This window comes from Prauserella sp. PE36, assembly GCF_003311655.1.
Classification (GTDB): Bacteria; Actinomycetota; Actinomycetes; order Mycobacteriales; family Pseudonocardiaceae; genus Prauserella_A; species Prauserella_A endophytica.
Genome location: NZ_QEQT01000091.1, coordinates 1 through 55,576, shown reverse-complemented (window position 1 = coordinate 55,576; position 55,576 = coordinate 1). Strand labels below are relative to the sequence as shown.

61 protein-coding genes and 1 pseudogene (1 of these 62 cut by a window edge) are annotated in these 55,576 nt (G+C 69.2%); 30 read left to right on the top strand and 32 right to left on the bottom strand.

What is annotated here, in order from left to right:
* The 7 genes from DI005_RS39535 to DI005_RS28515 form a co-directional block, all read right to left on the bottom strand.
* Positions 1-710 carry the 5' portion of a M23 family metallopeptidase gene (locus DI005_RS39535; RefSeq protein WP_113644196.1) on the bottom strand. The gene continues 121 nt to the left of window position 1, outside the view, so only the first 710 of its 831 coding nucleotides appear in the window; its start codon is at positions 708-710; the stop codon falls past the left edge of the window.
* Between the two features lie 312 nt (positions 711-1,022).
* Entirely contained in the window at positions 1,023-1,544 is a 522-nt protein-coding gene (locus DI005_RS28540; protein WP_158559915.1) for a VanZ family protein, read from the bottom strand.
* A 261-nt stretch (positions 1,545-1,805) separates the two neighbouring features.
* Positions 1,806-2,660, bottom strand: a complete 855-nt coding sequence (locus tag DI005_RS28535) for a class I SAM-dependent methyltransferase (protein ID WP_233520343.1) — start codon at positions 2,658-2,660, stop codon at positions 1,806-1,808.
* A gap of 834 nt (positions 2,661-3,494) precedes the next feature.
* A complete protein-coding gene (locus tag DI005_RS28530) occupies positions 3,495-5,819 on the bottom strand; it encodes a cation-translocating P-type ATPase (RefSeq protein ID WP_113644207.1) in 2,325 nt (774 codons plus the stop codon).
* A 28-nt stretch (positions 5,820-5,847) separates the two neighbouring features.
* Positions 5,848-6,801: a hypothetical protein gene (locus DI005_RS28525; RefSeq protein ID WP_113644193.1), complete on the bottom strand. Its 954-nt coding sequence runs from the start codon at positions 6,799-6,801 to the stop codon at positions 5,848-5,850.
* Positions 6,802-6,829: 28 nt separating this feature from the next.
* Positions 6,830-7,036 carry a heavy-metal-associated domain-containing protein gene (locus tag DI005_RS28520; protein ID WP_110343996.1) on the bottom strand — a complete coding sequence of 69 codons (207 nt, stop codon included), beginning with the start codon at positions 7,034-7,036 and terminating at the stop codon, positions 6,830-6,832.
* Between the two features lie 19 nt (positions 7,037-7,055).
* Positions 7,056-7,337: a metal-sensitive transcriptional regulator gene (locus DI005_RS28515; RefSeq protein WP_110343997.1), complete on the bottom strand. Its 282-nt coding sequence runs from the start codon at positions 7,335-7,337 to the stop codon at positions 7,056-7,058.
* 132 nt (positions 7,338-7,469) lie between these two features.
* Between DI005_RS28515 and DI005_RS28510 the strand changes: the two genes are divergently transcribed.
* The 14 genes and pseudogenes from DI005_RS28510 to DI005_RS28445 all read left to right on the top strand — a co-directional run bounded on the left by DI005_RS28510 (position 7,470) and on the right by DI005_RS28445 (position 19,872).
* Positions 7,470-7,718, top strand: coding sequence for a ferredoxin (locus DI005_RS28510; RefSeq protein WP_113644192.1), 249 nt, complete (start codon positions 7,470-7,472; stop codon positions 7,716-7,718).
* Between the two features lie 397 nt (positions 7,719-8,115).
* A pseudogene (locus DI005_RS28505) lies at positions 8,116-9,499 on the top strand (MFS transporter); the annotation flags it as partial.
* The gene (locus DI005_RS28500) at positions 9,499-10,047 is read left to right on the top strand and encodes a carboxymuconolactone decarboxylase family protein (protein WP_113644191.1); all 549 of its coding nucleotides are present in this window, start codon (positions 9,499-9,501) and stop codon (positions 10,045-10,047) included. The pseudogene DI005_RS28505 and the gene DI005_RS28500, both read left to right, overlap by 1 nt.
* Positions 10,048-10,246: 199 nt before the next feature.
* Positions 10,247-10,594, top strand: a complete 348-nt coding sequence (locus tag DI005_RS28495) for an NADH-quinone oxidoreductase subunit A (RefSeq protein WP_110344140.1) — start codon at positions 10,247-10,249, stop codon at positions 10,592-10,594.
* A 224-nt stretch (positions 10,595-10,818) separates the two neighbouring features.
* Complete coding sequence (locus DI005_RS28490) at positions 10,819-11,766, top strand: hypothetical protein (RefSeq protein ID WP_233520342.1); 948 nt, start codon at positions 10,819-10,821, stop codon at positions 11,764-11,766.
* Positions 11,767-11,797: 31 nt separating this feature from the next.
* A complete protein-coding gene (locus DI005_RS28485) occupies positions 11,798-12,679 on the top strand; it encodes a complex I subunit 1 family protein (RefSeq protein ID WP_233520349.1) in 882 nt (293 codons plus the stop codon).
* Between the two features lie 11 nt (positions 12,680-12,690).
* On the top strand, positions 12,691-13,254 hold the full coding sequence (locus DI005_RS28480; RefSeq protein WP_113644188.1) for an NADH-quinone oxidoreductase subunit J: 564 nt from the start codon (positions 12,691-12,693) through the stop codon (positions 13,252-13,254).
* Positions 13,251-13,556 (top strand): NADH-quinone oxidoreductase subunit NuoK, encoded by a 306-nt coding sequence (nuoK, locus tag DI005_RS28475; protein WP_113644187.1) that lies wholly within the window; start codon positions 13,251-13,253, stop codon positions 13,554-13,556. The genes DI005_RS28480 and nuoK overlap by 4 nt, the downstream gene beginning before the upstream one ends.
* A 3-nt stretch (positions 13,557-13,559) precedes the next feature.
* Positions 13,560-15,413 carry a proton-conducting transporter membrane subunit gene (locus DI005_RS28470; RefSeq protein ID WP_113644186.1) on the top strand — a complete coding sequence of 618 codons (1,854 nt, stop codon included), beginning with the start codon at positions 13,560-13,562 and terminating at the stop codon, positions 15,411-15,413.
* Positions 15,414-15,438: 25 nt separating this feature from the next.
* Positions 15,439-16,926: a NuoM family protein gene (locus tag DI005_RS28465; protein WP_113644185.1), complete on the top strand. Its 1,488-nt coding sequence runs from the start codon at positions 15,439-15,441 to the stop codon at positions 16,924-16,926.
* Positions 16,927-16,939: 13 nt separating this feature from the next.
* Positions 16,940-18,346, top strand: a complete 1,407-nt coding sequence (locus DI005_RS28460; protein ID WP_113644184.1) for an NADH-quinone oxidoreductase subunit N — start codon at positions 16,940-16,942, stop codon at positions 18,344-18,346.
* Positions 18,347-18,435: 89 nt separating this feature from the next.
* The gene (locus DI005_RS28455; RefSeq protein WP_110344132.1) at positions 18,436-18,642 is read left to right on the top strand and encodes a heavy-metal-associated domain-containing protein; all 207 of its coding nucleotides are present in this window, start codon (positions 18,436-18,438) and stop codon (positions 18,640-18,642) included.
* 3 nt (positions 18,643-18,645) lie between these two features.
* Positions 18,646-18,870, top strand: coding sequence for a CDGSH iron-sulfur domain-containing protein (locus tag DI005_RS28450; protein WP_110344131.1), 225 nt, complete (start codon positions 18,646-18,648; stop codon positions 18,868-18,870).
* Positions 18,871-19,011: 141 nt separating this feature from the next.
* Entirely contained in the window at positions 19,012-19,872 is an 861-nt protein-coding gene (locus tag DI005_RS28445; protein WP_147263916.1) for a F510_1955 family glycosylhydrolase, read from the top strand.
* Between the two features lie 242 nt (positions 19,873-20,114).
* Here DI005_RS28445 and DI005_RS28440 read toward each other — a convergent pair whose 3' ends face one another.
* The gene (locus DI005_RS28440) at positions 20,115-20,378 is read right to left on the bottom strand and encodes a methyltransferase (RefSeq protein ID WP_255565775.1); all 264 of its coding nucleotides are present in this window, start codon (positions 20,376-20,378) and stop codon (positions 20,115-20,117) included.
* A 308-nt stretch (positions 20,379-20,686) separates the two neighbouring features.
* Between DI005_RS28440 and DI005_RS28430 the strand changes: the two genes are divergently transcribed.
* Positions 20,687-21,058, top strand: coding sequence for a DUF4190 domain-containing protein (locus tag DI005_RS28430; protein WP_113644181.1), 372 nt, complete (start codon positions 20,687-20,689; stop codon positions 21,056-21,058).
* 2 nt (positions 21,059-21,060) lie between these two features.
* Here the strand turns inward: DI005_RS28430 and DI005_RS28425 are convergent, their stop codons facing one another.
* The 3 genes from DI005_RS28425 to DI005_RS28415 are packed head-to-tail and all read right to left on the bottom strand — an operon-like array spanning position 21,061 to position 22,624.
* Complete coding sequence (locus tag DI005_RS28425; protein WP_113644180.1) at positions 21,061-21,894, bottom strand: helix-turn-helix transcriptional regulator; 834 nt, start codon at positions 21,892-21,894, stop codon at positions 21,061-21,063.
* The gene (locus DI005_RS28420) at positions 21,891-22,418 is read right to left on the bottom strand and encodes a DUF6879 family protein (protein WP_233520341.1); all 528 of its coding nucleotides are present in this window, start codon (positions 22,416-22,418) and stop codon (positions 21,891-21,893) included. Before DI005_RS28420 ends, DI005_RS28425 begins: the two co-directional genes overlap by 4 nt.
* The gene (locus DI005_RS28415; RefSeq protein WP_113644179.1) at positions 22,415-22,624 is read right to left on the bottom strand and encodes a hypothetical protein; all 210 of its coding nucleotides are present in this window, start codon (positions 22,622-22,624) and stop codon (positions 22,415-22,417) included. The genes DI005_RS28420 and DI005_RS28415 overlap by 4 nt, the downstream gene beginning before the upstream one ends.
* Before the next feature lie 378 nt (positions 22,625-23,002).
* Here DI005_RS28415 and DI005_RS28410 point away from each other — a divergent pair, with 378 nt between their 5' ends.
* Positions 23,003-23,248, top strand: coding sequence for a hypothetical protein (locus DI005_RS28410; protein ID WP_113644178.1), 246 nt, complete (start codon positions 23,003-23,005; stop codon positions 23,246-23,248).
* On the opposite strand, the gene DI005_RS28405 is transcribed toward DI005_RS28410, so the two are convergent.
* Positions 23,239-23,421 carry a MerR family transcriptional regulator gene (locus DI005_RS28405; protein WP_113644177.1) on the bottom strand — a complete coding sequence of 61 codons (183 nt, stop codon included), beginning with the start codon at positions 23,419-23,421 and terminating at the stop codon, positions 23,239-23,241. The genes DI005_RS28410 and DI005_RS28405 overlap by 10 nt on opposite strands.
* Positions 23,422-23,554: 133 nt before the next feature.
* On the opposite strand from DI005_RS28405, the gene DI005_RS28400 reads away from it, so the two are divergent.
* From DI005_RS28400 to DI005_RS28385, 4 genes are all read left to right on the top strand, one after another.
* Positions 23,555-23,734, top strand: a complete 180-nt coding sequence (locus tag DI005_RS28400) for a hypothetical protein (RefSeq protein ID WP_113644176.1) — start codon at positions 23,555-23,557, stop codon at positions 23,732-23,734.
* A gap of 68 nt (positions 23,735-23,802) precedes the next feature.
* Complete coding sequence (locus DI005_RS38340) at positions 23,803-23,952, top strand: hypothetical protein (protein ID WP_158559914.1); 150 nt, start codon at positions 23,803-23,805, stop codon at positions 23,950-23,952.
* A gap of 205 nt (positions 23,953-24,157) precedes the next feature.
* Positions 24,158-24,931: a DddA-like double-stranded DNA deaminase toxin gene (locus DI005_RS28390; RefSeq protein ID WP_147263915.1), complete on the top strand. Its 774-nt coding sequence runs from the start codon at positions 24,158-24,160 to the stop codon at positions 24,929-24,931.
* Positions 24,928-25,329, top strand: coding sequence for an Imm1 family immunity protein (locus tag DI005_RS28385; RefSeq protein WP_113644173.1), 402 nt, complete (start codon positions 24,928-24,930; stop codon positions 25,327-25,329). Before DI005_RS28390 ends, DI005_RS28385 begins: the two co-directional genes overlap by 4 nt.
* A 111-nt stretch (positions 25,330-25,440) precedes the next feature.
* On the opposite strand, the gene DI005_RS28380 is transcribed toward DI005_RS28385, so the two are convergent.
* A complete protein-coding gene (locus tag DI005_RS28380; RefSeq protein WP_158559913.1) occupies positions 25,441-25,842 on the bottom strand; it encodes an STAS domain-containing protein in 402 nt (133 codons plus the stop codon).
* 293 nt (positions 25,843-26,135) lie between these two features.
* Here DI005_RS28380 and DI005_RS28375 point away from each other — a divergent pair, with 293 nt between their 5' ends.
* Entirely contained in the window at positions 26,136-26,564 is a 429-nt protein-coding gene (locus tag DI005_RS28375; protein WP_113644171.1) for an ATP-binding protein, read from the top strand.
* A gap of 765 nt (positions 26,565-27,329) precedes the next feature.
* Here the strand turns inward: DI005_RS28375 and DI005_RS28365 are convergent.
* The 3 genes from DI005_RS28365 to DI005_RS38335 all read right to left on the bottom strand — a co-directional run bounded on the left by DI005_RS28365 (position 27,330) and on the right by DI005_RS38335 (position 31,780).
* On the bottom strand, positions 27,330-28,016 hold the full coding sequence (locus tag DI005_RS28365) for a hypothetical protein (RefSeq protein ID WP_113644170.1): 687 nt from the start codon (positions 28,014-28,016) through the stop codon (positions 27,330-27,332).
* Positions 28,017-28,097: 81 nt separating this feature from the next.
* The gene (gene ltrA, locus DI005_RS28360; protein WP_113644169.1) at positions 28,098-29,582 is read right to left on the bottom strand and encodes a group II intron reverse transcriptase/maturase; all 1,485 of its coding nucleotides are present in this window, start codon (positions 29,580-29,582) and stop codon (positions 28,098-28,100) included.
* 1,235 nt (positions 29,583-30,817) lie between these two features.
* On the bottom strand, positions 30,818-31,780 hold the full coding sequence (locus DI005_RS38335; RefSeq protein ID WP_158559912.1) for a hypothetical protein: 963 nt from the start codon (positions 31,778-31,780) through the stop codon (positions 30,818-30,820).
* A 261-nt stretch (positions 31,781-32,041) separates the two neighbouring features.
* Between DI005_RS38335 and DI005_RS28345 the strand changes: the two genes are divergently transcribed.
* Positions 32,042-32,968: a VOC family protein gene (locus DI005_RS28345; RefSeq protein WP_113644167.1), complete on the top strand. Its 927-nt coding sequence runs from the start codon at positions 32,042-32,044 to the stop codon at positions 32,966-32,968.
* Positions 32,969-32,978: 10 nt separating this feature from the next.
* Here the strand turns inward: DI005_RS28345 and DI005_RS28340 are convergent, their stop codons facing one another.
* Positions 32,979-33,332: a YciI family protein gene (locus tag DI005_RS28340; protein WP_112275296.1), complete on the bottom strand. Its 354-nt coding sequence runs from the start codon at positions 33,330-33,332 to the stop codon at positions 32,979-32,981.
* Between the two features lie 131 nt (positions 33,333-33,463).
* Here DI005_RS28340 and DI005_RS28335 point away from each other — a divergent pair, with 131 nt between their 5' ends.
* Together DI005_RS28335 and DI005_RS28330 are read left to right on the top strand one after the other, a co-directional pair.
* Positions 33,464-33,928 carry a hypothetical protein gene (locus DI005_RS28335; RefSeq protein WP_233520340.1) on the top strand — a complete coding sequence of 155 codons (465 nt, stop codon included), beginning with the start codon at positions 33,464-33,466 and terminating at the stop codon, positions 33,926-33,928.
* Between the two features lie 770 nt (positions 33,929-34,698).
* Positions 34,699-35,598, top strand: coding sequence for a nitroreductase/quinone reductase family protein (locus DI005_RS28330; RefSeq protein ID WP_113644166.1), 900 nt, complete (start codon positions 34,699-34,701; stop codon positions 35,596-35,598).
* 4 nt (positions 35,599-35,602) lie between these two features.
* Here DI005_RS28330 and DI005_RS28325 read toward each other — a convergent pair whose 3' ends face one another.
* Positions 35,603-36,316: a Clp protease N-terminal domain-containing protein gene (locus DI005_RS28325; RefSeq protein WP_113644165.1), complete on the bottom strand. Its 714-nt coding sequence runs from the start codon at positions 36,314-36,316 to the stop codon at positions 35,603-35,605.
* A gap of 64 nt (positions 36,317-36,380) precedes the next feature.
* Between DI005_RS28325 and DI005_RS28320 the strand changes: the two genes are divergently transcribed.
* On the top strand, positions 36,381-37,493 hold the full coding sequence (locus DI005_RS28320; protein WP_113644164.1) for a glycosyltransferase: 1,113 nt from the start codon (positions 36,381-36,383) through the stop codon (positions 37,491-37,493).
* 110 nt (positions 37,494-37,603) lie between these two features.
* Here the strand turns inward: DI005_RS28320 and DI005_RS28315 are convergent, their stop codons facing one another.
* The 9 genes from DI005_RS28315 to DI005_RS28275 are packed head-to-tail and all read right to left on the bottom strand — an operon-like array spanning position 37,604 to position 46,136.
* Positions 37,604-37,855, bottom strand: coding sequence for an ABC transporter permease (locus tag DI005_RS28315; RefSeq protein WP_369973628.1), 252 nt, complete (start codon positions 37,853-37,855; stop codon positions 37,604-37,606).
* 5 nt (positions 37,856-37,860) lie between these two features.
* Positions 37,861-39,696, bottom strand: a complete 1,836-nt coding sequence (iolD, locus tag DI005_RS28310) for a 3D-(3,5/4)-trihydroxycyclohexane-1,2-dione acylhydrolase (decyclizing) (RefSeq protein WP_113644163.1) — start codon at positions 39,694-39,696, stop codon at positions 37,861-37,863.
* The gene (iolB, locus tag DI005_RS28305; RefSeq protein WP_113644162.1) at positions 39,693-40,583 is read right to left on the bottom strand and encodes a 5-deoxy-glucuronate isomerase; all 891 of its coding nucleotides are present in this window, start codon (positions 40,581-40,583) and stop codon (positions 39,693-39,695) included. Before iolB ends, iolD begins: the two co-directional genes overlap by 4 nt.
* Positions 40,580-41,467, bottom strand: coding sequence for an aldolase (locus tag DI005_RS28300; protein WP_113644161.1), 888 nt, complete (start codon positions 41,465-41,467; stop codon positions 40,580-40,582). Before DI005_RS28300 ends, iolB begins: the two co-directional genes overlap by 4 nt.
* Positions 41,464-42,399, bottom strand: coding sequence for a 5-dehydro-2-deoxygluconokinase (gene iolC, locus DI005_RS28295; RefSeq protein ID WP_113644160.1), 936 nt, complete (start codon positions 42,397-42,399; stop codon positions 41,464-41,466). Before iolC ends, DI005_RS28300 begins: the two co-directional genes overlap by 4 nt.
* Positions 42,396-43,175: an ATP-binding cassette domain-containing protein gene (locus DI005_RS28290; protein WP_112275283.1), complete on the bottom strand. Its 780-nt coding sequence runs from the start codon at positions 43,173-43,175 to the stop codon at positions 42,396-42,398. The genes iolC and DI005_RS28290 overlap by 4 nt, the downstream gene beginning before the upstream one ends.
* Positions 43,172-44,215, bottom strand: a complete 1,044-nt coding sequence (locus DI005_RS28285; protein WP_112275281.1) for an ABC transporter permease — start codon at positions 44,213-44,215, stop codon at positions 43,172-43,174. The genes DI005_RS28290 and DI005_RS28285 overlap by 4 nt, the downstream gene beginning before the upstream one ends.
* Positions 44,212-45,219 (bottom strand): sugar ABC transporter substrate-binding protein, encoded by a 1,008-nt coding sequence (locus tag DI005_RS28280; RefSeq protein ID WP_113644159.1) that lies wholly within the window; start codon positions 45,217-45,219, stop codon positions 44,212-44,214. The genes DI005_RS28285 and DI005_RS28280 overlap by 4 nt, the downstream gene beginning before the upstream one ends.
* Positions 45,220-45,242: 23 nt before the next feature.
* Positions 45,243-46,136, bottom strand: a complete 894-nt coding sequence (locus tag DI005_RS28275) for a TIM barrel protein (RefSeq protein WP_112275277.1) — start codon at positions 46,134-46,136, stop codon at positions 45,243-45,245.
* A gap of 124 nt (positions 46,137-46,260) precedes the next feature.
* Here DI005_RS28275 and DI005_RS28270 point away from each other — a divergent pair, with 124 nt between their 5' ends.
* Together DI005_RS28270 and DI005_RS28265 are read left to right on the top strand one after the other, a co-directional pair.
* Positions 46,261-47,265 carry a LacI family DNA-binding transcriptional regulator gene (locus tag DI005_RS28270; RefSeq protein ID WP_112275275.1) on the top strand — a complete coding sequence of 335 codons (1,005 nt, stop codon included), beginning with the start codon at positions 46,261-46,263 and terminating at the stop codon, positions 47,263-47,265.
* Positions 47,266-47,282: 17 nt separating this feature from the next.
* Entirely contained in the window at positions 47,283-48,287 is a 1,005-nt protein-coding gene (locus DI005_RS28265) for a Gfo/Idh/MocA family oxidoreductase (protein ID WP_113644158.1), read from the top strand.
* A 128-nt stretch (positions 48,288-48,415) separates the two neighbouring features.
* Here DI005_RS28265 and DI005_RS28260 read toward each other — a convergent pair whose 3' ends face one another.
* Together DI005_RS28260 and DI005_RS28255 are read right to left on the bottom strand one after the other, a co-directional pair.
* Complete coding sequence (locus DI005_RS28260; protein WP_112275271.1) at positions 48,416-49,903, bottom strand: MFS transporter; 1,488 nt, start codon at positions 49,901-49,903, stop codon at positions 48,416-48,418.
* A 31-nt stretch (positions 49,904-49,934) separates the two neighbouring features.
* Positions 49,935-50,504: an NUDIX hydrolase gene (locus DI005_RS28255; protein ID WP_113644157.1), complete on the bottom strand. Its 570-nt coding sequence runs from the start codon at positions 50,502-50,504 to the stop codon at positions 49,935-49,937.
* An 88-nt stretch (positions 50,505-50,592) separates the two neighbouring features.
* On the opposite strand from DI005_RS28255, the gene DI005_RS28250 reads away from it, so the two are divergent.
* The gene (locus DI005_RS28250) at positions 50,593-51,417 is read left to right on the top strand and encodes an MBL fold metallo-hydrolase (protein ID WP_112275267.1); all 825 of its coding nucleotides are present in this window, start codon (positions 50,593-50,595) and stop codon (positions 51,415-51,417) included.
* On the opposite strand, the gene DI005_RS28245 is transcribed toward DI005_RS28250, so the two are convergent.
* From DI005_RS28245 to DI005_RS28235, 3 genes are read right to left on the bottom strand one after another with little or no spacing between them, the layout of a single operon-like run.
* Positions 51,400-51,630, bottom strand: a complete 231-nt coding sequence (locus DI005_RS28245) for a hypothetical protein (protein ID WP_112275265.1) — start codon at positions 51,628-51,630, stop codon at positions 51,400-51,402. The genes DI005_RS28250 and DI005_RS28245 overlap by 18 nt on opposite strands.
* A 13-nt stretch (positions 51,631-51,643) precedes the next feature.
* Positions 51,644-52,765 (bottom strand): acyl-CoA desaturase, encoded by a 1,122-nt coding sequence (locus DI005_RS28240; RefSeq protein ID WP_113644156.1) that lies wholly within the window; start codon positions 52,763-52,765, stop codon positions 51,644-51,646.
* Between the two features lie 13 nt (positions 52,766-52,778).
* On the bottom strand, positions 52,779-53,843 hold the full coding sequence (locus DI005_RS28235) for a ferredoxin reductase (protein ID WP_113644155.1): 1,065 nt from the start codon (positions 53,841-53,843) through the stop codon (positions 52,779-52,781).
* Between the two features lie 107 nt (positions 53,844-53,950).
* Between DI005_RS28235 and DI005_RS28230 the strand changes: the two genes are divergently transcribed.
* On the top strand, positions 53,951-54,583 hold the full coding sequence (locus tag DI005_RS28230; protein ID WP_369973627.1) for a TetR family transcriptional regulator: 633 nt from the start codon (positions 53,951-53,953) through the stop codon (positions 54,581-54,583).
* 71 nt (positions 54,584-54,654) lie between these two features.
* A protein-coding gene (locus tag DI005_RS28225) for an IS5 family transposase (protein ID WP_369973583.1) occupies positions 54,655-55,561 on the top strand; the annotation gives its coding sequence in 2 pieces (ribosomal slippage) (positions 54,655-55,025 and positions 55,024-55,561; 909 coding nt in all).
* Positions 55,562-55,576: the final 15 nt, after the last annotated feature.

Here is a 55,576-nt window from a genome sequence, read left to right as displayed (position 1 = left end):
GCGATCACCTCACCGGCCTCGACTTGCTGCCCTACACTTACCGCGTAGGAGTTGATGTGGCCGTAGACAGTGATGGTGCCGTCCTCGTGCTGGATGCGCACCCACAGCCCGAAACCGCTGGCGGGACCGGCATCGAGCACTACCCCCCGCATCGGCGCGACGATCGGCGTGCCGGTCACGTTCGCGATGTCCAGGCCGTAGTGGGTGGTGCCCCAACGCGGCCCGTAGTTTGACGTAATCGTGCCTTGAACTGGCGCGACTACCCGATGCCGCGCCTCCTCCTCCGCAGCCTCCCGCGCGCGCCGTTGCCGTTCCGCCTCCTCGCGGGCGATGCGGTCCTTTCTGGCCTGCTCCGCCCTGTCCAGCAGCCTGACCTCGTCACGAGCAGACCGACTGGGAGCAGAAAGTACCAGTGGCCCGGAGCCTGCCGTGGGGCCCCCGATGCCTGTGGCGGTGGCGGCTGTGCTGACCTCGCTGTTGACGTCAGCGAGAAGGTTGACGCGAGGTTCGTGCTGGGTTGGCGGCGACCCGGCCAGGAGCTGGAGCGCCGCACTTCCAGCCCCAGCGGCGACACTCAGGAGGACCGTTGCCGCCCGCAGGTTCGAGGTGGGCCCGCGGCGGGTCGTCGCCGCTGAGCGCCGCGTTGGCACGGTGCGGCTGCCTGGAGGGACGGGTATCAAGTTGTGCTCATGGCCGGCTGGCCGGGGCATGCGATGTCGGGGCACGCGTTGCCTCTTCGGGTCGGGGTCGGGTTGCCGAAGCGGGCCTGCTTCGTTGCGCGAACGTTATCACTATCCTGCATAGTAGGTTTGTGGGGTCAGCTTTGAGGCCACGCCCACCGCCTCTCCCCGCCCATCACGACCGCTGTGGATCGACCCGGCAGACTGGCAGTCGGTTCTCACGGTGTCGGTAGCTCGAAGCACCAGCACGGCGCGGCCCGCTTCGTCACGCGGCCCATGGGACTACCGCTGACCGGTGGTCGATGGTGCAAGGGCACGTCGGAGCGTGGCCGGTCCGAGCTACTACCAGCCCCCTCGGTCGCCGACGCGCCGGAGCACAAAACTGCCGAACGCCACACCGAGCAGCGCACCGCTGATATTGGCGACCAGGTCGGACAGGCTGCAATACCTACCTGCGAGCTGCGTCTGCGCCGCCTCGATGACCAATGGCAACAGAAGTGCGAGCGCCACGCCGGGCAGGACCCGGCGAGTCGTTACGACGATCGCCCCCGCGAGAGGAAGAAGCAGGACGAGGTTGAGCAGGTCACCGGCAACACCACCCCCAGAATGCAGGATTTCGCGGGTCAAATCCGTGAAATCATCCGGCAGGCAGGCCAGCACACCGTTTCGATGCTGCTCGGCGCCAGGCGTGAGGGTGACTGCCAGTGCCGCAGTGAACAGCAAGAGTGTCACCAAGGTGGCCCTAAAGGACCAGTTGGTGCGCCGAGCCAGTTGCCGGGCGAGTAGCACGCTGACGAGCGTGCCAACGACCAGAACTGCCAGCGTCCAGACAGAAAGGGGCACGTGGCCCCCGAAAACCGTCACCGTCACTCCTCACCGTCGGCCAGCCGGGTACCCACCGCGAGATCGTGCCGTGAATGGCGGTCTCGGAAACTAACGATGGCGGACGTGCTACATCGTCGGCGACACCGCTTTACGTTTCGACACTGGTGGACGCGAGTGCCGCAGAACGCTAGTGCAGCAAGGTTGACCGCCCGGTGGCGAGGCTGCGGCGGCCGTGCACGGAAGAAGCCGAGGTGGGCAAAGCCTTCGAATTGTCACCATGCCCTTGATGATGGCCGTCGCTCACACGAGAGGACGCCGAGCGGCCACTAGATAGCCGGTTCCCATCCACCGGCGGGTTCCACGACTCGCCGTCCTCTCCGGATGGTCGCGCCATCGCCGTGCCCACCGCCGGGCCAGCCTGTCGAGTGGTGGCACGAGGGGCGTGAGGTCGTAGTAGACGACGTCCTCCGGCTGCATTCCAACCTGATGCAACATTCGCCGCAACGTTTTCGCACCGACCGCGCGAATGCCGGAAACTCGCGCGCCGTGGCGGTTCGCAGCCGGTACGCCCAGTCGCCGCTCAAGGCGACCGAGAAGCCGGAGTGCCGGCCAGTAGACACCCCATTCGAAGAGCCGATACGGGCTGGCCGGATTAAGCATGGTGACCAGCATGAGTCCACCCGGGCGGACGACGCGGGACAGCTCTCGCAAAGCGCGCGGCAGGTCCGTGTACTCCAGCACGCCCATGGCGACGACCACGTCGAAGCTTGCGTCGCCGACAGGCATGTCCTCGATAGACGCCACCACCAGTTCGACATTGGTTGCATCGAACGTCCTGTCGACGACGGCCTCGATCATGGCGGGGGACCTGTCGCACGCCGTAATGTGGAACTTCTCTGCGCGCGTGTCGAGCAGTCGGCGTACGAGCATGCCCGGACCACATCCGGCATCGAGGAGGTCACCGCCAGGGCAGTCTTTCAGGAGTTCCTGCACGACGTGCAGCCGAGAGTGGAAGTACCGCGCAGTTGGCCCCCAGCCGTCGTGCGCGGCGACGTATCCCGCGGCCTCGGCCGCATCCTGGTATTGACTTGCGACTGCGGCCGAGCGTGCCGCGCGGTTGGCCAAACCGAGGCGTCTCCCGCCGGGGATGGGCACACCTGCCTCCATCGTGATCCGCGTAGCACGTCCGCCGCGCCGTCTCGAACAGGCCCGGTGCCTGCACAGTCGATGCTCTAAGCCGCCGTAACTACTATTATCAATAGGACTAGGATTGATAGTAGATAGTCGGGCGAGCACACTGGCCCGTTACAGCCATCTCGCAACTGTCTACGCCTCCACACGCCTCGGACCCCGAGATATACTATTAGTGATAGTATATCTCGCGGGAAGCCGTCACGAGAGGATCCGGGACCGTGCCGAAGAAGGCCGCATCACGGCTCCGCCAGCCACAGAAGGTGAGCTACACGCCGGGGTACCGGCGAAGGTTGCACACCTAGGCAACCTGCATTTTCTCCCGACCACCGGCTTGCAGGACCTGTTGACCGGCTACCCAGTGGGCGGACTGCTGTTTCTGCTCGGCGTGGCACTGGTGAGCCGTCGGTATCAACCACGACGTCACAGCCACTGAGCGAACGCGACGCCAACACCATTGCGCCGGCTGATGCGATCCACGACCACACCCGGCTGAGCATCGGCCACAACGAGGCTGACGAGCTGCCTCAGTGGCATTGCGAGAGAGCGGCCACAGGCAGGGGTCGCTGGGTCTCTCAACTCACGTTCAGCACTCGGCCCGGCTCGCGCCGATGGCCAGCAAGGCATAGTACGTCAGTCAGCAGCCCCCATGTCCGATGGCAAATGCACCTGGATGTACGCCGACCTCATCAGGACGTCAGGTCCCTGCCAAACCGATGGTGCACAACTCAATGCCGTCGGCGCTCACCGTGCACGTGCGCGGTGAGCGCCGACGAGGCTGAGAGCGGTTTGGATTGCTCAGGCGGCAACCGGCTCCTTGACGGTCACTTCCGTCTCGCCGTGTGCTGCTGCGGCATCGGTGATGGCGCTGCGGAACCGCTTCAGGCGGAGGCTGTTGCTCACCACAAACACCGAGCTGAACGCCATGGCGGCGCCCGCGATCATAGGGTTCAGCAGCCCCACGGCAGCCAGCGGCAGGGCAGCCACGTTGTACGCGAAGGCCCAGAACAGGTTGCCCTTGATGGTGCGCAGGGTCGTCCGCGACAGCCGGATCGCGTCCGCCGCGACCCGGAGGTCCCCGCGCACCAGCGTGAGGTCGCTGGCCTCGATGGCGACATCGGTGCCTGTGCCCATCGCCAGCCCGAGGTCAGCCTGCGCGAGCGCGGCGGCGTCGTTGATGCCGTCGCCGACCATAGCCACGACCTTGCCCTCGGACTGCAAGCGCTTGACGACGTCCACCTTATCCTTGGGGAGGACCTCGGCGACCACCTCGTCGATGCCGACTTCGGCGGCTACCGTGCGCGCGACGGCCTCGTTGTCACCGGTGAGCAGGACGGGGGTGAGTCCGAGCTCGCGTAGCTGGGCGATGGCCTCGGCCGACGTGGGCTTGACGGTGTCGGCGACCACGAGAACTGCGCGGGCCTGCCCGTCCCAGCCCACCGCCACCGCTGTCTTGCCCTCCCGCTCGGCTGCCGCCTTCGCCTCCGCCAGCTCGGACGTCAGGTGCTGGCTCCACTCTTCGAGGAGCGCGGTGCGACCAACGAGCACGGCGCGGCCGTCGACGATCCCCTGCACGCCGAGACCTTCGACGTTGGTGAACTCGTCAACGGCGGGCAACTCCCCCACCTTCTCCCTCGCGCCCCTGGCGATGGCCTGCGCGATCGGGTGTTCCGAGGCATCCTCCAAGGCACCGGCCAAGCGCAGGACGTCGTCGCTGTCGACGCCGTCGGCGACGTGCACGTCGGCCAACGCCATCTTGCCGGTGGTCACGGTGCCCGTCTTGTCCAGCACGATCGTGTCGATGCGCCGAGTCGACTCCAGCACTTCCGGGCCCTTGATCAGGATGCCCAGCTGGGCACCCCGCCCGGTGCCGACCAGAAGCGCCGTGGGGGTCGCCAGGCCCAGCGCGCAGGGGCACGCGATGATCAGCACCGCGACCGCGGCCGTGAAGGCGGCCGACACGGCGCCGCCCGTACCGAGCCAGAACGCCAAGGTCCCGACGGCAAGGGCTATGACGATGGGAACGAACACTGCGGAGATGCGGTCGGCCAGCCGCTGCACCGCTGCCTTCCCGGTCTGCGCGTCCTCGACCAGCTTCGCCATCTGCGCCAGCTGCGTGTCCGTGCCGACGCGGGTGGCCCGCACGACGAGCCTGCCACCCGAGTTCACGGTCGCACCCACGACGGTGTCACCAGGGCTGACTTCGACGGGCACCGACTCGCCGGTGAGCATGCTCGCGTCGACCGCGGAGTTGCCCTCCTCGATGACCCCGTCCGTGGCGATCTTCTCGCCAGGCCGGACGACGAAGTGGTCTCCCACCGCCAGGTGATCGGTGGGGATGCGCTCCTCCCGGCCGTTGCGTAGCACCGCCACGTCCTTCGCCCCGAGTTCGAGCAACGCTCGCAGCGCGGCGCCGGCGCGTCGTTTCGAGCGCGCCTCGAAGTAGCGTCCGGCAAGGATGAACGTGGTTACCCCTGCGGCGACCTCGAGGTAGATGTTGCCGTCGCCGCTGATGCGCTGAATGGTGAGCTCGAACGGGTGGGTCATGCCCGGTTCGCCGGCGCTGCCGAGCAGCAGCGCGTACAGCGACCAGCCGAAGGCGGCCAGCGTGCCCATCGAGATGAGCGTGTCCATCGTCGCCGCACCATGCCTCAGGTTCGCCCACGCCGCCCTGTGGAACGGCCAGGCCCCCCATACCACGACCGGCGCCGCCAGTGTCAGCGAGACCCACTGCCAGTAGGTGAACTGCAGCGCCGGGACCATGGCCAACGCGATCACGGGCACCGACAACACCAGCGAACCGATCAGGCGGTGCCGCAGGGACTGGGTCGGATCGTCCTGCTCGGTGGTCGGCTCCGTCGCTGGTTCGGCCTTCTTCGGCTGCGGCAGCGCCGCCGAGTAGCCTGCCGCCTCGACCTGTTCGACGAGCATGTTTGGGTCGAGATCGCTGGGGAAGCTGACCTTGGCCTTCTCGGTGGCGTAGTTGACCGTGGCGGTGACGCCGTCGAGCTTGTTGAGTTTGCGTTCGATGCGCATCGCGCACGACGCGCAGGTCATGCCGCCGATCGCCAGTTCGATATCGCGACCGGGAGCCTGCTGGGATTCGTGCAGGTCAGAAGTCATCGTGGTGTTTTCCTTCCGTGGTCGCTGGTCAGCCGTGGCCGCCATGGCCGCCACCGGTCCCCGGCGCTGGCGGCTGGCTGGGAGCCTCCGTGGTCCCGGTACTGCTCACGGTGAACGCGGCGGTGTGGACCTTGCCTTCGTGCTGGAAGTCCAGGAACAGCCGGTAGGCACCAGCGGAGGGCACTTCCGCGTAGAAGGTGATTCCCGGCCCGGGCTTTGTGGTCCCGTCGCCTGGTTCACCGTCCGGGTGGACGTGCAGGTAGGCGAGGTCCCCGCCGCGTAGCGCGACCAGGTGCCCGTAGGCGCCTAGGTAGGGCTGCAGGTTGGTGACGTCCTTGCCGTCCTTGGTGACGGTGAGCGTCACCTTTGAGGTCTGCCCCGGCACGAGATCGCCGTCGAGGCGCACCCGGTACCCGTCGACCTCGGCTATTCGCGATGACTCGTAGCTGACTGGCGCGAAGTCACCCGGCACGGCCAGATCGGCCCCGAGGGTCGTGCCCTCGCCTCCCGTTGGGGCGAAGTCAGCAAACGCTCGGTAGCTACCCGCCTGGGTGACGTTCAGGGGCACCGTCCAGGTGCCATCGGCCCTCATCTGCGGGTGGACGTGCTGGAACCCTGCCGTGTCGCGGCGCACCACGATGAGGTGCATGCGCTTTTCGTGTTCGACCTCGAAACGGGTGACCGGCTCGCCGTCGGGCCCGGTGATCTGGAAGGAGAACTGGTTGGTGGTCCCCGGGGTCAGCGTCGTGTTGGTGGGCGTGAGGGTGTAACCGCCCCTGGACGATGCGAGCCCCGCGGGCTCGTCGGGTTGCGTGGCCTCCGCGACGGTGCCGCTGTGTGTGTCCCCGTGCCCGGCGTCCTCGCCACCGGACGGGCCAGCTTCGCTGGTGAGGGGACCGACAGCGGTGCCGACCGCCCACGCGCCAGCGGCGACGAGGGCAAGGGCTACACCGTAGGCGGAGAGCTTCCCTGCAGTGTTCATGACGTTCCTGTCTGCTCCGCTGCCCGCGTCAGGCGGTCAGCTTGTATCCGGCCTCTTCAACAGCGGCGCGCACGTCGTCCACGCCGAGCTCCTGGTCGCTGGTCACAGTGACCTCGCCCGTGGGCAGGTCCACGGCCACGTCGGTCACCCCGCTAAGGGCCCCGACCTCCTCGGTCACCGAACGCACGCAGTGCTCGCAGGTCATGCCGGTCACGGTGTAGGTCTGCTGAGCCATCCGTCTTCACCTTTCTGCATCAAGAACGGACAAGTCGGGCGATAGCGTCGCTCGCCTCGCGCACTTTTGCGTCCGCAGTCTCGCCACCCTCGGCGATCGCCTCGGCCACGCAGTGCTTGAGATGTTCGTCCATCAGCCCGAGGGACACCGCCTGCAGCGCCTTGGTAGCCGCCGCGATCTGCGTCAGGATGTCGATGCAGTACTCATCGCTCTCGACCATCCGCTGCAAGCCCCGGATCTGACCCTCGATGCGGCGCAGCCGCTTGAGGTAGCCGTCCCTGTCACCGGTGTATCCCCGCATTGTTCTCTCCTTACCTGCGTCGATGAGCCCCCATCTTACCCCTTACCCGTATCTAGGAGAGGCGCGACTGGACCCGTCGACCAGTTCATGTATACCGTAGGGGGGTACGGCAGTCAATTGAAAGGATGAGCGATGCGGGTCACCATCGACTTCGAGAAGTGCGACAGCCATGCCGTCTGCGCACTGACGGCTCCGAAGATCTTTTGGGTCGACGATCACGGCTACACCCAGTTCGACCCCGCGCCCGACGAAGCCGAGCGGGAGAACGCTGTCCGCGCCGCTCAGCAATGCCCAGCGCAAGCGATCCAGATCGTCGAGAACCGCGAGGCAGGATGCGGGCGAGCGAGCAGACAACAGGGAAGCAACGGCCCACGACGATAGGCGCAGGTCGTACCCACACGATAGGTGCGAGCCGAGGTCAGCGACTGCCCATGCGCCACCGAGAACTCCACCAGATAAGGGCTGCGACATGAAAGAACTGTGGAGAACGCACCGAAGCGCCCGGGTCGGCGACTGGTTGGTATCCGGCGAGGCGGCGGTAAAACTGTGCTGTCGAACTCTGCTGCCATTGCTATAAGCCGGCGTGAAGCGCCGAGGTCGCCTGACATCCATCCGAGCGACCGTGGCTGTGTCCCGTACTCAGCACTGCATCAAGCCCGACTGACGTCAAGGCCCCTCAATACCCCCCTAGCGTATATAGCCGAGCGGTGCTAGCTTCGCAGCGGATGTATACCCCTAACTGGTATGGAGTACATGATGTGCTACAACGACATCAGGCCGGCCGACAAGACGGCGTTGGTGGCGCTGACGCTCATCGCCGCAGCACAGTTCGTGGTGATCATGGACACCTCGATCATCGGAGTCGCGTTACCCCGGATACAGTCCGACCTGGGCTTCTCGCCGGAGAACCTGTCCTGGGTTTTCAACGCCTACGTCATCGCCTTCGGCGGCTTACTGCTGCTCGGCGGGAGACTTTCGGACCTGCTGGGCGCCCGCCGAATCTTCATGACCGGGTGGGCGGTCCTGCTCGCCGGATCGGCGGTAGCCGGTGCCGCAGGCGAAGTCTGGGTCGAGCTCACCGGCCGCGCGCTGCAGGGCGCCGGGGCCGCGCTCATCGCACCCTCGGCCCTGACCCTGCTGATGATGCTCTTCGGGAGCGAGCCCCGAGAGCTGGCCAAGGCCCTCTCGCTTTACGGGGCCGCCGCGCCCGCTGGTGGCACGGCGGGCGTGTTCCTCGGCGGCGTCATTACCGAGTACGTCAGCTGGCCGTGGGTCTTCTACATCAACATCCCGATCGCCCTGTTCGCTTTGGCCGTCGCCCCTGCCTGATGCCCAAGGCGGCCGCACGGCGTGGCGCCACCGACCTGCTCGGTGCCGTGACCGTCACCGCGGGCCTCTCTGTGGCCGTCTACGCCATCGTCCGAGCTCCCGAGCTCGGCTGGGGCTCAGGGGGCACCGTGGTCAGCCTGATAATCGCGATCGGGCTCCTGGCAGCGTTCCTGGTCATCCAGGCCAGGAAGAGCGCCCCACTGGTGCGCCTGGGCATCTTCCGAACACCGGACCTGGGCGCCGCCAACGTCGCCCAGCTGTTGCTGGGTGCGGCATGGATCCCCATGTGGTTCTTCCTCAACCTCTACCTGCAGCAGGTTCTCGGCCTCGGCGCCTTCGCGAGCGGTTCGGCCCTGCTGCCGATGACCACGGTCATCCTGCTCATCATGGTTGCGGCGGCTCCGCGCGTGATGGCGCGCATCGGAGCGAAACCCATGATCGTGAGCGGCCTACTCGTGTTGGCGCTCGGACTGTTCTGGCTCTCGCTGGCGCGGCCAGATGGCACCTTCTGGGCGGCCGTGCTCCCAGCATCACTCGTCGCCGCCCTCGGCATGGCACTGGCGTTCGTTCCGTCACTGGGCACGGCCATCTCAAGTGCCCGCCCAGAGGAAGGCGGACTCGCTTCGGGAATCGTCAACACCAGCTACCAAATCGGCTCCGCACTAGGGCTGGCCGCGATGACAGCCGTGGCCACCTCGTTCGGCGCCAACGAACTTGGGAGCACCGGCGCAGTCACCACCGGACTTTCCGCGGCCTTCATCGGTACTGCGGCGATCGCCGTCGCGGGTGCGCTGACCGCGGGCGCCACCCTCCGCAGGAAGGCGGCAGCGTGATGCGACGGTTGCGCGCACTCGGTCCGGCCGAAGCGCCCGAGAAGTCCACCGAGTTACTCACCGCGATCCTCGATCGCCATGGCTCCGCGGGCGACATGGTCCGCACCATGGCCCACTCGCCCGCACTGCTGCAGGGCTACTTGGATTTCTCCCGGGCATTGAAACGAATGAAGGTGCCTCGCGCACTCAGCGAGAAGCTCGCGCTCGCGACGCAGGAGTGGATCGGATGCGCCACATGCCTGGCCGCCCACACCGAAGGCGCTAGGGCGGCCGGTTTGAGCGAGGCCGACATCGCGCTCGCCCGTGCGGGCACAGCGACGGATCGCCGCGCAGCAGCCCTGGTCGCTTTCGCGGTCCGGGTGCTGGCCGAGCCTTCCGCGATTGCCGATGGGGATGTGGCCGACCTGCGTGCCCACGGCTGGAGCGACCGCGTGATCGCCGATGTTGTCGGCCTGGTTGCACTCAACCTGCTCACCGGCGCCTTCAACCTGGTCGCGGGCATCGAACCCGCGGCCGAGGAACCGGCCGGCGCGCCTCGAGCTCGTTGACGCGTGCCGCCACGAGCGGCTGCCACTGGTACTGCCTACACGCGTGCCGGTGGCAGCCATGTTAGCTTTACCCGTACCCCGTAGCGGCATATTTTGGAGTGGCAAGGCGGCAACGCCGCGCATACGCTCTGCGATCACGGGTAGTAGGAGGGCGGTCGGCCGTCCTAGAACCAGCCGAGCGCGGGAGGTGTGAGTCGCCGTGAACGTCGGCAATGCGTTTCTCCTGGCCGTGGTCATCATCGGCATCATCGCTGGCCTTTACGGTGTCGCCTTCCTCCTCCGATTGGGCAGCACCCTCAGGGACGTACGTCCGTTCCTGTCCGGGCACGCGCCCGCCGAACATGCCGTGTCGCGATATCACGTTCGCTGGTACACGCTGACGATGATCTTCCTGGCGTTCGACATGGAAATGGTGTTCATGTACCCGTGGACGCTCGTGGTCGCCGAGGAAGGCATGACCGCCGTGGTGGAGATGTTCGTTTTCCTGGGAATTCTCTTCGCCGGTGTGACCTATGCCTGGCGAGAAGGGGCGTTGCGGTGGAGCTGAGCAGGTGGCTGCTGAGGACGATGCCACCCCGGCCCCTGGTGGTCACCGTACCTGGTGGCACGGAGGCACGGCTGGCCGTCGAGCGCTGTGTGAGGGAACGGGCGTGGGGTACGGCGTTCAGTCCCGCAGAGGCGAACATACTCGTCGTTGCAGGTGTCGCCGGGCATGCGCTCGAGCCCTTTGCCGAACAGCTATGGGGCCTCATACCCGCACCCCGCACACGGGTGGACGTGCAGGCCGCGAACGACGCACCGCGTGAGCTCGACGTGGCGGTCAGCGCCCTGCACAACGTCGATTACCAGCACAAACAGGCGACCGAGGCCCTGTCCGCCGGTGATCGCCCTGAATCGGAGGCCGGCAGGCAAGAACACGGAAGCCATGCCGAACATCGTTCACATCACAGTGCGCCGTCCGGCAGCGGACACGCGGAGCAAGACCAACAGCAACATGGTCACCACGAGCACCACGGTCATCACGGACACGACATGGATGGCATGCAGCTGGCGGGCGGCGTGCCGATGGCCGACCGGGCGGACGATCGGGATGGGCTCACTCTCGACCAGCTGCACGTACCGCTCGGTCCGCTACTGCCGCTCTGGCCGCCCGGGCTCGTCGTGCGCACGAAACTACAAGGCGATGTCATTCAGCAGGCAGCGGTCGAAGTGCTCGGCATAGGCGATGCCCGGGGAGACGCATTCTGGCTGCGCCCGGGGCGCCCCCTGAAGGCCAGGTGGTTGGACGCGAGCGCTGCCCTGCTCGCGATCGCTGGCTGGGCGGATGCCGCCGCTGTCGCGCGACGTCTGCGGGATCAGGTGCTGACTGGGACGCCGCAAGCCGAGATCGCGGGCCCCATCCGGAGGTGGGGCAGGCAGGTGCGCCGCTCCCGCACGCTGCCGTGGCTACTGACCGGGGTGGGACAGGTGCCAGACAAGCCCTCCACGCCGAGGGCACTCGCGGGAGATGCACTGACCCGTCTCTACCGTTGGGTCGACTCGCTGGCCGACCCCAAGACGTCAGTCGCATCCCCGGATGTGGCTGACGGCACGCCGTGGGCCGTCGATGTCCTCCCCAGCGTGCTGGAGGGCCGCGAGCTGGCCACGGCGCGGCTGATCGTCGCGAGCCTGGACCTCGACACCGACATGCTCACCGTGCGCGAGGCTCATCATGGTTGAGACGACAGCCTGGGGAGTGCTGCTCTTGCCAGTGATTTTGGGGTTGTTCGCCGTGGGCGCAGCGGCGTTCGACGCCACCCTCGCCGCCCGGGCCGCCGGGGTGACCGCACCTCAGTCGGCTGCTCTCGCTCCGCTGCGCTCCGCGGCCGGGCTGCTCGTGCAACAGCGTCGGCGCACGCTGGCCGCCGACACGCTGCTGTGGCGCGCAGCGGGCATGGTGCTGCTGGTGGCCGCGGTGCTCGCCTCGCTGGTCACTCCCCTGGGGCAGTGGGCAGTCGGAGATCTCTCGGCAGGTGTGGTGTGGTTCAACGCGATGGAGATCGTCGCGTGGGCGGCGGTGTGGCTGGCGGGGTGGGGCGCCAACTCAGCGTTCAGTCTGGTGGGTGGGTACCGGTTCGTCGCACAAGGCCTGGCGTACGAACTACCGCACATGTTCGTACTGACCACCGCGGCGCTCGGTGCCGGTTCGCTGCGGGTCGCCGATATCGTCGCAGCCCAGCAAGACCTGTGGTTCGTCGTGTGGATGCCGGTCGCCTTCGCCGTCTACCTGCTCTCGGTGCTGGCGATGGCGTTCTCCGGACCGTTCAACCACGCCGTGAGCGGTGACGTCGCCGGGGGCGTTTTGGCCGAGTTGTCCGGCGTGGACAGGCTCGTGTTTGTCGCGGGACGATGGGTCCTCTTGGTCTCCGGGGCAGCGATGGCCGTGCCGCTGTTCCTCGGTGGCGGCGCCGGGCCCCTTCTTCCGGACTGGCTGTGGACGCTGGTCAAGACAGCACTTGTGCTGGCCGCATTGGTGTGGGCGGGCCGCAGGGTCCCGACGATCCGGATGGAACGGTTCGAAGAGATCTCCTGGATGGTGCTGATTCCGGCGACGCTGTTGCAGGCGCTGTTCGTATCCCTTGTGGTCATCTGAGGAGGTGCTCGATGTGGCGTGAGATCGTGTTCTGGTTGTGCGCGGCCGGATCGGTGATCACCGGCGTCGCGGTGTTTCGCGTCGACTCAATGGCCCGCGCGACGTTCGCGCTGCTGGCGTCATTCCTCTTCGCAGCCGGCACCGTGCTCCTCGCGGACCTGACATATCTCGGAGTGCTGGTCATCCTCATGATGATCATGGAGATGGTCATCATGGTGGTCTTCATGCTGATGTACATGATGAATCCCGCCGGCTTGATGCCGATGACCATGGTGCACAACCAAAAAGGTGCGCTGGCGATCGCTATCGGCACTTTCGCAGTCCTGGCGACCGGGATCTACCTCATCGACTGGCCAACATCGTCCGCGCCGCAGCCGGAGGATCCGACTATGGCCCTGGGTGAGGCGCTGATGGGGCCGAAGATGCTGATGATGATCGTTCTTGGGCTCGCCCTGTTCGCCACGATCGTCGCCACGGTCGTCCTGGCCACACACCGGGGCCGCTACGAACGCTACGGCGACCGGCTGGACCGCGATCGCCCCGACGACCCCGTCCGAGGAGGTGTCGGCAGGTGAGTCTGCAAGAGTATTTGCTCCTCGCGGCCGCACTGTTCAGCGTCGGCCTCTACGGTGCGCTCTCCCAACAGTCCATCGTCATGATCATGATGGGCCTTGAGTTGATGATCAATGCCGTGATCGTAGGTGGCGCGGCATTCTGGTACTTCACCGCGCCCGATCGCCCTGACGGGCAGGTCGTCATTGTCCTGGCCATCACAGCGATGGCGATCGAGATGGCGGCCGGGTTTGCCGTGACAACAGCGGTGTTCCGGGCCAGAGACGTGGACATGACCGACATGGCCGCGGATCTGAAGGGCTAAGACATGACGCTGTGGTTCCTGATCGGAGTTCCGCTGGCGGTCGGCAGCCTGCTGCTGGTGTGTGGCAGGCGCGCGGATTCGCTCGCCGTGCCCGGCGCGATCGCCGCGGCGGCGCTGACGCTGGCGCTGTCGGCCATCGTGACCGCCCAACGCCCGGCGGTCACTGCGTCCTATGTGGAAGGTTTGTCGTTCGGCCTGCGGGTCGACGGCCTTTCCGCGGTCATGGTCATCATCGTCTCCGTCGTGCTACTTGCGGTGCTGATCTTCGCCGTCGGGGAATTCGGCCCGGAGGAGGCGCGGGCGCGGTTCTTTGGGTTCATGTTGCTCTTCGCCGGAGCCATGTTGGTGACGGTCACCGCCACGACGCTGGTCACGCTGCTGATGGCATGGGAGGTGATGGGCGCGGCCTCGTACGCGCTCATCGGTTTCTGGTGGCGGGAGTCCCGGCGGGCCAGTTCGGGCACGGTGGCGTTTTTGACCACCCGCTCCGCCGACCTCGGGCTCTACCTGGCGGCGGGAGCGGCACTCGCCGGGGGCGCGGGCGGGCTCGCCCTCGACGAGCTGGCCGGGTTGCCGGACGGGTGGCGGGACGTCGTGGCCGCGGGTGTGGTGCTGGCGACGCTCGGCAAGTCAGCTCAGCTGCCGTTCAGCTTCTGGCTGTCTCGCGCCATGGACGGCCCCAGCTCCGTGTCCGCCCTCTTGCACTCGGCAACGATGGTCGCCGCCGGCGCCTACCTGTTGCTGCGCCTTGAGCCGCTACTCGGTGCCACCCCGTGGGCGAGTGTGCTGGTGGCGTGGACTGGCGCCCTGACCGCGTTGGCGCTTGGGGCCGTGGCCGTGGTGCAGAGCGATCTCAAGCAACTGCTGGCCGCCTCCACCTGCTCCCAGGTCGGATTCATGGTGCTCGCCGCAGGAGCGGGCGGGGTCGCCGCCGGGAGCGGACAGCTCGTGGCGCACGCGCTGACCAAAAGCCTGCTGTTCCTCGCCGCTGGGGCCTGGCTGACCGCATTGGGCACCAAAAACCTGCCAGCACTTCGCGGCGTCGCCCGTCGGTACCCGGTCGTCGGCGTGACCTTCACCGCCGGAGCCGTGACGCTGGCCGGGATCCCGCCCTTGTCGATCTGGGCGAGCAAGGACCAGGTGCTCGCCGTGGCGCTGCAGGAAGCCACGCCGCTGTATCTGGTCGGGCTCGCCGCCGCGGCGCTCAGCGCCGCCTATGCCGGTCGTGCCGTGGCGATCGTGTGGTCAGCTCCCGATCCTGGCGCGGCGGGGCACGTCGAGCAGCTCGCCACCGGCCGGCTTAATGCGTGGCAGCGCAGCGCGCTGCCACCGCTCGCCGCCGGGGCGGCCGCCCTGGGTGTTCTCGCCGTCCCCGCCGTCTGGGACACCTTCGCCGGCTTCGTCTCCACGACCGGCGACGCAGCCGCGACGTGGTGGGAGCTGGTGGTTTCCGCGGTCGTCGCCCTGGCCACCGCGGGCGCTGTTGCCGCGGTCGTCCGCCGTCGCGGCGACGTCCCGGCACGCGAACCATGGGCTGGATGGCTCGGGCTTGAGGCGGCGGGACGCAGCCTGATCGCGGCGCCGACCCGGGCCGCCGCCGTAGCGCTGGCCCGGTTCGACGACCGGGTCATCGACGGCGGCGTGCGCGCCGCGGTCGCGGTGGGCTCCTCGGTGGCGCGCGCGGTCGACGCCCGCGTCGAGTGGTCCGTCGACGGCGTCGTCCGCGCGGTAGCCCACGGTTTCCGCCGCTTGGGACGGTCGGCCCGGCGCCCCCAGACCGGCCAGCTCCATCACTACTACGCGCAGGCCATCGTGGCCCTCGCCGCGCTCGTTGTCCTGCTGGTGGTGCTCGGATGAACACCGGATCGAACGTGAGGTAGGCGTGCTCAGCATCATCGTGTTCTTGCCCGTGGCCGTCGCCGCCGGGTTGCTGGCCCTCCCACGGCTCGGCGACAACGCGGTCCGTTGGACCTGGATCGCCGCCAGCGCCGTGGAACTCGTCCTCGTGCTCGGGGTGTGGGTCAGCTACGACCCCGCGGCACCGGGCTACGCCTACGAGGTCAACCGCCGGTGGATCCCCAGCGTCAGCTCGGGATATCACCTCGGCGTGGACGGACTGAGCCTGCCGCTGGTGGCGCTCACCGCCGTGCTGTTCTTGGCCTGTGCGATCTACTCACTACGCCAGACTCAGCGCATCCGCTCGTTCGCCGCGCTGTTCCTCTTCCTGGAAACGGTGTGCCTCGGCCTGTTCGTCTCCCTGGACCTGATCCTGTTCTTCGTTTTCTTCGATCTGTCCATCGTGGGTATGTACTTCGTCATCGCCGGGTGGGGACACAACGGGGCGGCCCGGGCGGCACTGAAGTTCTTCCTCTACACGTTCGTCGGCTCGCTCGCGCTGCTGCTCGGGTTCATCGGGCTCTACCTCTCCGCCGAGCCCCACACCTTCGACATCGCCCAGCTTGCTGAACAGAACCCCTTGGCAGGACAGGGCGTCGCCGGAACGCTGGTGCTGCTCGCGCTCGTCGTCGGCCTGGCGATCAAGACGCCAACCGTGCCGTTCCACACGTGGCTGCCACCAGCCCATACCGAAGCCCCGGCAGCGGGGTCCGCGATCCTCGCCGGTGTCCTGCTGAAGCTGGGCACCTACGGCTTCGTGCGCATCGCGATGCCGCTCTTGCCCGACACGTGGCGACGCTACGCCTGGGTGATCGTGATCGTGGGTGTGCTCAGTGTGCTCTACGGTGCGCTGGTAGCGCTGGCGCAACGCGATTTCAAGCGGATGATCGCCTACACCTCCGTGAACCACATGGGCTACATCATCCTCGCCATCGGCGCGGCCGGGCTCATCGCCACGTCAAACGCGCAGGCCCACGACCTCGCCGTCGCCGGAGCCGTCACGCAGATGGTCAGCCACGGCCTGATCACCGGTGCGCTGTTCCTGCTCGCCGGTGTCCTCTACGAACGGGGACACACCTACGACATGGGCTCGTATGGCGGGCTCGCCGCCAGCGCACCCCGGTTCGCCGGGCTCACCGCGATCGCAGCCTTCGCCTCCCTGGGGCTGCCTGGGTTCTCCGGCTTCATCGCCGAGTTCCAGATCTTCACCGGCTCGCTCGGGGCGACGCCCGTCGCCACGGCCTTGGCCTTCCTCGGCATTCTCATCAGCGCGGCCCTCTTCCTCCGCGCCTATCAGCGCATCTTCCTCGGCCCGCCACGAGCCGCAGGCGGCACCACCGATCTCACCGCCCCCGAAACCATTTCGATCGCGCCGCTGATGGTGCTGGCCGTCGTACTCGGCCTGTTCCCGCGATTCCTACTCGACGTCATCGAACCCGCGGCCCGCACCCTCGGCGACCTGGTGAGCCGCTGACATGGAAGGAATGATGACCCAGGAGCTCGGCCTGCTCCTGCCCGAGATCTTCGTCGCTGCCAGCGCCGTGCTCGGGCTGCTCATCGGCTCCTACCTGCCCCGCCGACGCCAGTGGCTGATCCATGTTCTCGCCGCACTCGCCTGCCTCGCCGGGCTCGCGTCCACTGTGCTCGACTGGCTGGAGCCGAGCACGGCTGTGTTCGAAGGCAGCTATTCCGTCGACATCGCCACCAACGCCACCCGGGCCGTCGTGCTCGTGTCCGTGCTGTTCGTGCTCGGCCTGACTGCGGACGTCCGCAGCCACAAGCGCGAAACCGAGTTCGTCGTCCTGCTCCTGCTCAGCGCGCTCGGCACCGTCATCCTCGCCGGTACCAACGACCTTCTCTTGCTCGGTGCCGCCTATCTCCTGGCCAGTGTTCCGCTCTACGCGCTGGCCGCGTTCGCCAAGGACTCCCCCGGCACCGAGGCCGGCCTGAAGTTCTACCTGCTCGGCGCACTGCTCGGCGTCACCATGCTGTTCGGCATCATGCTGCTGACCGGCCTCAGCGGCGGAACCGACTACCCCACGCTCGCCGATGGAATACCGGACGCGCCGACGGCCGCCGCAGCCGTCGGCGTCATCGCCGTCATCGCCAGCCTGCTGTTCAAGGCGGGCGCCGTGCCTGCCCAGTTCTGGGTCCCGGACGTCACGCAGGGCGCGCGGCCACCGGTCGGTGCTATCGTCACCACCATCCCCAAGATCGGCGCTGCCGTGGCGCTCTACCGGCTCGTCGCCGCTCCACTAGGCTTGGCCTCACTCGACTGGCCACTTCTGTTCGCTGTCCTCGCTGCGGCCACAATGACTCTGGGCAACCTCGCGGCGTTCTTCCAGAGCGACGTACGCCGCCTGCTCGCCTACTCCACTATCAGCCAGATCGGCTATCTCCTGATGGCCGTCGCCGCCGCCGGACGCAGCACACTCGCGCTCCCCAGCCTGCTGCTCTACCTCGCCGCCTACGCCGTGACCAACCTCGGCGCGTTCGCGGTAGTCTGCGCGCTGCCCGGCGCGCGCACGCTCACCGACTACACCGGCCTGCGGCGCCACCAACCCTGGCTGGCGCTAGGCCTCACCATCTGCCTGCTCGGTCTCGTCGGGACGCCACCAACCGGCGTGTTCGCCGGCAAGCTCACCGTCTTCACCGCCGCCTTCGACGCCGGTTTCGTCTGGCTGGTCGTCCTCGCCGCCGTCAACACCGCCGCCAGCGTGTTCTATTACCTCCGATGGATCGCGCCCGCCATGCGCTCCAACCCCACAACCATCGAACACGCCGAACCCCGGGCGGCGACCACGGCCTACCTCGCCGCACCGGCCTCCATCGCCGTCGGCATCCTCGCCGGCCCGATCCTCGCAGTCTTCCAAGGCAACATCCTCATCAGCTAAGCATTCCGCCGAAACAGGGCCGCGCCAATCCCTTGATACCCTACCCCCGTAGTGTTAAGTTGCCATTGACCACCGTCGAAGGGAAATCAATGAGCACGAGCACCTACACCGTCAAAGGCATGACCTGCTCTGGATGCATGAACAAGGTGACCACCGCAGTCACCGGCGTAGCCGGCGTCAACGACGTCGATGTCGACATCGCCACCGGTGAAGTCACCGTGATCAGCGACAACCCAATTGACGGCAAGCTCGTCCGGGCGGCGATCGCAGACGCCGGCTACGAAGTCGCCCAGTAAGCCATGAGCACCGAACCAAGTTCCGACCGCATCGTGGTCAAGGCGGTGGACAACGGCCCCTATCAGATCAAGGGCCCTATCCGTCTCGTCGATCACGAGAACAACAGCTATGAGCTGGGTCCAGGGCGCACGACCCTGCTGTGCCGTTGCGGGATGTCGGCGAAGAAGCCGTTCTGCGACGGGTCACACGCCCGCAACGGGTTCAACGCCACCGAAAGGTCTACCTAAGCAGCAGCGGTGGCGCTGGCAACCTCCCAGCGCCACCGCTTCGCCACACTTAGCTCTGCATCGCCCCAACATTGCCGAAAACTACTAACCTATATAGTTCACTTTGTCCGGGGAGGCAGATGACGAAGGAGTTGCAGCTCGGTGACACAGCGCAACAGGATGCGCCTTGGCGTGATGACTGTGATCGCCGCCGCCACACTGACCGCGTGCGGTCAAACCGCCGAGCAGACGGCGAACAACGTGCCCGACGCGCCGCCCAGCCTCGGGCACGTGCACGGACTCGGCATCGACCCCGCCGACGGCACTCTCTACGCCGCGAGCCACTACGGGGTGTTCCGGCTTCCCGATCAGGGCGAACCCGAATTGATAGCGGACCGACAGCACGACACGATGGGATTCACCGTCGTAGGCCCACGGCATTTCCTCGGCAGCGGCCACCCCGCCCCGGACGAGGACCTCCCGCCGCACCTTGGCCTCATCGAAAGCACCGACGCGGGGCAGACGTGGGCGCCCCTCTCGCTATCCGGCCAAGCCGACTTCCACGCCCTCGAAGCCAAACACAACCAGGTGTACGGCTACGACAGCCAGAGCCAGCAGCTCATGGTCACCAGCGACCGACAGAACTGGGACCGGCGCGCACGCATCGCACTCGCCGACTTCACTGTCCACCCCACCAACGCGAACACCGTGCTAGCAACCACCGAGGAGGGCCCGGCGCGTAGCACCGACGGCGGTCGCGCCTTCACCACCTTGAACGGAGCGCCACTGCTGCTACTCGTCGACTGGCCATCCAGGAACACCCTGATCGGTATCGATCCGGACGGCAAAGTGCACACCAGCAAAGACGGCGGCGCCTCCTGGTCCACGGCAGGCCAGGTGTCCGGCGCACCGCAAGCCCTCGCAACGAACGGCAGCTCCGAGGTCTACGTCGCCACCGAAGCCGGAATCTACGCATCCCGCGACGGCGGACGTACGTTCACCCTGCGTCAAGAGCTAGGCTGAAGGCTCGTACGCAGGCCTGTGTCGGTGTCAACGATCAGCCAGTAACGCCTCATCCGCCCGGCGACCTGCCGGTGCGCCCACCGGCCTCCCGTCGCGTTCTCTGGCGGTGGTCAAGCTCAGACAGCTCGTCTCCGATTGGGCGGATACTTCCGACGCCACCCTCATCCCAGATACAGCGTGTACTTGCTCTGAGAATGGCGGCGTCGGATCAGTCTGTTCGGTCACCATTCCTTGCCACATCGTCAACTCCCGTTCGGACGGTCGGCCCGCACGAAGCCGATGCCGGGCAGGCAGCGGCCGACGCGCAAGGCGTAGTTCGTGTAGGCGGAGCCGTGGATTTGACGCAGATAGGGCTCCTCGACGATCCGCACCTGCAGTTCGATTGCCACCAGGAGAGCGGCAAGGCCAAGGATCGCGAGGACGCTCGGGGCCATGAGCGCGAGTCCGAGATACGCGAGCGCCATGGGGCTGAAGATGGGATTTGCGCATCGTCGCGAACAAGCCATTGGTCACCAAGTCGGTCGTCGTCTCCTGTGGATCGACTCCGATGCGCCAGCAGTGCCGAGTGGTTTTAGCCCCATCAAGTCGTTCTTTGGTCTGGACGGAGGTGGTCTGTGAAGCGGCGCGCGCTCGTCGCGGTCGCAGACACCGCCCTCGGAGTCGGAGCTGAGGCCGCGATGGTCGTCGAGGTGACGATGGTCACCGTTGGGCACTGGGTCGATCGAGCCGTGTCACAGCTCGGCCACAGCTCGCAACGAACGGTGACACAGCAGGAGGTTCCTCCGAAGAGCCTGGTAGACGACCAAGGAGCGCCATGACGCAGCCCTACCTACCCGATTCCAGCCAGCAGTACGGCCACCAGCAACCGCCGAGCGGGCCTCAGCCGCTCGTCCCCTACCAGCAGCCCGACCCGCAGTACCAGGCATATCCGCCGCCCGTGCCCTACCCGGCGCCGTATCCCTACCCGTACCGGGCCCCCGACAACGGCACGGGCACTGCAGCGCTCACGCTCGGGCTCCTGTCGCTGCTGCTGTGGCCGCTCGGCATCATCTCGCTCATCCTCGGCATCCTGGGAGTAAGCAAGGTGCGGCAAGGCCTGGCGACCAACGAGGGCAGCGCCGTTACCGGCATCGTGCTCGGCATCCTCGGCTGCCCGTTCGGCATCCTCGTGCTCGCCCTGGCGTAGGCCTAGCGCGTGGGGGTGGCGACGCGCGAAAGAAGTGCGCGTGCGTCGTCACCCTCGGCGGCTGCCTCCCAGAGCCGGTCGGTGATGCCGCGGTAGAGCGCCACGTCCTCGGGGTCGGTGGCGACGACATCGGTGTGGTTGACCTCGACCGTGATCGTGTCGTCGAGGATCGTGTAGCCGTGCATCGTGATGGTGGGCAGCACGGTGTCGAGCGGCAGCACGCCGAGTCGCACGTGCGCCAGGCCCGCGAGGTTGCCCAGCCGGTCCAGTTGCGCCCGCATCGCCGCCAGCGGGCAGATCGGGTAGCGCAGGGCTGCCTCGGCGACGAGGATCTCGACGCGCTTGTCCGGGTCGTAGAGCACGTCCTGCCGCCGAATCCGCTCGCGTACCGCGTCGTCGGTGTCGCGAGGCGTCTGGTGCATCTCGGCCGCGAGCTCGAACACGGCGCGGGCGTACTCAGCCGTCTGGACCAGGCCAGGCACGAGGAAGAACTCGACCATCACGACCGAGCGTGCGTCGTGCACTGCCTTGGCGGTGCTGCGCTGAAGGTCGGCGTGGCCGTGCCGCAGCTGCCGTTTCCAGCGGTCGCGTTCGAGCCGGATCTCGCGGACCTCGTCGCGCAGCTCGGTGAGTACGGCGTCGCTGCCGCTGACTGCCGCAACCCACCCCGCCACGTCGGCGTCGCTGGGCAGGGTGCGGCCGTTCTCGATCCGACTGACCTTCGAAGGCAGCCAGCCGATGTGCGCCGCGAAGTCCTTGCCGGTGCGGAAGCCCGCCCGCTCGCGCAGGCCGCGCAGCGTGTCGGCCAACGTGAGCTGCCGTTTCTCGATGCTCACCTGTTCCCTGCGATGTAGTCGGCGTGGGTCGTCGCCAGCGGCCACACCAGGTCACGCCACCCCTGGTGCTGCCGCACGACCTCGGGGTCGTCGTCGAGGTCGATGCCGATCAGTTCGGTCTGCTCATCGAAGCAGAACACCGCGACCCGGTCGTCGTCGAGGATGTAGAAGTCGTAGCCGGGCATCCCCAAGCGCGTGGCTTGATGCTGGTCTATCCAGCGGATGTCCTCGCCCGCCTCGATGTTGGCGTGGGTGATCGAGAGCATCCACCGCAGGTACTCGGTGAGCGGGTCGGTGAGCATCCGCACGCGCTCGAACAGGATGCCAGCGGCGCGCAGGCGACGGATGTAGGCGTGCCAGACGCGGTCCTCATCGGTCTCCTCGATCGGCTGGCCGGCGCGCCACGCGTCGAGCTCGCCCTCGTCGACGGCGTAGTGGCCCTGGCACTCCCACCGCCACGACGAGCGGCGCACTGTATCGAGCAGTGCGCCGAGCTCGCCGGGGCCGAGACGACGTACCGTCACCCGCGGGCCTCCCTGAAGAACTCCACCAGCTCCTTGGGGATCTCAACCGCGGTCTCGTGGTCGGGCAAACCGCGATTACGGAGAATCGCGAGCGCCTCGGGATCGGTGACCCTCGTGCCCTGAACGACGAAGGTGCCGCGATCGGTCTCGTAGGCCTCCGGGCAGCCACCGTTCTTCGACGTACTTCCCAGGTGAGTCAGCTTCACGGGTGCATCCTTCCGTAGCTCGTCGTGGAATCTACAGAATCCATCGAAAGTCGCCCGCGCCGCGAGCGCCCGTCTGCGCCATCCGTAGGCCGGGAATGAACACACAAAGTCACATAGTTGACGCAATCAGGTGAAGTTGCGCAATCATTCTACGAATTCTATTGCCTGCGCGCCGACTGTGGAGGGATATTCGGGGCCGCACGGACGGAAGGAGAGCGGCGCCGTGGCAGCTCGAACATGGCAAACCGTTGGCCAGCAGAAGCACCTGGTCCTCGACACACGCCAGGACGGCCGGGGCGTCTCCTTCGTCGATCCCTCGACGTGTCAGACCTGCATGCGGTTGACGAGCTCGATCCCGAAACACGGGGAGCTGGCGGCATGATCGGGCGCGATCGAGAACTGTTCGCCCGGCTGGCACAGGTAAATGGGCACCTCGGCGACGTGGTGGTCGAGCTGATGACTCACCGGGACGGGGGCGAGTTGCCGGCCGAGGGGCTTCGTCGACTCGCCGAGGTTCTCGGTGGTATCACCGCGGATCTCTACGCGCGCGCCGCCGAACTGGACGGCCGGATGATCGCCACGCAGCGCGTCATCATCGACGCGCGGCCGACAGGTCAGCCTTGATCGTGCCGCTCGTCGAGCTGCCGCAGCAGGTCCTCCACATCCCACCGTGCATGTCCGCCGGGTGTCCGGTACTTCGGCTTGACGACGCCGTCCTTGGCCCATTCGGACAGCGTCTGCCGCGAGACGCCGATCTCCTTGGCGGCCTCGCCAGTGGTTACGAGCTTGCTGGGCACGGACCACTTTTACAGGACGTTCCCGACGGAATCCGCTGGTCAGTGACGTTTCCGACGATCTTGATTAGTTTCGATGGCTTCCGACGTTCACGACGTTTCTGTACGCTTTGCCCCGAATAGGGAGGAGGCCGGCGTGAGCTGGTGCGTGAGCCGTGACGGCGACTTTGCACACCTGAGCCGTGAGCAGTGGGGCGACTTGTACCTCTTCGTCGAGGAGGGCGAACAGCAGGCAGCGTTCGATGTGCTCGACCAGGTCAAGCCCCCGCACTGGCCTGAGGCCGACGTCATGCTCGGTCCTCCCCACCCCACATGAACATGCCGTGGCTGAACGTCTTCGCCCCGCGCCGGATCAAAGTTGAGTGCGAGACGTGCGCGACCCCGATGCCCCACTCCCCCTTCGCGACATTCGGCGACCTGATCCTCGTGGCGACGGCATTTCGGTGGGTGGTCTACATCCGCGATGGCATCTACGTCTGGTGCCCCGAGCACCAGGAACCGAGCAGCCCCGACGACAACAGCACACGACCCTGACCGTCGGCCGCCTTGGTCGCGTCGACCGCCCAGCGACGCCGGCCACCCGCAAGGCAAGCCGCGCATGCCCGCCCGGCGCCTGTGCCCGCCTCCCGGCGCCGGGCGGGCCCTCGACCGACACACCGGAAAGGACTGGGCACCGTGGAGGCTGAGCATCGGGAGATGTCGGACTGGCGTGCCGTGCTCCGGCGGGTGGGGTGAACGAATGTCGGTGGAGGCGCTCGCGGCGGCGATCTGGCAAGCGCTGGATCTGCTGGCCCGGGTCCGTGCCGACGCGGAGCACGCCGCAGGACTCCTCGGCGAAGCGCGCGACGCCTACGCCGCCGTCCTGTATGGCGCGAACGACCCCGATGCGGAGCAGCTACCCGTCTCGGCCTCGCAGGCTGCCGAGGCCGTCACCGCAGTCCACGGCCCACTCCGAACCGTCGACGAGTCGCTGCGGGCCTACCTACACGGGCTGGGCGCCACCGGGCCCGACCCGACGACACCACCACGACGGCCAGATCCGACACCCGCGCCCGCACCGCCCGCGCCGGGGGTGGCAGCGCCGGACGGCTCGCGGTACCCAACCGAGGCCGCATGGTGCGTTGACATGCTGCCCCGCAGGGTCCGAGCCGGGCAAGCCGTCGATCGCACCGTGGGCTACGCCGACGGCAGTCTCGTGCCCTTGACCTCGGGCCAGGACGGCACGTGGACACCCGCGATCCGCCAGCGACTCACCGAGCTGGGGTTCCCCATCCAGACCGTTCGGCGTCTTGGCAACCACGTGGAACTCAAGGCGGCCGCGAAGATGCTGCTCGAAGGGAGGAAGCACAGCGAGGTCACGATCAACAACGAGCCCTGCCGGGCCCGCGGTCGCATGCTGCTCGGTTGTCAAGAGGTGCTGCCAAGGTACCTTCCCGAAGGGCACACGTTGACCGTGCACGGCACCACTCAGCGGGGCGAACCGTTCACGGAAACCTACGAGGGGACAGCATGAGCACCACGTTGAGAGCTCAGCCCGCCTACGACGTCACCACCATCCCCGACGCTGATGAGCTCCTGCGCATCATGGACAACGTCAACCGCGAGCTGGCCCGCCCGCCCGAGGCTGGCGTGGTGTGGGAGCTGTACTCCGGCGAGGACGGCGAGCATGTGCTCGTCGTCGGCATCCGCGGCGACCGAGGCTGCCTCAGCTGGGCCGAGCCCAGCGAACTCCAGCTACCTGTCAACGGCTTGAACGTCGAACCGGTCGAGTACTTCACCTGGGATGGCCACCAGTACGACCAGGACCCCGGCTCCGAGGTGCCGATCGAGACCATGCACGCGGCCGTGCGCGAGTACGTCACAACCAGGCAGCGCCCCACCTGTGTCCAGTGGGTCGCCGCGCCGCCGTGAACGCTGGCAAAGGCCCGAGCGGAGCCCCCGGCGGCGCGTGAACACGGGGCCGGGGCTCCTTGCCCTTCAGGCCGCGCATGCTGCAGACCTGACCGGCTTTTTCCCGGGAGGTCAGCGGCGCTGGTCGGGGATGCCGAGGTCGGCGACCGCCATGGCGTCGGTGGCGTAGGTGGGCAGTGCCAGGTCGAGCCCCACGATCTTCAGTACCCGGTTCAGCGGCGGCGACGGGACGACGGCGAGGTGAGCTTGGCGAGCGTGGGCGCGTTCGGCGAGCTCGGCGAGGTAGTTCACCCCGGCGGAGCCGCAGAAACAGACCGCGCGCATGTCGATGATCAGCGCGTGTGTCCTGCCGGCCGGTTCATCACCGACCACGCGCCGCACCTCCTCCACCGAGGCCATGTCGACCTCGCCGGCCACCGTCACCACGCAACACGAGTCACGGCGGGTCACATCCGCGGACAGCAGGGCCGCTCCCGCCCTGGCGGCTGGGTCCCTGTCCTGTTTGCCGGTCATGGTGACCCCCATCCGACCACGGAACCGGTGCGCCGTGGGGACGCTCGCCCAGTCCGCAGCCCTCGTTGGTCGATGCACGCCCGTCGCCGCGCGAGCGCGCCACCTACAACGTTAGTGGCCCCACTGTACGCCCGCAGCGACCTCGACGAGGCCCAAGTGTTGCCGCCCGATGCTCGATGGAAATGTTGCGCACACGCACGGCGTAGTGGACTGTGACTGTCGCGGCGGAGACGTTTGTCGCTCACTCCGGCGGGCTACAAATCGGGGGATGCGAGCAGTGAGGCAAGGGTGGTATGGCAGGTGAGACGGGGCGGCCGCGAGAGGTACCAGCGGTATGGCACCGCCGGGTCCCGGCGGTCAGCAGCGAAACCACTCTGCTGCGCAACCAACTGGCCCGCTGGGCAAGCGCGCACGGGCTGCCCTCGGGATTGGTCGAGGACGTCAAGCTGGCCGCGTACGAGGCGATGGCCAACGCAGTCGCCCACGCCTACCGGGACGCCGTCCAGGGAACCATGGCGGTCACCGCCCGGGCCGTCGACCACACCATCGAAGTCACGATCTCCGACGCGGGCCGGTGGAGCGACCGGCCAAGCCACCGGCACGGCGGCCGGGGCGTGCCGCTGATGCGCGGCCTGGCCGACGCGGTCACCATCAACTCCACCGACACGGGCACCACGGTGACCCTGTGCTGGACTCGCCGGTCTTTCTTACTCGATCGGTAGAAGTGAGCCGCGCGAGCCGGGTCGGACCGCTCCGAGACACTACCGTTCTGGGTGATCGGTGTCATAGCCGCCGATCCGCCTCGCCCCGGTCTGCTGTCCACCACAGCGGGCCGGGGCTTCTCTGTCCGCAGGCACCGGCGACCGCTGGATTCCAGGGAAGGACGGGCGCCCCTGCTCGTGCGACGCCACCCATCGCGCGGCCGACACGGTCGAACACGTCTGTCGTCTGGCCCGACTAAGCAATCGGCTCGGGACACGCCCCCGACTCGCGTGTCCCGAGCCCACCCAGGAGCCCGGGGCCGCGCGGCCGCGTGTCGTTCCTTTGCCCAGCCGCGCAGCTCGGCCTTCGGTACACCCCACCCGACCCAAAGGATGGCACCCGCCCGCGATGGTCAAGACCCCGTCCTCCGCGAGCTGCCGCACCATGCTGAAGTCTGGGTGCCTGTGAAGGTCACCGCTAGAGCCGTTCGGCCCCACAACAGCATGCGTCCAGTCGTTCACCTCCAGGTGATGTCACCGGTCCACCAAGCCTCCGGTCGCCCATCCCCACGGCGCTCGACCTCACGAGCGGCGCCCCGGATCCGGGAGAGCGCGGCCGGCCTGGCAGACCAGGCGCCCGCGACTCCTGGCTGGACGCACGAGGAATGCCGCTCCGACGTGCTCTCCCGGGAGGTGCTACCGGCTGCGCAACACCGACATCGACGCGCTCCCCTCCCGCAGGACCACAGCCAAGGCACAACAACCACGACTACGGTGGCCTACTTTTCAAAGAGTGCAACCGGCCGACTTCCGAAGATCGTCGACATTCGCGGCGCGAACCATTGCCACGAGGTTCCGTGAGGTAGTCGCGCTGATCCGAAGCTGCTTGCGCAACGTCTCGGCGGAGATAGGGCGGCGGTAGCGTCGCCAGTGTTCAGCGTCCGCCCGACGCGCTCGCTCCACGAGTTCCTTGTCGAGATCGGGTGTCTTGCGGATCCCTCCCCCCAACCGCTTGGCGCGCTGCTGGGCTGAAGGGTACGACGTCTCTTGTTCGACGCGGCCACCCGTCCAGTCCGCCGACGGGGACATCGACGAATGCGCTGGTCCTGGACCGGTGTTAGCGGCGCTCAGAGCTCGCAGAAGGCCGGGGCCTGTCTCAGCCCACCCGATCAGCAGTAGTGGCCCAACCGCGTCGAAAGCCGCCTTTCCCCACTGACCAGCGCACACCGGGTCTGCGACGTTCAGCAACAGGGTCACCACGCTCGCGGCCAGCAGCAAACGTCGTGCTGGCCGCAGCACATCCTCGCTCGCGCCGGACACTGCCAGGTGCCGCGTACCGACGAGCAAGCCCAGCACCGTCAGGTCCACGGCCGGTGCCACCAGCGGTGCAACGAACACAGGTACCTGCAGCTTCAAGGCCAGATTCAGGACGTTCGTGAGGTAGGCCTGCGGGCGCGGTGTCGGTGTTGCCACCGGTCGTTTCCCGCAGGCCCCCTCCCGCACCCGGCGTGCGGCTTTCACCGCACCGGGCGCTCCATGCGTCTTACTCGCTGGTCAGCCGCTGTGAGCGGCTGACGGTCGGGGGGTCCACGGGGTCGGGATGGTGCTGCCGCGGTAGCGGTAGCGGGTCACCGCGACGCTGGATGCGCCGGTGAACACGACCCCGTTGTGAGCGAATCGCCACCCCTTGTCGCAGAAACGACGTCGGAGTTCCGGCATTCCGATCCGATGCTGGCCGCCGTACTTGGCGCGCACCCAGCGCATCAACCGACCCCACGCATGGTTGTCGATCGCGCTGAATACCACCTTGGCTACCGCGTGACGGAAATAGTCCGCCCACCCCACCAAGACCCGGTTGACGCTTCTGAGCACCACATCCAGATCCTGGTATCGGGTTGATCTGTACGTTCGCGCCTTCACCTTGTCCTTGACCGACTGAATCGCTTTCTTGGACGGTCTGGTGTAGACGCAATACCGTCGAGTTCCCCGGTTCCACTGGCGGCGAAGAGTGAACCCGAGAAAATCGAAGCCCTCGTCAATGTGGACCACCCGTGTCTTGTCCGGCGACAGCCGTAACCCCAGCGGAGCCAGCACGGCCGCCACCTCCTCCCGCAACGCCTCGGCATGATGCCGCTCGCCCCAGACCATCAGGACGAAATCATCCGCATAGCGGATGAGTCTGCACACACCGTGACCGGCTGCCTTGCGTTTGGCCCGTTGGTATCTGCTGCCCATCGCCCGCCACTGCCGATCAAAATGATCGTCCAACGCGGACAAGGCGATGTTGGCCAGCAACGGAGACAAGATCCCACCTTGCGGTGTTCCGGTCAGGGTGTCTTCCCGGTTCCCGAGTTCGGTCAGAACCCCGGCTTTCAGGAACGCCTTCACCAGCGAGCAGATCCGCTTGTCCGTGATTCTCGCCCGCAGACGGTCCATCAACGCCCGATGCGATATCTCATCGAAACAGGCTTCGATGTCCGCCTCCAGCACCCAGTGATAGTTCCGAGGCTTCGAGGCGTAGTAATGAATCTCGGCCACCGCGTCTTGCGCGCGCCGGTTCGGACGGAACCCATACGAGCAGGGTTTGAAGTCTGCTTCGAAGATGGGTTCGAGCACCAACTTCAGGCTCGCCTGGACCACCCGGTCGGTGATGGTGGGGATCCCGAGCTTCCGGAATCTCCCCGTGCTCCCCTTGGGGATCATCACCCGCCGCACCGCGACCGGACGGAACACGCCCGACTTGAGCGCGTCCCGGATCTGGGCCAGGAAAGCCCCGGTCCCCACCCAGGTCTCGACCAAGCCAACGCTGACCTTGTCGATGCCAGGGGTCCGTGCGCCCCTGTTGGTCGTGACGCGTTCCCACGCGGACACCAGGAACGCCGGATCAGCAACGAGGTTGAACAGATCGCCAAACCGGCGACTCGATTGCTCGGTCGCCCAGCGATGTAGTTTGGTCTGCATCCTCCGTACCGTGATCGCCGCGGACTCCGCATCCGGCCAGACCACGGCGCCGGTATTCACCGACGCGTCTTCGGACATTGCTTTCCCTCTCTATCTGACGCACTGTCGCCCTTCCCCATGCGCACGGGTTTTCCGCGGCTCGGAGTACTACGGCGACTCCGCCCCACCACCGGCCCTTCGACAGGCATCGCGTCTATCCCCGCCCACTGCGCTGGCTACGCAGCGCGGCGGGGAACGCGACCGGGGTGGTTCCCACGTTCACTGTTGTCCGGTTGACGGGTGAGGCGCCCGGCTATACCCCTGCGGCATCGCCACGGCTACGCCGTAGACCTTCACCGTGGCCTGCAGACCCAGACTTCGGAGGCCCGACCTGGAGTTCCCCAACCCGTTTCCGGGGTGGGTGCGCACCGCCCACCAGCCCGAATCCACCGGGTTAGAGCTGGCTATTCGTGAAGAGGCGTAACGAAACCGGTTCCTCGCGTACACCTTCCCGTCTCGCTCACCGCGCCCGACCCGTCCGGCAGTGCCAGGCCGACGCGACTTTGTCGAGGCTGCTCCCACCCAACCCAGCGACCCCTGGGATCAGGCTGCCTCCAGCTTCACCCCGCCGCTACGACAACGAAGCGATGGACGGTCTTCCACCTCCATCCGCAAACAACAGCGCCTCGTGGCGCACCCAAAGCCGAAGAGGAAGGTCAGCCCGATGACCAGACTCATCGTGACCGTCACGAATCGAGCAACTGTCTGTGAGTTGGAACTCATGACGGCCTCGCTCCCGAGCCCGGAAGCTCGAACCTCGCCTCAAGAGTCAACGTGCCGATGGAACGGCCTTGGTCAGCCCCGTTCCCATCCTTTGGTAGTCCCGCCGGGGGCGCTCCACCCCTGGTCACCGCGTTGACCAGGGGGAATGCGCACCGGCGCCCTACCACGCCGGGACGGGCGCGGCTGAGGAGCGAGAGATCCACCTCACTGATGCGCGCCGGCTCGGCGCGGCACCGCTGTTCCGGACCACCGTCCCGACTCCCGCCGGAGGGACAACCGGCTGCTCGGGTCGCGGAGGAGAGCGTGGCCGCTCCAGAGACCACCGAGGCCAGCGGGCGCGGTCGGGGCCTGCCGGTGGCCGCCATGTCCCCTGGGAAGCGGTGGAACGGCTCGGCTTGATAGGTGCGCGTCCGCACGCCGGACGCCTCGACTCGAGCATCCACAGGCACGGCTGGGGCCGGCCGCGCACGAGGCCAGCGCTCACCGCCGACCTCGACGAGGCCATCACCTCGCGGACAACCTCCTGGCTGTCCACACGGGACGGTCAGCGGTCAGTCCTCGCAGGCCATCCCGTCACCGTCTCTGTCGAGGCGATACACATCGTCGCCCACCACGATCACCGGCCCACGCACGTAGGCGGGACCGTCGCCGCTGCCGCCTTCGCAGTCGACGTCCTGGGCGATGGGGACACAAGCGCCTTCGTAGCTCGGGTGACAGTCGGGCCCTGGCCCCGGTTCGGGAGCCGGTGGAGGTGGGGGCGGCGGTGCGGGCGCTTCCGAGCGCACCGGGTCGGGGGCGGGCTCCTGGTACGTCGGCTCCGGCGGCGCGGCCGGCGGCTCCGGCTCGGGGGCTTCCGTCGTCGGCTCCGGCTCGTCGGTGGTGGTTACCGGCGTGGTGGTCGTCGTGGCGGGGGCCGGCAGGGCGACGTCGGAGGCCGGCTGCCGCCCGTCGTCCTCGCCACCGTTGACGATGCCGACCAGGAGGAAGAGTGCGAAGACCGCGGCGGCGATCCACAGTGGACGGCGCAGGTACCACGGACGGCGCGGCGCCGGGGCCGGTGCGGCAACCGGCTGGAACACGGTCTCCGGCTGCGGCGCGGGGACGATCGGGACGGGCATCGTCACCGGCTCGGCGGGTGGCGGTCGCAAGGCGCCCTGGGCGTCCTTCGGCAGGCGCAGCACGACCTCGATCTTCTTCTCGCCCTGCTGGATCAGGGCCTCGCACCCTGGCCTGCCCCCGGAGGCCCCGACGCGTTCCATGAGCGGCCCGTAACGCTGCGACATCAGGTACGTCAGCTCGCCGATGCGGTGCCCGTCGAGCCGCACCTCCACGGCCCGCCTTCCCCTGTGCTTGCCCGACGTGATCGTGCACCAGCCCAGCTCCACGACCACGCGACGCTCACCGCCGGCCGGGGCGTACCGCGCCAGCTCCGCCTGGTGGTGTTCCTCGCGGGTCACCGTCACGCTCACCTCGCCGGGCAGCAGCGACAGTCCCGAGGAAGAGTTCTCGACCACGATGCGCTCCCCTGTGAGGCGGCCGGTACACCTACGAATCGATCCCCGGAGCTGGGCGTTACCGCAGGACACGGACCCGTCACGGCCAGGACACGTAACGGCACACGGCACCGCGCCAGTGTCTATTTCGGAGGCCCGTGGGCCCTGGGGGGCGAACTCGTTGATCTGGGACGAAGCTCACGGCGGTGTCCTGCCGCGGAAACTGTTCAGTGCCAAGGGTCCGGCACTACCCTCCTAAGGTCACCCTAAGGAGGATGCCGGATGCCACGTGACGACGCGGCCACGCATGCGTTCCTCCGCTGCACGCTCAACACCGCCGACCGGGTGAAGTCGGCCCGTTTCTACCGCGAAGTGCTGGACCTGCGGCAGCGAGGCGAGTTCACCGACACCGACGCGGACGTCTCCGCACTGGGCATCTCGCAGCCCGCGCATCGCACCAGGTCACGCCTCTGGGACCGGCGCTGGTCGCGCCGGACGCCCGCGCTGGAGCTCGCCCAGTGGCACGAGCCGCGTGCGCACACGGTGGTGCCCACACCGGCAACCACGACCGGCCTCAGGGCGGTGGGCTTCCGGGTGGAGTCGGTGGCCACGGTTCGCACGGCCGTGGCCAGGGCGGGCCGCGACGCGCGGATGCTGCCCTCTGGCTGGCCCACCGGCACCGGCCCCACCGCGTGGACGCTCGACCCCGACGGGGTAACGGTGGAGCTGGTCCAGTCGCGCCTGACCGATACCGACGGCCCCGTGCTGTCGCACCTGCGGCTCAACTGCACGGACCTGGCCCGCAGCATCGAGTGGTACGAGCACCTCGGCTTCGACGTGGCCGCGAAGGAGACGTCGACGCTGCTGCCGGGGCTGCCGTTGGGGCTGGTCGGCCAGGTCGAGGTCGCGAGCGCCTCGCTCCAGCTCGGTGAGGACGACCCGTTCCGGCTCGAGCTGCTCCAGTGGGTCGACCCACCCGGCTCCGCCCCCGCGAGCTCCGCGGGAAACGCGCCTGGGCTGGCACACATCGCCTTCGCCGTCGAGGACGCCAGGATGGCACACCGCTACCTGGAGGCCGCCGGCCTCGCGAACGGCGAGCCGCCGAGATGGAACCCGGCGCCCGGCAGCACGCACGAGACCGGCTGGTCGGTGTTCCTCACCGACCCCGACGGCGTGCGCGTGGAGCTGGCGGAGCACACGCCCCGCTGAGGGACCGTCCTCAGCAGTGGTCGCCCTCCTCCATAGCCCTGACCTCGATCGGCAGCGTGATGGCCTCGGCCACCCTGCGGGCCCAGCCGAGCGCGGTCTCGCGGTCGGGTGCCTGGATTACCGTGAACCCGCCGATGTGCTCCTTGCCCTCGACGTAGGGACCGTCGGTGACGAGCACGTCGCCGCCTTTGGCGCGCACGACACTCGCCGTGTCCGGAGCTGTCAGTCCCGCCGCGAACACCCAGACGCCCGCCTCTCGCATCTCGGTGTTCACGGCCTCCAAATCCCGCATGATCGGTTCCAGTACCTCGGGCGGCGGCGGGTCGCCGTCGGGCTGGTAGATGCTGAGCAGGTAGTGCGGCACGGCTGCTCCTTCGCGGTGTCGGACCTTCCGGAATTCTGGATTCTTCCCCAGCGGCATGTCGATTCGGCGGCACCTGGTTCGACGTATGGGTAGAAGGTGCCCGAGGGGCACACACCGGGAGGAGGCCGACGATGTCCGAACGCCGCACCGCGCAGACCACCGTCACCGACGCCGCCGTCACGCCGCTGCTGCGCCGCGACCGGCACCGTGGGCATCGCCTCGCTCCGGTGGACCCCGCCTACGCCGGGCTGCGTGATCGCGCCCTCGCCCAGACGCTCACCGCTGAGGACGCCGCCGAGCCGAACGGACTGGATCCGCTGGAGCGGCTGACGTGCCGCACCCACCGGCGCTGGGTGCACGAGTGCATCGCGAGCCCGCAGCACGTCTTCGTGGTCACAGGTCACCGCTGGTGCCGGGACTGCTCGACCGCGGCGAACGTCGCCGTCGACCAGTTGACGTGGCACGTGTCGGTGAGCTGCCCCCGCTGCGGGCGCAGTCCCGAGGGAGCCGCGACCCGCCAGATCGTGCGCACGTGCCGCGCGAGCATGGCCGCCGCCGCGCAGGGCCGCATCGAGGCCGACGCCGACGCCGCCTAGGAAAGCTGCAGCGCGAGGAGCGCTGCCCGTGGGTGGGTGCGGGTTCCCTCAGGGTCCGCGCCACCGTGGCGACGTCGCCAGTGACGACGGGGTACCGCAGCGACCCGACCGGCCACGCCTGCCGCTGCGCGGCCTCCGCCGCTACTAGGGCTGGTGCGCGAGCAGGTCCGGTTCCACCGGGGCGGCGAGCACGGGAGCCGTCCGCTCGCGTGGCTGAGACACTCCACCGCCGCACCGGCGCTCGGCCGTCCAGCCGAGCAGGCCGGGTGCGGCGTCCAGCCCGGCGGGCCGAAGAACGGCGGCCCGTCCCCGATCCGCGGGCCGAACGGCGAGCCGATGAGCACCTCGGCGAACGAGGGCTCGGGTGGGTCCGGCGTGAGCACCCATCGCGTGACAGCTCGCATGGGAATCCTGATCGGATTCGACATATCCGCTCAGGATTCCCCCGATCATGGCGATTCTCCCGCTTTTCCTCACGTTGACAGGACGATCACGGTTCGGGTGTAATGGCGCTCGTGTCGCGTGTCGCCAACCGGGTTGAAGGTGGTCGGCATGGAGGCACCGTCATCACTAGGGGGTCCATCGTGAGTACTCACTTCACGGACGCCGGCTGATTTTGCCGTAGTGGCAGAGGCTTTCCGCCTCGCCGCGTTCTTCTCTCCCGCCACATCCGCACGGTCGCGTGCGTGTGTGTCCGCATTTCCTCGCGCCAGGGCGCCACTTTGTCGTGCGTTCCTGCCGTTCTTCCCCGTACCGAAGGAGATTCCTACTTGCCAGCACATCCGAACGCACCTGCCAAGGTCGCGCCCTTCAACCAGGCCGTCGTCGACGAGTTCCGCGCCAACGGCGGCAGGGTCGGCGGCCCATTCGAGGGCGGGGACCTGTTGCTGCTCACCACTGTGGGCGCGAGATCAGGCCAGCAGACCACCTCTCCGCTCGCGTACCTCCGCGTCGACGGCGAGCTCGTGATCGTCGGCTCCGCGGGTGGCGGACCGCGCAACCCCGCCTGGTACCACAACCTGCTCGCCCATCCCGCGGTCAGGGTCGAGCTGGGCACCGAAACCTTCGACGCCATCGCCGTTCCCGCCGAGGGTGCCGAGCGCCAGCGGTTGTTCGAGCAGGTCGTGGCCAGGGAACCGGGCTTCGGCGACTACCAGGCCCGCACCGCACGTGAGCTTCCCGTGGTGGTCCTGCAACGGGCGCGGTGGACCACGGAACCCGCCGAGGTGACGACGCTCGCCGCCAAGCTCGTCGAGATCCACACGTGGCTCCGGGCACAGCTCGCCGAGCTCCGCGCCCAGGCAGACGAGTACTTCGCGCAACCCGCCGGCAGGCCACCGGGGCTCAGCCTGCGGTTGCGCCAGCACTGCCTGGCCTTCTGCGAGGGACTGCACGTCCACCACGGCGGCGAGGAGGCGGTGCTGCTGCCGAACCTGGAGCGGGAGTACCCGCACCTGCGCGAGGCGATCGCACGCCTCCGGGCCGAGCACGGCACGGTCTCGCGCATCAGGGAGGAGCTGGAGAAGCTGCTCGCCGACATCACCAGCACCGGCCCGGCACGGTTCCGTGCGGAGCTGGAGCGGATGTCGGCCGAGCTGAACTCGCACCTGGACTACGAGGAGGAGCAGCTTCTGCCGGTGCTGGAGTCCGTTCCGTTCCCGCCGGTCTGATCCTCTACTGTGGACGGTTGGCGACGACCTCGGCGAGCGCGGCGAGCACGTTGGCCTCCACGTCGGCCTTGTCGAGTCCGAGGCCCGTGAGCACGCCGGCGTCGCCCTCGTGTTCCAGCAGACCGAGGAGGACGTGCTCGGTGCCGATGTAGTTGTGGCCCAGCCGCAACGCTTCCCGGAACGTCAGTTCCAGTGCCTTGCGCGCGGTGGCGGCGTAGGGCACGGCATCGGGCACGCTCCCGGCCTTCGCCGGCAGGGCGGCGAGGGCGGCCTGCCGCACGGCGGCGAGCGCGATTCCCTGCGCGACGATCGCCTTGGCGGCGAGGGATTCCTGGTCGCCCAGCAGGCCGAGAACGAGGTGCTCGGGAAGGACCTCGGGGTTGCCCGCGGCGCGCGCCTCCTCCTGCGCCAGCCGCACGACGTTCTTGGCGCGCGGGGTGAACCGGCCGAGGTCGTCCGGGTCGAGGACGGCGTCCGGCTTCGGCACGAAACGCTTCTGTGCCGCCTGCTTGCTGACGCCCATGCTCTTGCCGATGTCGGTCCAGGACGCGCCGGAGCGGCGGGCCTGGTCGACGAAGTGGCCGATCAGGTGGTCGGCCACTTCGCCGAGGTGCTCGGCGGCGAGCACGGCGTCGGTGAGCTGCTCGAGGACGTCGGTGTGCACCTTCTTGATCGACTCGATCAGGTCGTCGAGACGGATCTGGATGGGTTCGGTCACGGGTCAACCATAGGTTGACGATTCGCGCCTCGTCAACTCTGGGTTGACGGCGTATCGTGAGGTGATGCGGGTGCTGTTCTCCTCGACCGCGGGAGCCGGGCACTTCGGCCCGATGGCTCCGTTCGTGCGGTCGTGCCTGCGTACCGGCCACGACGTGCTGGTCACCGGGCCGGACGCGCTCGCGAGCACCGCGGAGGCGACCGGTGCGGCATTCCGGCGCGTCGACGACCCGCCCGCCGACGCGGTGGCGGCGGCCTACGAGATCCTCGCGACACTGCCGCACGACGAGGCCAACGCGTTCATGTGCGGGGAGATCTTCGGCAGGCTCCGGCCTCGCGCCGCACTCCCCCGGCTCGCGGAGACGATCGCGGACTGGGGGCCGGACGTCGTGGTGCGGGAGAGCGCCGAGTTCGCCGCCGCCGTGGCCGCGGAGCTGCACGACGTGCCGCACGCCAGGATCGCGATCGGGCTCGGCGTCATGGAGGAGCGGTTCCTGCGCTACGCGGCGGAGAGTGTCGACGGGCTGCGCCGCGCGTCCGGCCTGCCTCCCGACCCGGACGCCACCCGCCTGCACGAATCGCCGTACCTGACCCTGTTCCCCGCCGGGCTCGAGGATCCGACCGTGCCGGATCCCCCACGGACACGACGGTTCCGCGACGCGGCCTGGGCCTCGCCGGGCGAGCGCGCGGGACGACCGTTCGTCTACGCGACGTTCGGCAGCGTCACGGGCGCGCTCTCCGACGCGGTGCCGGTCTACCCCGAGGCGCTGGCCGCCGTCGCCGGGCTCGACGCCGACGTGCTGCTGACCGTGGGCCATGGGCTCGATCCCGCAACGCTTGGCGAACCGCCGCCGAACGTGCGCGTGGAACGCTGGGTCGACCAGAACACGGTGCTCGGCCATGCCGCCGCAGTGATGTGTCACGGCGGCGGCGGGTCGACACTCGGCGCGCTCGCGGCCGGGGCTCCGCTCGTGGTGGCGCCCCTCTTCGCCGAGGACCAGCACCTGAACGCGCGGCGGGTCGCCGAGGCGGGCGCGGGCGTTCACACCACACCGGACGCGGCGAGCCTGCGGGCGGCGCTCGACACGGTGCTCACCACGCCCGCCTACCGAACGCGGGCGCGCCAGCTCGCCGGCGAACTGGCGCGCGTACCCACCACCGACGAGGCATTCCGCTGACCGCCACATCGTCGCGAGCGCGCCGACGAGCACGGTGGCACCGGCCGCGCCGCCGAGCACCCACACGGGCAGCGCGAACGGTCAGTCGCGGCTCGCCGCGAACACCGCCGTCACCGCGCCGCCCAGCACCACGCCGCCGATCCCACCGAGCCCACGAGCAGCACCGACTCGCCCGGGAACTGCCTGCGCACATGGGCCCTGGTCGCGCCGAGGGCACGGCGCAGGCCCACCTCCGCACGGCGTTCGAGCACGGCGATCACCATCGTGTTCGCCACGCCGATGCCGCCGACCAGCAGCGCGATCCCGCCGAGGGCGAGCAGCAGCGTCGTCAGCGTCTCGTCCGCCGCCTGCCGCGCCCGCACGACGCTCAGGCGCGGTAACGCAGCTGGCGGGCCTTGCCCACCTCGTACTCGGCGTGGCCGGGCAGGTGCGGTGGAACGCCGACCTCCCACCACGCCCCCGCGTCGGTCCAGGCGGCCGGGTCGGTGCGCAGCACCACGACCACGGGTCTGCGCTGCGTGCGCGCGGCCTGACGCGCCTTGACGTAGGCGTCGCGGAACCCGGCGAGGTCGGCGGCGGCGAACGCGACGCAGCCCAGCGCCTCGGCGTGCGCGGCGAAGTCGGCGCGCGGCGGGTTCTCGTGTGCCGAGGCGCAGTCGGCGTAGAGGTTGTTGAACGCGGGCGCGCCCTGGCCCTCCTGCAGGCGCGCGATCACGGCGTAGCCGTCGTTGTCGCACACCACCGCGACGAAGGGATGCCCGGCGAACGCGGCTGAGAACAGCTCCGAGTTGAGCATCAGGTACGAGCCGTCGCCGAGCAGCGTCGTCACCACGCCGTCGCGGGCCAGCGCCGCGCCCCACGCGCCGGCGAGCTCGTAGCCCATGCACGAGAAGCCGTACTCGACGTCCATGCTCGCGGTGTCCTTCGCCCGCCAGCCGCCCACCAGCTCGCCCGGCAGCCCGCCCGACGCGGTCATGACGTAGTCCCCCGGCTCAGCGGCGTCGTTGACCACGCCCACCACCTGCGCGTAGGTGGGCAGCCCCTCGCCGGGTGCGCGCAGGCCGTCGACGTAGTCGTCCCACCGCGCCCGCTCCATGGCCGCCCGCATGGTCCACGCCGGGTCGACGACGCCGCGGCCCGCGAGCGCCGAGGTGAGCTCGGCCAGCCCCTCGCGCGCGTCGCCCACCACCGCCGTGGCCCCGTGCTTGACCGCGTCGAACCGCGCGACGTTGAGGGTCACCAGGCGCACCCGGGGGTCGAACACCGTCCACGACGCGGTGGTGAAGTCCTGCAGCCGGGTGCCGACGGCGAGCACCACGTCGGCCTCGGCCGCGAGTGCGTTGGCCGAGGCGGAGCCGGTGATGCCGAGTGGGCCCGCGTAGAGGGGCTCGTCGTGCGGGACCAGGGTGCGGCCCGCGGTGGTCTCGACGACGGGGAAGTCGTGCTCGCGCGCGAACGCGAGCGCCTCCCGCTCCGCGCCGGAGTAGCGCACGCCCCCGCCGAGCACGAGTAGGGGGCGCCGGGCCTTTCCCAGCACGTCGGCGGCCTCGGCGACCTCGCGGGTGTCCGGGCGGGGCCGAGGGACCCGCCGCACAACGGGCTCGAACAGCGAGCCGGGGAAGTCGAACGTCTCGGCCTGCACGTCCTGCGGCAGCGCGAGCGTAACCGGACCGGTTTCGGCCGGATCGGTGAGCACCCTCGCCACCTGGGGCAGGGTGTGCGCCAGCTGCTCGGGCCGGACGACGCGGTCGAAGTAGCGGCTCACGGCGCGGAAGGCGTCGTTGACGGTGGCCGCCGGGTCGCCGAAGTGCTCCACCTGCTGTAGCACCGGATCGGGCGCGCGGCCCGTGAACGTGTCGCCGGGCAGGAGCAGCAACGGCAGGCGGTTGGCGTGCGCGACCCCTGCGGCGGTGACCATGTTGAGCGCACCGGGTCCGATCGACGACGTCACCACGCCCACCTGACGCCGGTGCACGGCCCTGGCGTAGCCGACGGCGGCGAGCGCCATGCCCTGTTCGGTGTGCCCCCGCCACACCGGCAGCCGGTCGCGATGCTCCTCGAGCGCGCTGCCGAGGCCGAGCACGTTGCCGTGGCCGAAGATCGCGAACGCGCCTGGGAACAACGGCACCTCGGTTCCGTCGAGCAGCTCGGCGCGCTGCGCCACCAGCCAGCGCACCAGTGCCTGCGCGGTCGTCAGTCTCACCCCCGCCTCCCTTCGGCTCCGGTCACCGGGCAGCGCGGGTCGGCAGGCAGATCGCGCCACGTGTCCCTGACCCAGCCGTGGGCGGGGTCGTCGCAGAACGCCATCGAGCGCTCGGGGCCGGGCCCGGCGAGCACGTTGAGGTAGTACATCGGGTAACCCGGCGCCGCCACGCACGGGCCGTGGTAGCCGCGCGGGATCAGGAACACGTCGCCGTCGCGCACGGCCACGTCCTCGTCCAGTTCCCCGTCGGCGGTGTAGGTGCGGTGCAGCCCGAAGCCCGCCGTGCTCGGCGTGGTCCCGTCGCGCCCGGCGATGCGGAAGTAGTAGATCTCCTCGTTGACGACCTCGCACTCGCCTGCCTCGTCGTGCTTGTGCGGCGGGTAGGAGGACCAGTTGCCGTCCGGGGTGATCAGCTCGCACGCGTTGAGCTTGTCGGCGTGCTCCCACACCCCGGGGACACCGAAGTTGGTGACCTGGCGGGTCGCGTTGCCCGCGCCCCGCACCTCCACCGGCACCAGCTCGGCGGGTCCGTAGCGGGGCACGAGCCTGCGCTCGCAGCGGGCCATCGGCAGCGCGATCTCCGCACCCTCCACAGCGGACAGTTTGACCTCGGCATCCCGTGGCACGTAGGCGAAGTCGGTGACCCTTGTGAACACCGACGACCGCCCGCGCAACACGAAGCGCTCCTCGTCGACGGTGACCTCGCACCCGCCGGAGAGCGGCAGCACGAACGCCTCGAACTCGCCGGTAGTGACCGTGCGCGGCTCGCCCGGCTCCAGGGTCAGCACGCGCAGCCCGGTGTAGGCCCAGCCCGCGTCCTCCGGGTACAGCCGCACCGGGTCGGCCCCGTCGGCGAGCGTCCCGTGCGGGCGATGCAGGGCGCTCATCGGGACTTCTCCAGCATTCGCGCCGCGGCGGCCACCGCACCGGCGACATCGCCGTCCGGCGGGTACAGCAGCGAACGGCCGACGACCAGCCCTCGCACCACGGGGTGGCGCAGGGTCGCGCCCCATTGCTCGAGATCGGCGGCGTAGTCCCCCGACGGCACCCCGCCGAGCACCACCACGGGCAACGTCGTCGCGTCGAGCACAACGGCCTCCCGCACGCTCGGCAGCTTGAGCCACGTGTACGCCGACGTGACGCCAAGGCCGGAGGCCACGCCGATCGCGCGGGCGAGTGAAGCCGCGTCGCGCCGCAGCACCAGCGTGCCGCCGTCACGGGCGTACGGCAGTGGCTCCACCATGGCGAGCCGCCCGGCCCCGGCGAGCTCGGACACCGCCCGCGCGCACGACTCCAGAGTGGGCGCCGTCCCGGCATCGGAGTCCACGATCCGCAGCAGCATCTTCCCGCCGTCGAGTCCACAGTCGACGATGGAACGGGCAGTGTAGGCGGTGAACCGGTCGTCGATCTCCCAGTCGGCGCCGGCGAGCCCGCCCCGGTTCATCGAGCCGAGCACCACCTTGCCGTCGAGCGCGCCGAGCAGCAACAGCTCCTCCACCACGTCGGGGGTGCCGAGCACGCCGTCGACGGCGGGGTCGGCGAGCGCGACCAGCAGCCGCTCCAGCAGCCGCCTGCGATCGGCCATCGCGAGCGGATCGGGGCCGACGCCCAGCATGCCCCTCGCCGGATGGTCGGCGGCCACGAGGAAGAGCGTGCCGCGCTCCGACAGCAGGCTCGCTCTGCGCTTCCGGCGGTCGTAGGCCCGGCGCACCGCGCGCGGATCGGTCGCGCGCACCCGCAACAGGTCCGCCCACTGCTCCTCGGTGATCAACTCGCCAGTGTCCTCTCGATCTCGTCGGCCGTGGGCATGGCGTCCGCGCACGCGAGCCGGGAGGCGACGATCGCGCCCGCCGCGTTGGCGTAGGCGGCGATCCGCGGCGGTTCCCAGCCCGACAGCAGGCCGTGGACGAGTGCCCCGCCGAAGCCGTCGCCCGCACCCAGCGCGCACACGACGTCGACGGACCGGGGTGACACCGTCCACGCGCCCTCTCGCGTGGCGACGTACACGCCGTCACCGCCCTGCTTGATGACGGCGAGCTCGACGCCGCGTTCGAGCATCCGTTTCGCCGCCTCGGCCGGTTCCGCGGTGCCCACGGCGATCTCCGCCTCGGTCCGGTTGCCCACGGCGACGGTCACGTGCTCCAGCAGCGCGCCGATCTCCGCGCGTGCCGTGCCCTCGTCCGGCCAGAACATCGGCCGGTAGTCCAGGTCCAGCACCGTGTGGGTCCGGCGATCCCGGCGCCGCAGGATCTCCCGTTGCGTGCCGCGCGCCGGTTCCGCGCACACGCCCGTGCCCGTGACCCACAGCAGGGGCACGGCCTCCACGACGTCCCACGGCACGTCCCGCTCCGTCAGCGAGAGGTCGGGCGCGAGCGGCTCACGGTAGAACAGCAGCGGAGGATCCTCCGGCGGGTCGAGCGCGCAGAACACCACCGGAGTACGCAACTCCGGCGCGGTGCCCACGTGGTCGGGGCTCACGCCGAAGCCCCGCAGCGCCGTGCGCACGTAGTCGCCGAAGCCATCGGCGCCCACCTTGGTGAGCACGGCGGTGCGCCTGCCCAGCCGCGCCGCCGCCACCGCGACGTTGGTCGCCGTGCCGCCCAGCGACTTCGCGAACGTCCTGACCTCGGCCAGCGGCACACCGCTCTGCTCGGGGTAGAGGTCCACCCCGACGCGGCCCACGGTGAGCGCCTCCAGCGTCACGTTTCCACCGACCGCAACTCGTGCTCCAGCGCCGCCAGTTCCGCGCCGCCCGCCATCTGGCTGGTCAGCTCCCCGAGGTCGATCTCCGACTTCTCGTAGGTGCCCAGCGGCGCACCCCGCTTGAGCAGCAGGAACCGGTCGCCCACCGGGTAGGCGTGGTGCGGGTTGTGGGTGATGAGCACGACGCCGAGGCCGCGATCACGCGCCTGCGCGACGTGCCGCAGCACGATCCCCGCCTGCTTCACGCCGAGCGCCGCGGTCGGCTCGTCGAGGATCAGCACCTTTGCCCCGAAGTGGACGGCCCGCGCGATGGCGACGCACTGCCGCTCACCGCCGGAGAGCGTGCCCACCGGCTGCTCGACGTCCCGCAGGTCGATGCCCAGCTCCGCGAGCGCCTGCTTGGTGACCCGCTTGCCCTTCCGCCGGTCGAGCAGCTTGACCGGCCCGAACCCGATCGTCGGCTCCGAGCCGAGGAAGAAGTTGCGCCACACACTCATCAGCGGCACGACCGCGAGGTCCTGGTAGACGGTCGCGATGCCCGCCTCGAGCGCGTCCCTCGGCGAGGAGAACCGCACCGGCTCGCCGCCGACCCGCAGCTCCCCGGAGTCGTGCTGGTGCACCCCGGCCAGTATCTTGATCAATGTCGACTTACCGGCACCGTTGTCGCCCAGCACGCACGTGACCTCACCCGCGTTGACCACAGTGGACACGTCCCGCAGCGCGTGGACGCTGCCGTAGGACTTACCGATGCCGGTGACCTCGATCAGGGGAGTCATCTCCGCACCCTCTCCGCGCGCCGCCGGAACGTGTTGTTGACGAGCACCGCGGCGAGCAACATCACGCCGAGGAACAACATGAACCAGTCGTTGTCCCAGCCCGCGAAGACGATGCCCTGCCGCGCCATGCCGAAGATCAGCGCGCCGATCGCTGCCCCGATCGCCGACCCGAAGCCACCGGTGAGCAGGCACCCGCCCACCACCGCGGCGATGATGAACTGCAGCTCCTGCCCGATGCCCTGGTTGGCCTGCACGCTGTCGAACCGCAGGATGTTGATCGAGCCGACGATCCAGCCCGCGAACGCCGTTGTCATGAACAGCAGGATCTTGGTGCGCACCAACGGAACGCCGACGGCGCGGGCGCTGACGGCCGAGCCGCCCACCGCGAAGATCCAGTTACCGAACGGCGTGCGCACGAGCACGAGCGCCGCGACCGCCGCCACCAGGATCCACCACAGGATCGACACCTGGAACTCCGTGCCCCCGATCTCGATCGTGGACGCGAACAGCATCCCGGCCGACTCGTAGCCGTCCGCGGCCCGCACACCCGACACCTGCACGGTGCCCGTCAGCAGCCGCGTCACCCCGAGGTTCAGCCCCTGCAGGGCGAGGAAGGTGCCCAGGGTGACGATGAAGCTCGGCAGGCCGGTACGCATCACCAGCCAGCCGTTGAACCCGCCCACCAGCAGCGCGAACACCAGCGAGGCGCCCAGCGCCACCCACACGTTCCAGCCCGCCTCGGTCGCCAGTATCGCCGTGACCAGCGCTGTCGACGCGGTCATCACACCGGCCGAGAGGTCGAACTCCCCGCCGATCATCAGCAGCGACACCCCCACCGCCATGATCCCGAGCGTCGAGGCGTCGTCGAGCCACGTCGAGACGCCTCCCGGGCTCAGGAACTGGTCGGTGACGAGCGAGAAGAACACGAACACCACGATCGCCCCGAGCAGCGCCCCGATCTCCGGCCGGACCACGAGCCGGTCCAGCAGGCGGGGCGCCGCGACGCGCTCGTCGACGGGCGTGGGTGGCGCGACGGTCATCGCGTGCCCCGCTCCACGTACTGGCCGATGCGGTCGACGTTGTCCCGCTCCACCAAGTCCGGCCCGGTGAGCACCGGCCGCCCTCCGCCGACCACGTTGGCGTTGTCGCGATACAGCTTGAGGAACTGCACTGGCAGGTAGCCCTGGAGGTACTGCTGCTGATCGACGGCGAAGAGCACCTCGCCGGACTTGATGGCCGAGACGACGTCGGCGTTGAGGTCGAACGTCGCCACCTCGGCGTTCGAGTTCGCGGCCTCGATCGCGCTCGCGGCGCGTGCGGCGACCTGCGAGTTCAGCGTCAGCACCGCGTCGATCGACGGGTCGGTCTGCACGGCTCCCCTGATCCGCGACTCGACGTCGGTCGGGTTGCTGATGTCGACCTGGAGATTGCTGACCTGCCCGGAGAAACCCTCACGCGCGCCGTCGCAACGCTGGTTGAGGCCGATGTTGCCGGCCTCGTGGATGACGCACAGCATCTTGCGCTTGCCCGCGTCGGCGAACGCGGCACCGGCCTGCTCGCCCGCGACGGTCTCGTTCTGCCCGACGTGCGTGAGTGCGCCGAACTCGGCGCTGCGGTCCTCGCCGGAGTTGATCGTGATCACCGGGATTCCCGCCTGCACCGCGCGCTGGATGGACGGCCCGAGCGCATCGGGGTTGGCCATCGACACCACGAGCCCGCCGACCCGCTGTGCCACGGCGTTGTCGATGAGCCGAGCCTGCGCGCCGGGGTCACCGTCCGCGGTGTACTCGACCTGGACCCCCAGGTCGCGGCCCGCCGCCTCGGCGCCGTTCTTGACGACGTTCCAGAACGCGTCGCCCGCCGTGCCGTGCGAGATCACGGAGACGGTCAGGTCGCCCTGCGCCTGCTGGTTCTGGCCCTCCTGCGAGGCGGGTTCCTCGCCCTCGGGCCCGGCGCACGCGGTGAGCGCGAGGGCGCCGGCGAGTCCCGCCGCGGCGAGCCATCGTCGTTTCGGAAGGAACCTGTGAGTGGATTCGGACTTCATCGTCTCTCTCCAGTCGGTTCGGCTCAGCCGGCGGGCAGCCGGCTGACGAGGTCGTTCAGGTAGGCCAGGCTGCGCGCGGTGTCCCGCTTCGGCCGGTCGCCCGTGTCGTGCTCGCCGAGCACGGTGTCCTGTTCGAGCACGTACCAGCCGGGGTAGCCCGCGGCGCGGACGAAGCCGACCATCGCCGCGAGGTCCACGTCGCCGTCGCCGAGCGGCACGTACAGGCCCTGTCCGACGGCGGCGGTGTAGTCGAGTTCCCCTGCGCGCACCCGCCCGGCGAGGTCCGCGCGGACGTCCTTGAGGTGCACGTGCCCGATGCGCGCGGGGTGCCGCCGGGCGAGCGCCACCGGGTCGGTGCCGCCGACCAGCAGGTGCCCGGTGTCCAGGCACAGCGGGAGCGACGAGTCGGCGAGGAAGCGCTCCACCTCGTCCTCCCGCTCGACGTGGGTGCCGACGTGCGGGTGCAGGACCGCGCGCAGCCCGTGCCGTCGCGCGAGGACCTGGATCTCCTCCGCCGTGGTGACGAGCGCGCGCCAGCCCCGGTCGTCGAGCGCGGGCCGTTCGTCGTAGCCGTCGAGCCCTGTCGCGGCGGCGAGCACGAGCACCTCCGCCCCGCACTCGGCGAGCAGCGCGGCGGACTCCTCGGCGGCGGCGCGGGCGCGCTCCGGTTCGGTGTGCATGGGCACGGCGAGGAAACCGCCGACAAGCCCCAGCGCGTACTCGCTCAGCAACGCCCGCAGCGCCCCGGGTTCCGTCGGCAGGTAGCCCGGCGGCCCGAGCTCCGTAGCCCCCAGACCCAGTTCGGCCATCTGGCCAAGCACCGTGGTGACGTCGAGCTGCGTGCCCCAGCCCGGCACCTCGCACACACCCCACGAGATCGGGGCTCCTGCCACACGAAACCGCGACGGCGACGTCATCAGGGTGCGTCCCTCCCGGGCGCTCCGCCGTTGGAGCGCTCTATTGGTTGGAGCGCTCCAAGCGTGTAGCGTCCCGAGCGGCACTGTCAAGTGCGTCGCGGAGCGGTTTCTTGCGGAGGGCGTGTTGGCACGACCGACGATGGAGGACGTGGCCGCCCGTGCGGGCGTGTCGAGGGCACTGGTCTCCCTCGTCCTCAACAACTCGCCGAAGGTCAGCGACCGGCGGCGGCAGGCCGTGCTCACGGCGGCCGACGAGCTGGGCTACCAGCCGCACGTCATGGCGAGGGCACTGGCGAGCCGCACGTCCACGGTGCTCGGCGTGATGGTCTCGGACCTGCGCAACGCGTTCTTCGCCGACGTGATCGAGGGGCTGGAGGGCGCGGCGAGGGAGGCCGGGTTCGAGCTGGTGCTCAACTCCGGCTCCCGCAGTCCCGGCAGGGAAAAGGCCGCACTGCGCAACCTGCTCTCCTTCCACCCCGCCGGGGTCGTGCTGCTCTCCCCCGTGCTGCCTGCGTCCGCGATCGAGGCCGCCGCGCGAACGTGCCCCGTGGTGCTGGTCTCCCGCGGCTCCCGTTTGTCCACTGTGGACACCGTGAACGACGACGGCGTGGCCGGTTCCGCCCTCGCCGTCGAGCATCTCGTCTCGCTCGGGCACCGCCGCATCGCACACCTCGACGGCGGCACCGCCACCACCGCGGCGGCCCGGCGGCGCGGCTACCGGCTCGCCATGAAGGCACACGGGCTCACTCCCGTGGTGCTGCCGAGCGAGCACACCGACACCGCCGGGGAGAAGGCCGTCCGCCACCTGCTCGACACGGTCTCGCGCGCCGAAAGACCCACGGCGTTGTTCTGCGGCAACGACTTCAACGCCTTCGGCGCCATCTCCGCGCTGGAGGAGGAGGGCCTGCGCATTCCCGAGGACATCTCGGTGGTCGGCTACGACAACACGTCGTTCTCGGCGCTCCGCCGTGTCTCCCTGACCACGGTCGACCAGCCGAGGCTGGAGATGGGCAGGCTCGCGATCGAGGCGCTGCTCGAGCGGGTGCGCGGCGAGCGGACCGCCCCGGCACGGCACCTGCTCCACCCGTCGCTGGTGCCGAGGGGCACCACCGGCGCTCCCCCGAACTGACCACGAAAGGGCGGCACATGCGGTTAGGACTCGCCGGTATCGGCCGCATCGGCACGGCACACGCGCGGATCCTGCGCGGCATCCCGGAGGTCGAGTCGCTGCTCGTCACCGACCTCGACCCGGAGCGCGCGCGGGTGGCGGCGGCCGGGCTCGGCGCGGAGTTCGTCGCCGACCTCGACGCGTTGTTCGCCTCGGCGCCGGACGGGCTGGTGATCGCCACGGCCACCGACTCCCACCCCGAGCTCATCGGCAGGGCGGTCGCGGCGGGGATCCCGGTGTTCTGCGAGAAGCCCGTCGCGGCGGACCTCGCGGGCACGCTGAAGGTCATCGAGGCCACCGAGGGCTCGGGGGTGCCCGTGCAGATCGGGTTCCAGCGGCGGTTCGACGCGGGCTACGCCGCCGCGCGCGCCGCCGTGGCTTCCGGCGAGCTCGGCAGGCTGCACACGCTGCGGGCGACCACGCTGGACCCGGCTCCCCCGCCCGCCGAGTACGTGCCCCGTTCCGGCGGGCTGTTCCGCGACTGCGGCGTGCACGACTTCGACATCATCCGCTGGGTCACCGGCCGCGAGGTGGCCGAGGTCTACGCGCTGGGCACCAACCGCGGTGCGGCGTTCTTCGCCGAGGCCGGCGACGTGGACACGGGAGCCGCCGTGCTGACGCTCGACGACGACACCATCGCGCTCGTCTCAGCCACCCGCTACAACGGCGCGGGCTACGACGTGCGGCTGGAACTGCTGGGCGAGCACGACAGCATCGCCGTGGGGCTCGACGAGCGGACCCCGCTCACGTCCGCAGAGCCCGGGATCGACCGGCCCGCCGGGCCCCCGTACCCGCACTTCCTGAAGCGCTTCGCCCCCGCCTACGTCCGTGAACTGGAGACGTTCACGCAGGTCGTCGCCGGCCGCAGCCCCAGCCCGTGCACCCCGGCGGACGCGCTGGAGGCGTTCTACGTCGCCGAGGCGTGCGAGATCTCCCGCGCCGAACACCGCCCGGTAGCCCTCGCGGAGGTCCGATCCGGCTGACCTGATCCAACGCAGTGAAGGCCACCATCCCTGCGCCCACCCGTCTCCCACCACCACCCAAACGGAGACGCTGCGCGCCGCTGTGTTGATCCAACGCAGTGAAGGTGGCCTTCACTGCAACCGCGGGGTCACCCCAGCGGGGCGCGTTCCGCGGTGTGCACCGGGAGAGTGTGGGCGGTCGCCGCCGCGGCGGCGGCGTAGTCGAGCGGCCGGGGGCGGCGCGCACGCCGGGCCGCCAGCAAGCCCAGCACGATCCCCGACGCCGAGAAGATCGCCAGCGCGAGGCACGACACGGCGAGCCCGTCGGCCAGCGACGAGCCTCTCGGATCGCCCGCAGCCTCGCGGTTCGCGGTCACCGACCCGTAGATTCCGGCGGCGACCGCGGTGAGCACCGCGCCGCCCACGTACCTGGCCATGTTCGAGATCCCCGACGCGGCGCCGACCTCCTCCTCGGCCACCGACGCGGTCGCGATGGACGACGCGGGCCCGTTGGACAGCGCGAGCCCGACGGCGATTCCGACCAGGGCAGGCAGCATCGCCCAGTACGTCCACGACGGCCCGACTGCGCCGAGCACCGCGAACCCGGCCGTCATCAGCACGAACCCGGCGATGATCACCGCGCGGGGCGTGAACTTGTGCGCCAGCGGGGTCACGGCGGGAGCCGCCAGAATCACCAGCGCCGCGAGTGGCAGCGTCGCGAGCCCGGCCTCCAGGCTGCTCATCCCGAACGTCGCCGGTTCCTGGAAGTACAGGCTGATCAGCAGCGACAGTCCCGCGATCGCCCCGGCCCCGATGAGGATGGCCGTGGTCGCGCCCACCAGTCGCGTGTTGCGCAGCAGCCGCAGGTCCACGAGCGGCGCGGCCACCCTGCGTTCGACGGCGACGAACACCACGGCCGCCACCACCGAGATCACCAGGCACACCAGCGTGGGCACCGACGCCCAGCCCCACGACGAGCCCTCCGTCATCGCGAACACGAAGGGCGCGAGCACGGCGGCCACCAGCAGCGTGCCCGCCACGTCGATCTTGCGTGGGCGCGCGGGGTCGCGCGACTCCGGCACCGTGCGCAACACCCACGGCACGCAGAGGGCGGCGATGCCCGCGTCGATCCAGAACAGTCCCTGCCAGCCGGTCGCCTCGTTGAGCACACCGCCGAGCACGGGCCCAGCCGCTGCGCCCGCAGCCGCGGCCCCTCCCCACAGCGCCACGGCGCGCATCTGCGCGGGCCCGGTGGTGACCACCGAGAGCAGGCTCAGCCCCGACGCGACGATCGCCGCGCCCGCCGCGCCCTGGATCACCCTGCCCACGATCACCAGCCAGCCGCCGGGCGCGAGCGCGATCAACACGCACGAGACCACGAACAGCAGCAGCCCGTAGACGAACATCCTCCGCCTGCCGAACACGTCGCCGAGCGCGCCCGACGTGACGATCGTGGCCGCCCCGACCAGCATGTACCCGGTCACGGCCCATTGCAGCAGGTCGATCGAGACGCCGAGGTCGGAGCCGATCGAGGGCAGCAGGATGCTGACCGCCGAGGTGTTGGCGTTGACGACGAACGTGGAGACGCACGCCGTCCCGAGGACGCCGCTGTGCGCCGAGGTGGTCGCGGTGCTCATGAGGACACACGGTGCCCTCTCGAGGCACCCGTCACCTCACCCCTGGAAGACGAACCAGCCGCTCCACGCGGGCCAGGCTCTCGCGCAGGTTCGGCAGGTCGCTCGACTCGAGCGCCTCGGGCAGCGTGAGCCAGCGCAGAGGCGCGTCGGGCCGCTCGGCCGTGATCGTGCCGGGTACGCCGGTGGCGAGCACGAAGCGCAGGTCGGCGTGCTCGTGTGCGGGCTCGGCGCCCTTCGCGGGCACCGGCACGATCGCGAGGTGCACCAGCTCCGCGTCCGGCCACGGCGCGAGGTCGCGCAGCCCCGTCTCCTCCCGGCCCTCACGCAGTGCGACGTCGAGCGGGTCGTTCTCACCTGGGTCGAAGTGACCGCCGACGTGCAGCCACGCCTGCTGCCGCTCGTGCCAGCGCAGCAGGACCCGGTTCGTTCCCGGGTGCACGACGAACGCCGATCCGGTGACGTGCAGCGGCGTCGACCGGTCCCAGGGCGCGTCGCTGGTCTCCACCAGCTCGCGCACGCGAGCGAGGTCGGCTTCCTCCACGGGATCCTGCGCACGATACCGGTCCAGCAGCCGCGTCAACGGAGCGAGAGCGTCAGCCATGAACGCAGCGTAGCGCCATCGTGGACGCTCCGTTGTGGACGGTCATGATCGGGAGGTTACGCCGCGGCCGTGCGGGTAGCCCACGGCGATGTTTCCCCGCGAGGACTCACTGACGTTCATCGGCACGGCGACGACGCTGGTGCGGCTCGGCCCGTTCACGGTGCTCACCGATCCGAACTTCCTGCACCGGGGTCAGTGGTGCTACTTCGGCCAGGGCCTGTTCTCGCGGCGGCGCACCGAGCCGTCGGCAGGGATCGCGGAGCTGCCGCCGCTCGACGCCGTGGTGCTCTCCCACCTGCACGGGGACCACTTCGACCGTGTCGCGCGGCGAGGACTCGCCCCCGACCTGCCGATCCTCACCACCGGCCACGCGGCGCGGCGGCTGCGGCGCCACGGGTTCCGCGAGCCGGTGCCGCTCGCGACGTGGTCGGCGGAGACCCTGCGCCAGCGGGGCGCGACACTCACGGTCACAGCCGTGCCCGCGCGGCACTCCACCGGCGTGCTCGGCAAGGTGCTGCCGCCCGTGATGGGCACCGTCTGGGACTACGTCGCCGCGCCAGACTCCCGGCGGCTGCGCATCTACGTCAGCGGCGACACGGTGGTGCACGACGAGCTGCGTGAGATCCGCGAGCGGCTTCCCGGCATCGACCTCGCCGTGCTGCATCTTGGCGGCACGAGGGTGCTCGGCATGCTGGTGACGATGGACGACCGGCAAGGCGGCGAGCTGCTGGAGCTGCTCGATCCGGCGCACGCCGTGCCCGTGCACTTCGATGACTACCGCAACTTCACGTCGCCGATTTCGAACTTCCTCGACGAGGCGGCGAGGCGGCACCCCGGCACGAGCGTGCGGCTGCTGCGGCGCGGCGAAAGCCTCCCGCTCACCGGCCTCGCGAGATCACTCGCGCCCGAGTGATCCGTCCGCCTCACCGGCGGTACGTTCGTCGTCCTCCCGCGCCCGCTGCGCCGCCTCGCGCATCTCGATCACGTCGGTCAGCCAGTCGCCGGTCTCGCGCGCGATGTCGCGCACGGCACCGGTGACGATCCCCGCGATGTTGCCGATGTGCGTGGCCGCGGACTCGGTCAGCACCTGCACCGTGTCCTTGCCGCTCTCGAACCGACTCACCATGTCGCTGTCGTCCCTACGCCGCACTGAGGTTCCGGTCGCGGTTCAGCGTACTGGCCTTGGGCTCGTCCGCACCCTTACCGCCGGGCAAGGCCAGCTTGACGAGCTTCTTCGCCACCGAGAAGAGCTGCTTGTGCAGCGGACCGGTGTGGTACGGCAGGCCGTACTTCTCGCAGATCGCGCGCACCTCGGGCGCGATCTTCGGGTACCGGCAGGCCGGGATGTCCGGGAAGAGGTGGTGCTCGATCTGGTGCGAGAGGTTGCCCGAGAGTATGTGGAACAGGGGGCCGCCGGTGATGTTGGCGGAGCCGAGGATCTGGCGCAGGTACCACTGGCCCCTGCTCTCGCCCTCCGTCTCCCGCTCGGTGAAGCTCTCCACGTCGGCCGGGAAGTGCCCGCAGAAGATGATCGAGAACGCCCACAGGTTGCGCACCACGTTCGCCGAGGCGTTGCCGAGCAGCGTCAGCGGCGCGAGCGGGCCGGTCAGCAGCGGGAACAGCACGTAGTCCTTGCCGACCTGACGCGACGCCTTGCGCAGCATGCGCTTGCGGACCTCCGCGAACTCCGACCATTTCCGCTCGCCCTTGACGACCCGGTCGAACTCGAGATCGTGCAGCATCACGCCCCACTGGAACATGAAGGCGAGCACCACGGCGTAGACCGGGTTGCCCAGGTAGTACGGGTGCCACTTCTGCTCGGGGTCGATGCGCAGGATCCCGTAGCCGACGTCGCGGTCCTTGTCGAGGATGTTGGTGTAGGTGTGGTGGATGTAGTTGTGCGAGTGCCGCCAGTTCTCCGCCGGTGCCACCGTGTCCCACTCGAACCGCTGGGAGCTGAGCGCCGGGTCGCGGGTCCAGTCGTACTGGCCGTGCATGACGTTGTGGCCGATCTCCATGTTGTCGAGGATCTTCGACAGCGACAGCGCGCCGACCCCGGCGATCCACGCGGGCGGGAAGAACCCGGCGAACAGCAGCGCCCGCCCGGAGATCTCCAGACTGCGCTGGATCTTGATGACGTTCTGAATGTAGTCCACATCGGACTTTCCGAGGTTGGCGACGACGCGCTGGCGCAGCTCGTCCATCTCCCGTCCGAAGTCCTCGACCTGTTGCGGCGTGAGGCGGTCCTGCAGTCCGGTCATGGTCGTCGTCTCCCTAACAGTCGATCTCGACGTCCCCGACGGGGACGGAGATGCACAGCTGGATCTCTTCGTTCTCGTCGTCGGACACTTCGCCGGAGCGCACGTCGCGCACGGCGCCCTTCGCCTTCACCTGCGTGCACGAGAAGCAGATGCCCATCCGGCAGCCATGCTCGGGGCTCAGGCCCGCGGCCTCGGCCTGCTCCAGCAGCGGCCTGCCGGTGTTGTCGGCCTCGGTGCCGCTGCGGGCGAAGCGCACGCGCCCGCTCGCGCCGCCGGTGTCGAGCCGCAGCGCGGGTGGCGTGAACTCCTCAGTGTGCAGGCGTTCACTCAAACCCGCCTCCGCGTAGAGCTTCGAGACGGCGTCCCGCAGCGGTTCGGGACCGCACAGGTAGGTCCGCGCGTCGCGGTACCACGGCGCGGCCTCGGCCAGGTGCCGCTCGCCGAAACGGCCGCGCAGGTGTCCCTCTCCGTCCCGGGTGTGGGCGAGCACCACGCGGGTGCCCGGCCGCGTGCCGAGCGACGCCAGCTCCTCGCGATAGGGCACGTCGGCGGCGGTGGCCGCGTAGTGGAGCAACGTCACCTCTCCGCGATGGTCCTCGTCGGCGAGCGTGCGCAGCATCGAGAGCACCGGGGTGATGCCGCTGCCGCCACTGATCAGCAACAGCTTCTCCGGACGGGCTTGTGGCAGCGTGAACACGCCTTCCGGCCGGGACAACCCGAACACGAGCCCTGGCCGCGCGGTGTGGTGCAGGTACCGCGACACCAGGCCGTGTTCGTGAGCCCTGATCGTCAGCTCAAGCCGGTCCGGCCGGTGCGCCGAGCCCGCTGGCGAGTAGCAGCGGGTACGGCGCACACCGTCGATGTCCACAGACACGCGCATGTACTGGCCCGCGGTGAAGCCAGGCCACGCCCTGCTCGGACGCAGCGTGAGCGTCACCGTGCCCGGCGTCTGCCTGCGGACTTCGGTGACCTCGGCCCTGATCTCCTCGCGCACGAGCATCGGGTCGATCAGTTCGAGGTAGCGGTCGATGCCGTGCGGAGTGAGCAGCGCGCCGGCGAGTGCGGCGAGTCTGCCCATCTCACACCTCCAATTCAGTGCACACCCGTACACTCAATAGTGGGGGGGCTGCTCGAAGCCCGCAATGTGAGGTGGCCTACAACGTGGACGTACGTACGCTGAACGCCGTGACTGTGGAACCGGTGAGCCGGCACGAGCGCAAGGAGCGCACCCGGCGCGCGCTGCTGGACACCGCGCTGCGGCTGTTCGCCGAACGCGGCTTCGGCGGCGTCAGCCTGCGCGAGGTGACCAAACAGGCGGGAATCGTGCCGACGGCGTTCTACCGGCACTTCGCGTCGATGGAGGCCCTCGGCGTCGCGCTCGTGGAGGAGTCCATGCGCACGCTGCGCGGGATGATCCGCTCGGCCCGCAACGACCCGAGGACGTCCACCGGCATCATCCGCGCGTCGGTGCGCACGCTCGCCGAGCACGTGCGCGCGAACGAAGCGCACTACTGGTTCCTGATCAGGGAGCGCTACGGCGGCACCGGCGAGGTACGCCAGGCGATCGGCATCGAACTGCGGCTGTTCTCCCGCGAGCTCGCCGTGGACCTCGCGCGCTTCGAGTACCTGCGGGAGTGGAGCACCGAGGACCTGAACATGATGGCCGACCTCATCGTCACGGCCATGCTGGGCACGGTGCTGGACCTGCTGGAGGCCCGCCAGGGCGACACCGAGGCCGACGAGCGGATCATCCGCACGGCCGAGAAACGGCTCCGGCTGATCACCCTCGGCGTGCCCGGCTGGCGAAGCGCAGGCTGACCGGGCAGGGTAGGCCGCGCCTAGGGCGTGTCTCCTAAAGATCTGCGGTGTGAGCTGGGATTGTTGATCGCATGTCACGGTTTGCGGTGCTTACTGACGCTCAATGGGCTCGGATTGAGCCGCTGATGCCGTCCTCGGATGGCCAGCGAGGCAGGCCGTTTAGGGATCACCGGCAGGTGGTCGAGGGGATCGTCTACCGATTCCGGACCGGGATCGCGTGGCGGGACCTGCCTGAGTCGTTCGGACCGTGGCAGACGCTGTGGAAGCGGCACAAGCGGTTCTCGACCGATGGGACCTGGGATAAGATCCACGCTCGGCTGGTCGCTGAGGCTGACGCCGCCGGCGGGGTGGACTGGACGGTGTCGGTCGACTCCACCATCAACCGCGCCCACCAGCACGCGGTCACCCTGCGACGGGTCGAACATCCCGCAGGTCGGCGGCCCACAGGGGGCTGAGCCGAACTACAAGGATCTACGCGCCGAGCCGCTTGATCATGCGCTGGGACGCTCGCGGGGCGGGATGTCGACCAAGATCCACCAGCTCGTCGACGGCCGCGGCCGCCCGCTGGTCATCGCACTCACACCCGGCCAGGCCGGTGACTCCCCCATGCTCGCGCCGCTGCTGTCCCACCTGGCCGTCAAACGGCTCGGTCCAGGTCGGCCGCGCACTCGCCCCGAGGCCTTGATCGGCGACAAGGCCTACTCATCCCGAGCGATTCGAGCCAGACTGCGAGCCCGGGGCATCAAGACCGTGATCCCACAGCCCGCAGACCAGATTGCTCACCGCAGACGGCGTGGCGCCGCCGGAGGCCGCCCACCCGAGTTCGACGCCCTGACCTACAAGCGGCGCAACGTGATCGAACGGTCCTTCAACGACCACAAGCAATGGCGCGGCATCGCCACTCGCTACGACAAGCTCGCCGCCGTCTACCGAGGAGGCATCGTCCTCCGCGCGATCACCCTATGGCTTCGGCAATAAGGAGACACGACCTAG

Bases quoted from the DNA above. Each gene is read 5' to 3' on its own strand.
- DI005_RS28530 (WP_113644207.1), bottom strand. From the start codon at position 5,819: ATGACTTCTGACCTGCACGAATCCCAGCAGGCTCCCGGTCGCGATATC.
- DI005_RS28525 (WP_113644193.1), bottom strand. From the start codon at position 6,801: ATGAACACTGCAGGGAAGCTCTCCGCCTACGGTGTAGCCCTTGCCCTC.
- DI005_RS28520 (WP_110343996.1), bottom strand. From the start codon at position 7,036: ATGGCTCAGCAGACCTACACCGTGACCGGCATGACCTGCGAGCACTGC.
- DI005_RS28515 (WP_110343997.1), bottom strand. From the start codon at position 7,337: ATGCGGGGATACACCGGTGACAGGGACGGCTACCTCAAGCGGCTGCGC.
- DI005_RS28510 (WP_113644192.1), top strand. From the start codon at position 7,470: ATGCGGGTCACCATCGACTTCGAGAAGTGCGACAGCCATGCCGTCTGC.
- DI005_RS28500 (WP_113644191.1), top strand. From the start codon at position 9,499: ATGCGACGGTTGCGCGCACTCGGTCCGGCCGAAGCGCCCGAGAAGTCC.
- DI005_RS28480 (WP_113644188.1), top strand. From the start codon at position 12,691: ATGTGGCGTGAGATCGTGTTCTGGTTGTGCGCGGCCGGATCGGTGATC.
- DI005_RS28470 (WP_113644186.1), top strand. From the start codon at position 13,560: ATGACGCTGTGGTTCCTGATCGGAGTTCCGCTGGCGGTCGGCAGCCTG.
- DI005_RS28460 (WP_113644184.1), top strand. From the start codon at position 16,940: ATGACCCAGGAGCTCGGCCTGCTCCTGCCCGAGATCTTCGTCGCTGCC.
- DI005_RS28455 (WP_110344132.1), top strand. From the start codon at position 18,436: ATGAGCACGAGCACCTACACCGTCAAAGGCATGACCTGCTCTGGATGC.
- DI005_RS28450 (WP_110344131.1), top strand. From the start codon at position 18,646: ATGAGCACCGAACCAAGTTCCGACCGCATCGTGGTCAAGGCGGTGGAC.
- DI005_RS28440 (WP_255565775.1), bottom strand. From the start codon at position 20,378: ATGGCTTGTTCGCGACGATGCGCAAATCCCATCTTCAGCCCCATGGCG.
- DI005_RS28430 (WP_113644181.1), top strand. From the start codon at position 20,687: ATGACGCAGCCCTACCTACCCGATTCCAGCCAGCAGTACGGCCACCAG.
- DI005_RS28410 (WP_113644178.1), top strand. From the start codon at position 23,003: ATGATCGGGCGCGATCGAGAACTGTTCGCCCGGCTGGCACAGGTAAAT.
- DI005_RS38340 (WP_158559914.1), top strand. From the start codon at position 23,803: ATGCCCCACTCCCCCTTCGCGACATTCGGCGACCTGATCCTCGTGGCG.
- DI005_RS28390 (WP_147263915.1), top strand. From the start codon at position 24,158: ATGTCGGTGGAGGCGCTCGCGGCGGCGATCTGGCAAGCGCTGGATCTG.
- DI005_RS28385 (WP_113644173.1), top strand. From the start codon at position 24,928: ATGAGCACCACGTTGAGAGCTCAGCCCGCCTACGACGTCACCACCATC.
- DI005_RS28380 (WP_158559913.1), bottom strand. From the start codon at position 25,842: ATGACCGGCAAACAGGACAGGGACCCAGCCGCCAGGGCGGGAGCGGCC.
- DI005_RS28375 (WP_113644171.1), top strand. From the start codon at position 26,136: ATGGCAGGTGAGACGGGGCGGCCGCGAGAGGTACCAGCGGTATGGCAC.
- ltrA (WP_113644169.1), bottom strand. From the start codon at position 29,582: ATGTCCGAAGACGCGTCGGTGAATACCGGCGCCGTGGTCTGGCCGGAT.
- DI005_RS28345 (WP_113644167.1), top strand. From the start codon at position 32,042: ATGCCACGTGACGACGCGGCCACGCATGCGTTCCTCCGCTGCACGCTC.
- DI005_RS28335 (WP_233520340.1), top strand. From the start codon at position 33,464: ATGTCCGAACGCCGCACCGCGCAGACCACCGTCACCGACGCCGCCGTC.
- DI005_RS28320 (WP_113644164.1), top strand. From the start codon at position 36,381: ATGCGGGTGCTGTTCTCCTCGACCGCGGGAGCCGGGCACTTCGGCCCG.
- iolB (WP_113644162.1), bottom strand. From the start codon at position 40,583: ATGAGCGCCCTGCATCGCCCGCACGGGACGCTCGCCGACGGGGCCGAC.
- DI005_RS28290 (WP_112275283.1), bottom strand. From the start codon at position 43,175: ATGACTCCCCTGATCGAGGTCACCGGCATCGGTAAGTCCTACGGCAGC.
- DI005_RS28285 (WP_112275281.1), bottom strand. From the start codon at position 44,215: ATGACCGTCGCGCCACCCACGCCCGTCGACGAGCGCGTCGCGGCGCCC.
- DI005_RS28280 (WP_113644159.1), bottom strand. From the start codon at position 45,219: ATGAAGTCCGAATCCACTCACAGGTTCCTTCCGAAACGACGATGGCTC.
- DI005_RS28275 (WP_112275277.1), bottom strand. From the start codon at position 46,136: ATGACGTCGCCGTCGCGGTTTCGTGTGGCAGGAGCCCCGATCTCGTGG.
- DI005_RS28265 (WP_113644158.1), top strand. From the start codon at position 47,283: ATGCGGTTAGGACTCGCCGGTATCGGCCGCATCGGCACGGCACACGCG.
- DI005_RS28260 (WP_112275271.1), bottom strand. From the start codon at position 49,903: ATGAGCACCGCGACCACCTCGGCGCACAGCGGCGTCCTCGGGACGGCG.
- DI005_RS28255 (WP_113644157.1), bottom strand. From the start codon at position 50,504: ATGGCTGACGCTCTCGCTCCGTTGACGCGGCTGCTGGACCGGTATCGT.
- DI005_RS28250 (WP_112275267.1), top strand. From the start codon at position 50,593: ATGTTTCCCCGCGAGGACTCACTGACGTTCATCGGCACGGCGACGACG.
- DI005_RS28245 (WP_112275265.1), bottom strand. From the start codon at position 51,630: ATGGTGAGTCGGTTCGAGAGCGGCAAGGACACGGTGCAGGTGCTGACC.
- DI005_RS28240 (WP_113644156.1), bottom strand. From the start codon at position 52,765: ATGACCGGACTGCAGGACCGCCTCACGCCGCAACAGGTCGAGGACTTC.
- DI005_RS28235 (WP_113644155.1), bottom strand. From the start codon at position 53,843: ATGGGCAGACTCGCCGCACTCGCCGGCGCGCTGCTCACTCCGCACGGC.